Annotated in this window: 40 protein-coding genes and 1 tRNA gene (1 of these 41 running past the window's edge); 18 read left to right on the forward strand and 23 right to left on the reverse strand. The window is 41.3% G+C overall.

The features are described 5' to 3' along the window. Nucleotides 1-197: 197 nt before the first annotated feature. Nucleotides 198-271, reverse strand: a tRNA-Asn gene (locus tag CHB62_RS03415). A 194-nt stretch (nucleotides 272-465) separates the two neighbouring features. Between CHB62_RS03415 and CHB62_RS03420 the strand changes: the two genes are divergently transcribed. The 10 genes from CHB62_RS03420 (at nucleotide 466) to CHB62_RS03465 (ending at nucleotide 14,812) form a co-directional block, all read left to right on the forward strand. Next, nucleotides 466-2,214: a S41 family peptidase gene (locus CHB62_RS03420; RefSeq protein WP_089365722.1), complete on the forward strand. Its 1,749-nt coding sequence runs from the start codon at nucleotides 466-468 to the stop codon at nucleotides 2,212-2,214. A 336-nt stretch (nucleotides 2,215-2,550) separates the two neighbouring features. After that, complete coding sequence (locus tag CHB62_RS03425) at nucleotides 2,551-3,780, forward strand: alpha/beta hydrolase family protein (protein ID WP_089365783.1); 1,230 nt, start codon at nucleotides 2,551-2,553, stop codon at nucleotides 3,778-3,780. Between the two features lie 392 nt (nucleotides 3,781-4,172). Further along, entirely contained in the window at nucleotides 4,173-4,640 is a 468-nt protein-coding gene (rimP, locus tag CHB62_RS03430) for a ribosome assembly cofactor RimP (protein WP_009010932.1), read from the forward strand. Between the two features lie 4 nt (nucleotides 4,641-4,644). Then, nucleotides 4,645-5,910, forward strand: a complete 1,266-nt coding sequence (gene nusA / locus CHB62_RS03435; RefSeq protein WP_089365723.1) for a transcription termination factor NusA — start codon at nucleotides 4,645-4,647, stop codon at nucleotides 5,908-5,910. A gap of 135 nt (nucleotides 5,911-6,045) precedes the next feature. Next, on the forward strand, nucleotides 6,046-8,907 hold the full coding sequence (infB, locus tag CHB62_RS03440; RefSeq protein ID WP_089365724.1) for a translation initiation factor IF-2: 2,862 nt from the start codon (nucleotides 6,046-6,048) through the stop codon (nucleotides 8,905-8,907). A gap of 356 nt (nucleotides 8,908-9,263) precedes the next feature. Then, a complete protein-coding gene (sufB, locus tag CHB62_RS03445) occupies nucleotides 9,264-10,709 on the forward strand; it encodes a Fe-S cluster assembly protein SufB (protein ID WP_008823621.1) in 1,446 nt (481 codons plus the stop codon). A gap of 14 nt (nucleotides 10,710-10,723) precedes the next feature. Beyond that, nucleotides 10,724-11,128, forward strand: coding sequence for a hypothetical protein (locus CHB62_RS03450; protein WP_089365725.1), 405 nt, complete (start codon nucleotides 10,724-10,726; stop codon nucleotides 11,126-11,128). A 12-nt stretch (nucleotides 11,129-11,140) separates the two neighbouring features. After that, the gene (gene sufC, locus CHB62_RS03455) at nucleotides 11,141-11,896 is read left to right on the forward strand and encodes a Fe-S cluster assembly ATPase SufC (RefSeq protein WP_008823623.1); all 756 of its coding nucleotides are present in this window, start codon (nucleotides 11,141-11,143) and stop codon (nucleotides 11,894-11,896) included. Nucleotides 11,897-12,148: 252 nt separating this feature from the next. After that, complete coding sequence (gene sufD, locus CHB62_RS03460; protein ID WP_008823624.1) at nucleotides 12,149-13,492, forward strand: Fe-S cluster assembly protein SufD; 1,344 nt, start codon at nucleotides 12,149-12,151, stop codon at nucleotides 13,490-13,492. A gap of 102 nt (nucleotides 13,493-13,594) precedes the next feature. After that, complete coding sequence (locus CHB62_RS03465) at nucleotides 13,595-14,812, forward strand: cysteine desulfurase (protein ID WP_009010926.1); 1,218 nt, start codon at nucleotides 13,595-13,597, stop codon at nucleotides 14,810-14,812. A gap of 95 nt (nucleotides 14,813-14,907) precedes the next feature. On the opposite strand, the gene CHB62_RS03470 is transcribed toward CHB62_RS03465, so the two are convergent. Continuing rightward, nucleotides 14,908-15,201, reverse strand: a complete 294-nt coding sequence (locus tag CHB62_RS03470) for a hypothetical protein (protein ID WP_009010925.1) — start codon at nucleotides 15,199-15,201, stop codon at nucleotides 14,908-14,910. Nucleotides 15,202-15,369: 168 nt separating this feature from the next. Here CHB62_RS03470 and rnhB point away from each other — a divergent pair, with 168 nt between their 5' ends. Further along, nucleotides 15,370-15,972 carry a ribonuclease HII gene (gene rnhB, locus CHB62_RS03475; RefSeq protein ID WP_009010924.1) on the forward strand — a complete coding sequence of 201 codons (603 nt, stop codon included), beginning with the start codon at nucleotides 15,370-15,372 and terminating at the stop codon, nucleotides 15,970-15,972. Between the two features lie 768 nt (nucleotides 15,973-16,740). Here rnhB and recO read toward each other — a convergent pair. Then, a complete protein-coding gene (gene recO / locus CHB62_RS03485) occupies nucleotides 16,741-17,466 on the reverse strand; it encodes a DNA repair protein RecO (protein ID WP_089365726.1) in 726 nt (241 codons plus the stop codon). Between the two features lie 210 nt (nucleotides 17,467-17,676). Between recO and rpsT the strand changes: the two genes are divergently transcribed. Further along, complete coding sequence (gene rpsT / locus CHB62_RS03490) at nucleotides 17,677-17,931, forward strand: 30S ribosomal protein S20 (RefSeq protein ID WP_004358670.1); 255 nt, start codon at nucleotides 17,677-17,679, stop codon at nucleotides 17,929-17,931. Nucleotides 17,932-18,177: 246 nt separating this feature from the next. Here rpsT and hemG read toward each other — a convergent pair whose 3' ends face one another. The 4 genes from hemG to CHB62_RS03510 form a co-directional block, all read right to left on the reverse strand. Next, nucleotides 18,178-19,542 (reverse strand): protoporphyrinogen oxidase, encoded by a 1,365-nt coding sequence (gene hemG / locus CHB62_RS03495; protein ID WP_089365727.1) that lies wholly within the window; start codon nucleotides 19,540-19,542, stop codon nucleotides 18,178-18,180. A 67-nt stretch (nucleotides 19,543-19,609) separates the two neighbouring features. Next, nucleotides 19,610-20,974, reverse strand: a complete 1,365-nt coding sequence (gene hemN / locus CHB62_RS03500) for an oxygen-independent coproporphyrinogen III oxidase (protein ID WP_089365728.1) — start codon at nucleotides 20,972-20,974, stop codon at nucleotides 19,610-19,612. Nucleotides 20,975-21,158: 184 nt separating this feature from the next. Next, the gene (locus tag CHB62_RS03505; RefSeq protein WP_089365729.1) at nucleotides 21,159-22,361 is read right to left on the reverse strand and encodes an MFS transporter; all 1,203 of its coding nucleotides are present in this window, start codon (nucleotides 22,359-22,361) and stop codon (nucleotides 21,159-21,161) included. A 111-nt stretch (nucleotides 22,362-22,472) separates the two neighbouring features. Beyond that, a complete protein-coding gene (locus tag CHB62_RS03510) occupies nucleotides 22,473-24,530 on the reverse strand; it encodes a TonB-dependent receptor (RefSeq protein WP_089365730.1) in 2,058 nt (685 codons plus the stop codon). Between the two features lie 232 nt (nucleotides 24,531-24,762). Between CHB62_RS03510 and gyrB the strand changes: the two genes are divergently transcribed. Continuing rightward, nucleotides 24,763-26,736, forward strand: a complete 1,974-nt coding sequence (gene gyrB, locus CHB62_RS03515; RefSeq protein ID WP_009010918.1) for a DNA topoisomerase (ATP-hydrolyzing) subunit B — start codon at nucleotides 24,763-24,765, stop codon at nucleotides 26,734-26,736. A 549-nt stretch (nucleotides 26,737-27,285) separates the two neighbouring features. Continuing rightward, nucleotides 27,286-28,170, forward strand: a complete 885-nt coding sequence (locus tag CHB62_RS03520; protein WP_089365784.1) for a helix-turn-helix domain-containing protein — start codon at nucleotides 27,286-27,288, stop codon at nucleotides 28,168-28,170. A 184-nt stretch (nucleotides 28,171-28,354) separates the two neighbouring features. Here CHB62_RS03520 and CHB62_RS03525 read toward each other — a convergent pair whose 3' ends face one another. From CHB62_RS03525 to CHB62_RS03555, 7 genes are all read right to left on the reverse strand, one after another. Beyond that, nucleotides 28,355-28,945, reverse strand: coding sequence for a DUF3109 family protein (locus CHB62_RS03525; protein ID WP_009010916.1), 591 nt, complete (start codon nucleotides 28,943-28,945; stop codon nucleotides 28,355-28,357). 309 nt (nucleotides 28,946-29,254) lie between these two features. Continuing rightward, entirely contained in the window at nucleotides 29,255-29,920 is a 666-nt protein-coding gene (gene ung, locus CHB62_RS03530; RefSeq protein ID WP_089365731.1) for a uracil-DNA glycosylase, read from the reverse strand. Nucleotides 29,921-30,082: 162 nt separating this feature from the next. Continuing rightward, nucleotides 30,083-30,385: a hypothetical protein gene (locus CHB62_RS03535; protein ID WP_009010914.1), complete on the reverse strand. Its 303-nt coding sequence runs from the start codon at nucleotides 30,383-30,385 to the stop codon at nucleotides 30,083-30,085. A gap of 278 nt (nucleotides 30,386-30,663) precedes the next feature. Next, complete coding sequence (locus CHB62_RS03540) at nucleotides 30,664-31,200, reverse strand: tail tape measure protein (protein ID WP_089365732.1); 537 nt, start codon at nucleotides 31,198-31,200, stop codon at nucleotides 30,664-30,666. A gap of 146 nt (nucleotides 31,201-31,346) precedes the next feature. After that, nucleotides 31,347-32,864 (reverse strand): 2,3-bisphosphoglycerate-independent phosphoglycerate mutase, encoded by a 1,518-nt coding sequence (gene gpmI / locus CHB62_RS03545; RefSeq protein ID WP_089365733.1) that lies wholly within the window; start codon nucleotides 32,862-32,864, stop codon nucleotides 31,347-31,349. Between the two features lie 362 nt (nucleotides 32,865-33,226). Continuing rightward, the gene (locus CHB62_RS03550; RefSeq protein WP_089365734.1) at nucleotides 33,227-33,709 is read right to left on the reverse strand and encodes an energy transducer TonB; all 483 of its coding nucleotides are present in this window, start codon (nucleotides 33,707-33,709) and stop codon (nucleotides 33,227-33,229) included. Between the two features lie 12 nt (nucleotides 33,710-33,721). After that, nucleotides 33,722-34,186, reverse strand: a complete 465-nt coding sequence (locus CHB62_RS03555) for an energy transducer TonB (protein WP_089365735.1) — start codon at nucleotides 34,184-34,186, stop codon at nucleotides 33,722-33,724. A gap of 409 nt (nucleotides 34,187-34,595) precedes the next feature. Between CHB62_RS03555 and CHB62_RS03560 the strand changes: the two genes are divergently transcribed. From CHB62_RS03560 to CHB62_RS03570, 3 genes are all read left to right on the forward strand, one after another. Further along, nucleotides 34,596-35,843 carry a hypothetical protein gene (locus CHB62_RS03560; RefSeq protein WP_089365736.1) on the forward strand — a complete coding sequence of 416 codons (1,248 nt, stop codon included), beginning with the start codon at nucleotides 34,596-34,598 and terminating at the stop codon, nucleotides 35,841-35,843. Nucleotides 35,844-36,066: 223 nt separating this feature from the next. Continuing rightward, nucleotides 36,067-36,789, forward strand: a complete 723-nt coding sequence (locus CHB62_RS03565; RefSeq protein ID WP_089365737.1) for a hypothetical protein — start codon at nucleotides 36,067-36,069, stop codon at nucleotides 36,787-36,789. 37 nt (nucleotides 36,790-36,826) lie between these two features. After that, nucleotides 36,827-37,633 (forward strand): PoNe immunity protein domain-containing protein, encoded by an 807-nt coding sequence (locus tag CHB62_RS03570; protein WP_089365738.1) that lies wholly within the window; start codon nucleotides 36,827-36,829, stop codon nucleotides 37,631-37,633. Between the two features lie 330 nt (nucleotides 37,634-37,963). Here the strand turns inward: CHB62_RS03570 and CHB62_RS03575 are convergent, their stop codons facing one another. From CHB62_RS03575 to CHB62_RS03600, 6 genes are all read right to left on the reverse strand, one after another. Then, nucleotides 37,964-39,205, reverse strand: coding sequence for an SGNH/GDSL hydrolase family protein (locus tag CHB62_RS03575; protein WP_089365739.1), 1,242 nt, complete (start codon nucleotides 39,203-39,205; stop codon nucleotides 37,964-37,966). A 150-nt stretch (nucleotides 39,206-39,355) separates the two neighbouring features. Then, the gene (locus CHB62_RS03580) at nucleotides 39,356-40,267 is read right to left on the reverse strand and encodes a helix-turn-helix transcriptional regulator (protein ID WP_089365740.1); all 912 of its coding nucleotides are present in this window, start codon (nucleotides 40,265-40,267) and stop codon (nucleotides 39,356-39,358) included. Nucleotides 40,268-40,690: 423 nt separating this feature from the next. After that, nucleotides 40,691-42,310: a RagB/SusD family nutrient uptake outer membrane protein gene (locus tag CHB62_RS03585; protein WP_089365741.1), complete on the reverse strand. Its 1,620-nt coding sequence runs from the start codon at nucleotides 42,308-42,310 to the stop codon at nucleotides 40,691-40,693. A gap of 27 nt (nucleotides 42,311-42,337) precedes the next feature. After that, the gene (locus CHB62_RS03590) at nucleotides 42,338-45,523 is read right to left on the reverse strand and encodes a SusC/RagA family TonB-linked outer membrane protein (protein ID WP_089365742.1); all 3,186 of its coding nucleotides are present in this window, start codon (nucleotides 45,521-45,523) and stop codon (nucleotides 42,338-42,340) included. 610 nt (nucleotides 45,524-46,133) lie between these two features. Continuing rightward, nucleotides 46,134-47,681: a RagB/SusD family nutrient uptake outer membrane protein gene (locus tag CHB62_RS03595; protein ID WP_089365743.1), complete on the reverse strand. Its 1,548-nt coding sequence runs from the start codon at nucleotides 47,679-47,681 to the stop codon at nucleotides 46,134-46,136. A gap of 25 nt (nucleotides 47,682-47,706) precedes the next feature. Further along, a complete protein-coding gene (locus CHB62_RS03600; RefSeq protein ID WP_089365744.1) occupies nucleotides 47,707-50,784 on the reverse strand; it encodes a SusC/RagA family TonB-linked outer membrane protein in 3,078 nt (1,025 codons plus the stop codon). Nucleotides 50,785-52,037: 1,253 nt separating this feature from the next. Here CHB62_RS03600 and CHB62_RS03605 point away from each other — a divergent pair. Then, nucleotides 52,038-53,081: a YeiH family protein gene (locus CHB62_RS03605; RefSeq protein WP_089365745.1), complete on the forward strand. Its 1,044-nt coding sequence runs from the start codon at nucleotides 52,038-52,040 to the stop codon at nucleotides 53,079-53,081. A gap of 447 nt (nucleotides 53,082-53,528) precedes the next feature. On the opposite strand, the gene CHB62_RS03610 is transcribed toward CHB62_RS03605, so the two are convergent. From CHB62_RS03610 to ftsZ, 3 genes are all read right to left on the reverse strand, one after another. Next, nucleotides 53,529-55,481, reverse strand: coding sequence for a hypothetical protein (locus CHB62_RS03610; RefSeq protein WP_089365746.1), 1,953 nt, complete (start codon nucleotides 55,479-55,481; stop codon nucleotides 53,529-53,531). A 140-nt stretch (nucleotides 55,482-55,621) separates the two neighbouring features. Then, complete coding sequence (locus CHB62_RS03615) at nucleotides 55,622-56,293, reverse strand: hypothetical protein (RefSeq protein ID WP_089365747.1); 672 nt, start codon at nucleotides 56,291-56,293, stop codon at nucleotides 55,622-55,624. Between the two features lie 1,092 nt (nucleotides 56,294-57,385). Beyond that, nucleotides 57,386-57,671, reverse strand: the 3' end of a protein-coding gene (gene ftsZ / locus CHB62_RS03620) for a cell division protein FtsZ (protein WP_089365748.1). 1,043 nt of this gene lie beyond the right edge of the window; 286 of the gene's 1,329 nt are visible here — the last part of the coding sequence; its start codon lies beyond the right edge, outside the window — the gene reads right to left on this strand; it ends in the stop codon at nucleotides 57,386-57,388.

The raw sequence follows: 57,671 nt of genomic DNA on the forward strand, positions 1-57,671 counted from the left end.
ATAATTGGTGATTCTTCATGATGCAAAGGTAATAAATACTTATGAAATTATGTGCTTAAGAGGATAGACTTGCAACTGGGTTTTAGGACTGACCCCTAATTAGACTAATTCTCACATCTTGCTACAGAACTAACAGTAAAGTCTCTTGAAAGGTATAAAAACAAAAAAGGGAATTACTTTCGTAATTCCTTTTGATGCGCTCCAGGATGGGCTTGAACCAACGACCCCCTGATTAACAGTCAGGTGCTCTAACCAACTGAGCTACTGAAGCAGTTTGTATTGCTTGTTTCTTGTAAGCGGTTGCAAAGGTAGTATGTTTCTTTGAAACTGCCAAATGTTTTTGAAGAAAATTTCAAGAAAATCGTAATTTTCTTTATTTTCGTACGTTGGAAGGCGTGTTTTCCATTATAATAATGTACTTTTGTCCCATTATAACAGTATTAAATAACAAACGAATAATATATAATGAGAAAATTGTTTTTGGCTTTCGGACTCTGGCTACTTGCTTTCAGCGGGTCTGTTATGGCACAAAGCACTGCGGAGAAGGAGCATAATTTCAATGTAGCAAAGAACCTTGAGACTTTTTCGGCTATTTATAAGTATCTTGATTTGATGTATGTTGATACGCTGAATGCCGACGAAGTAATCGGTAATGGTATCAATTACATGCTCCGTTCACTTGATCCTTACACGATATACTACCCAGAAGACAAGGTTAAAGACCTCGACTTGATGATTTCGGGTAAGTATGCTGGTGTCGGTGCATTGATTCGTTATAATTTCTTGTTAAAGAATACGGTGATTGATGAGCCATACGAGAATATGCCAGCTGCGGAGGTTGGATTGAAGAAGGGTGACGTCATCCTTGCTATAGGCGACTCTTCAATGGTGGGAAAGGATGTTACATACGTCAGCAATCACCTGCGTGGCGATGCTGGTACAACCTTCATCCTGACTATTCAGCGTCCATCAACGAATAAGAAGATGAAGTTTAAGATTACTCGTCGTGCTATCCAGCTCCCAGCCGTACCTTATTATGGTGTACAGGATGGTGGAGTAGGCTACTTAAACCTCAACTCTTTCACAACGGGTTGTGCTAAGGATGTGCGTCGTGCCTTCCTTGATATGAAGAAGCAGGGTATGACCTCCTTTGTCTTCGACCTTCGCAATAACGGTGGTGGTAGTTTACAAGAAGCGGTTAACATCGTAAATATGTTTGTACCGAAGGGTATAACCCTTGTCAAGACCGTAGGTAAGATGGAGCGTGCAAACAAAGAGTATAAGACGACAGTCGAACCTATCGACACTGTTATGCCGATTGTTGTATTGGTGAATGACGAGACTGCGAGTGCCAGTGAGATTACCAGTGGTAGTCTACAAGACCTCGACCGTGCTGTAGTCCTTGGTACTCGCACCTACGGTAAAGGGCTTGTACAGGTGTCAATGGACCTCCCTTATAATGGAAACTTAAAGCTCACGTCAAGTAAGTATTATATCCCAAGTGGGCGTTGCATACAGGCAATCAACTACAAGCATGCTAATGGCGGGTACACAGAGCATGTTCCCGACTCATTAACACATGTGTTCCATACGGCAAACGGACGTGAAGTACGTGATGGTGGTGGTATTAAGCCAGATATAGAGGTACGTCCAGACTCTTTACCTAATATTGCTTTCTATCTTGCCTCCTCTGGTCGCGATTCTACGGAGGTGATGTGGAACTGGGAATTACAGTATATTAAGAAGCATCCAACCATCGGTCCTGCAAAAACATTCGTCATTTCAGATGCCGACTTTGAGGACTTTAAGCAAGCAGTGATGAAGAGTGGCTTCAAATACGACCGTGAGAGTCAGAAGTATTTAGAGAATCTTGTGAAGTTAGCAAGGTTCGAAGGCTATTATGATGATGCTAAACCAGAGTTTGACGCTTTGGAGAAGAAACTCACACATAACCTTGCCAAAGACCTTGAATATAACAAGCAGGCACTAAAGAAGCTGTTGACAAGCGATCTTGTGTCAGCTTACTACTATCAGAAAGGTTCTATAGAGAATAGTCTGCAGTTTGATAAGCAGTGGAAAAAGGCTGTGGAGATTTTGCAGCATCCAGCCGAGTATAAGAAACTTCTACAGCCAGTTGTTAGTCAGCCATTAGTCAAGATTGAACCCGCAAGCAGTGTTGTCGTCGATAAAAAGAACAAAACAAAGGCGAAATAGAGGGAACATTATAAAAGAAAGAATAAGGCTTATAAGTTCGGTAGGGACTTATAAGCCTTATTTTTATATAGTCATTTTATTTATCTGTTTACGTGTTATTAAATAAAATGAAGGTAAACTATTTCTTATGTGAAATATCTTTCGTTTATATGATATATTTCTTCTCAAAGGAATTGACTTATAAGTTTTTTTGTTATCTTTGTCCTGTGTAAACGCTATTTACTTGTTATTCAGTGCCAAAGAGGGTGAGGAATGATAAAAGAGAGCGACTTAGAAACGATGTTTTTTCGGTTGCTTATTTCTCTTAAAATACTTTGTTCTTTAATTTTGATAGCAATGAAAAAGATTATTTTAAGCATTTGTTTATTGTGTTCGTGGGCTGGAGTTTTTGCACAGAAACCCATAGAAGGAGATTGGATGGGCAAGCTGAACCTCGGTCCACAATCCTTGACAATTGTGTTGCATGTGAACTGTGATGCACAAGGAAAGGCTGAATGTACGCTCGATAGTCCCGATCAAGGGGCGAAGGGAATAGCGGTAGAAACAGATTACTGCTCCTCTGATTCTATCAGTATAAGCCTTGCGAGTTTGGCTCTCAGCTTTCAAGGAAAATTGAAAGGGGACGAGATAGTCGGTACTTTTACCCAAGGTCAATCCTTCCCGTTAGTCTTGAAGCGAGGAGAAGAGAAACTAAATCGTCCACAGAACCCTGTAGCTCCTTATCCATACAAGACAGAAGAAGTGGCTTTTAAGAACGTAGCAGATGGCGCAACACTTGTAGGAACACTCTCATACCCTATTGGGTATAAGAAAGGAAAGACCCCTGTCGTCTTGATGGTTACTGGGAGTGGGCAGGAGAACAGAGACGAAGAAATCTTCGATCATAAGCCTTTCCTTGTTATAGCAGATTATCTGGCACGACATGGTGTAGCCACTTTGCGGTATGACGACCGAGGTTTTGGTAAGTCGACAGGCAGAGATGTGGAACATGCAACGACGCTTGACTTTATGCGAGATGCTGCAAGTGGAGTTGATTTCCTGCGCACATCGAAGCAATTTGGTAAGGTCGGCATACTCGGACATAGTGAAGGTGGGTCTATAGCCTTCATGTTGGGTGCGAAAGGGAAAGTTGATTTTGTCATTAGTATGGCTGGGGTTGGCGTGAAAGGAGACACGGCGTTGACAGCACAAGCAAACAAGATACTCGAACTTACGGGGCAATCAATGCGTTACTCTACGCATCAGTATCGTATGAATGCAATTATAAAGAGGTCACCTTGGTTGAATTTCTTTATTGATTATGACCCATCAGCGGATATCTCAAAGACGCTTTGTCCTGTTATGGCTATTAATGGGAGTCGTGATATTCAGGTGATATCGTCGCTTAATCTGGCGGGGATAAAGGCCCATCTAAAGCCTAATCCGAAAAACATCATCAAAGAGTATCCCTCGCTTAACCATCTTTTCCAACATTGTAAGACGGGAAATGTCTCAGAGTATAGGATGATAGAAGAAACAATCTCGCCAGAAGTCTTAGAAGATATCGTCCGTTTTATCAAACAATAAGCTATCAACTTGGTTGTTCCTAATGGATTTCTAAGAGAATGTATATAGTTATTAATAACTGATTTAATGAACCTTATACTGCTTCATCCTACGTCCTATCAATCTAAATAAAGGTAGACTTAGAATTATTTTCATGACGAGAAGAATTTTTTTTCATGAAAAAAAATATTTTTCTTCATGAAAAGAAATATTTTTTTTCATGAAAAGAATTTGGAATCGATGGCTTCTTCGGGTTAGAAAAACCTTGGATATATTTCGTCTAAATCGCTTATAAGCAGATAAAAAAAAGCTGTAAAACATTTGGTCTATGCCGAAAATATTCGTAACTTTGCACTCGTTCAGAGGAATGAGGGGCTTTTTAATAGTCCCTCATTTTTCATATTAAAACGCTTATGATAGATAAAAACGTTGTAAAAGGACTCGTTGACGAGTGGCTGGAAGGTAAGGAGTACTTCCTGGTTGATATACAGATCAGTTCTGACGACAAGATTGTCGTTGAGATTGACCATGCCGATGGTGTGTGGATTGAAGACTGTGTAGAGTTGAGCAAGTATATCGAAGACCGTCTTTCCCGTGATGAGGAAGACTATGAACTTGAGGTAGGCTCTGCCGGATTAGGTCAACCTTTCAAAGTCCCACAGCAGTATCAGAACTTCATTGGAAAGGAAGTAGAGGTGCTTGGTAAGGATGGAAAGAAAGTCAAAGGCGTGTTGAAGAGTGTTGATGGCAACGACTTTATTGTGGCTGTCAACGAGAAGGTACAAGTGGAAGGCAAGAAGCGTCCTGTAAAGATGGACGTTGACCATGCGTACAAGATGGATGAAGTAAAATATACAAAATACATAATAAGTTTCAAGTAAAGCTATGGCAGCAAGGAAAATAGAGGAAGAACGTCCGAATATGATCGAGACTTTCAAGGAGTTTAAGGATACCAAGAGTATCGATCGTACCACGTTAGTGAGCGTTTTGGAGGAGAGCTTCCGTAACGTACTCGCTAAGATATTCGGTAGTGACGAGAACTTCGACGTGATTGTAAACCCTGATAAGGGTGACTTTGAGATACATCGTAATCGCGTGGTTGTGGCTGATGGCGAGGTTCAGGATGAGAATAAGGAGATTAGTCTTACGGATGCACGTAAGATAGAAGCAGACTATGAGGTTGGTGAAGATGTTAGTGAAGAGGTCGATTTCAATAAGTTTGGCCGCCGTGCTATCTTGAATCTTCGTCAGACATTGGCTTCTAAGATTCTTGAGCTTGAGCATGATTCTCTGTATAACAAGTATAAAGACCGTGTGGGTCAGATTATCTCTGGTGAGGTTTATCAGACTTGGAAACGTGAAGTACTGCTTGTTGACGAAGAGAATAACGAGTTGATTCTCCCTAAGGGCGAGCAGATTCCACGTGATCAGTATCGTAAGGGTGAGACCGTTCGTGCGGTGATCCATCGCGTTGATAACGAGAATAATAATCCAAAGATTATCCTCTCACGTACTGCCCCAGAGTTCCTTGAGCGTCTGCTTGAGGCTGAGGTGCCTGAAATCAACGATGGTTTGATAGCTATTCGTAAGATTGCTCGTATGCCTGGTGAGCGTGCAAAGATTGCTGTTGAGAGCTTTGATGAGCGTATCGACCCAGTAGGCGCTTGTGTTGGTGTACGTGGTAGCCGTGTTCATGGCATTGTTAGAGAGCTTTGCAACGAGAACCTCGATGTTATCAATTGGACAGCAAATACCAAACTCTTCATTCAGCGTGCACTTGCACCAGCTAAGGTGAGCAGCTTGACAGTTGACGAAGAGAATAAGAAGGCCGAGGTTTACTTGCAACCAGAGGAGGTTAGTCTTGCTATTGGTCGTGGTGGTATGAACATCAAGTTGGCAAGTATGCTGACAGGATACACCATTGACGTGTTCCGTGAACTTGACGAAACGAACGCAGAGGAGGATATTTACTTAGATGAATTCTCTGATGAGATAGACCAGTGGGTTATCGATGCCATCAAGGGTATCGGACTCGACACAGCACGCCAGGTGCTCAATGCTCCACGAGAGATGTTGATAGAAAAGGCAGACTTGGAGGAAGAGACCGTAGACAGCGTGTTGAACGTATTGAGATCAGAGTTTGAACAGTAAAAGGTGACTGGTTGGTGGGTGATGGTTGTTGACTGAAAGCTAACGGGTGTGACTATTCAGCAACTCCATGTTCGGAACCCCTCTCTACCAAAAGGCATTTCAACAACCAACACCCTACACCGTAAAATAAAGTTAATGAGCATCAGATTAAACAAAGCAATTCGTGAATTGAATATAGGACTCCAAACGGCAGTGGAGTTCTTGGAGAAGAAGCCAGAGTTAGGCGAGGTGAAGAACGAACTTAACTTTAAGCTAAGCGAGGACCAGTATAAGGCTCTCGTAGGTGCCTTCAACAATGATAAGGAGGTAAAGAAGGACGCAGCTAAACTCTTACAGAAGAAGACTAAGGAGAAGAAAGGCGCTGCTGATCATAAAGGTGAGACGATCTTGAAGGCTGAACGTCAGCAGTATAAACCTGTTGGAAAGATAGACCTTGATCAACTGAATAAACCTACTGCTAAGAAAGCTGTTGCTCCTACAGAGGATAAACCTGCTCCTGCTCCTGCTGCAGCTGCCGTGGAACCAGCAGAAGAGAAGAAGGAGGTTGAGAAGCATGAGACAAGTAAAAAGTCTGTAACAAACAAGGAAGAGGTTAAACCGGTGGCTCCTAAGGTTGAGAAACCAGTAGAGAAGAAGGTTGAGCCTGTAAAGAAGGAGGCTCCTGTTGTTGAGGCTGAGGTGAAGACTAAACCAGAGGTTAAGAGCGAACCAGCTACTTCTAAGCCTCAGGCTGAGCCTGTTGCTGTAGAAGAAAAGAAAGATAATGGCTTGTTCCAGACCAAGAATGAGAAGAAGATCTTGAATACTCCTAAGGTGAATGTCTTAGGTAAGATAGACCTTAGTACGCTGAATCAGAGTACTCGTCCTAAGAAGAAGAGTAAGGAAGAACGTCGTAAAGAGCGTGAGGAGAAGGCTGGTCAGAATAATGGTCAAGGCAAGAAAAAACGCGTTCGTATTAATAAGGAACGCGTAGATATCAATGCTGCCGCTAATCAACAGCAAAACCAGAATGGTAAGAAAGGTAATAACAATGGCGGTGGCAACAAGAATGCGGGTAAGAAGAACCGTAATCGTAATCAGAAACCATTAGAGGTTGATGATGAGGCAGTAGCACGCCAGGTAAAGGAGACTCTTGCTCGTCTGACAAGTAAGAGCCAGAACAAGAAGGGTGCTAAGTACCGTAAGGAGAAGCGTGATGCTGTTCAAGAGCGTCTGAATGCGGAGGCTAAGGCAGAGCGTAAGGAAAGTAAGATATTGAAGCTGACAGAGTTCGTTACTGTTTCTGAACTGGCTACAATGATGAATGTTCCTGTAACGAATGTCATCTCAACATTGATGTCTGTCGGTATCATGGTTTCTATCAACCAACGTTTGGATGCTGAGACTATCAATCTCGTTGCGGATGAGTTCGACTTCAAGACAGAGTATGTAAGTGCTGAGGTGCAGGAGGCTGTTAGCGAGGAGGTTGATGATGAGAACGATCTCGTTTCACGTGCTCCTATCGTTACTGTCATGGGTCATGTCGACCATGGTAAGACTTCTTTGCTCGACCATATCCGTAACACGAACGTGATTGCTGGTGAGGCAGGTGGTATTACCCAGCATATTGGCGCATATAGTGTAACATTGGAGAATGGCCGTAAGGTTACCTTCCTTGATACTCCGGGTCACGAAGCCTTTACTGCTATGCGTGCTCGTGGTGCACAGGTTACCGATATCGTGATTATCATCATTGCGGCAGACGACTCTGTGATGCCTACTACCAAGGAGGCTATTGCACATGCACAAGCAGCTGGTGTACCAATGGTATTCGCTATCAATAAGATTGATAAGCCAGGAGCTAACCCTGATAAGATACGTGAGGACTTGTCACAGATGAATTTGCTCGTTGAAGAGTGGGGTGGTAAGTATCAGTGTCAAGAGATCAGTGCTAAGAAGGGATTGGGAGTGAATGAGCTTCTTGACAAAGTCCTTCTTGAAGCCGATATGATGGATCTTAAAGCTAACCCTAACCGTAAGGCTACAGGTACTATTATTGAGTCATCACTCGATAAGGGTCGTGGTTATGTAAGTACGGTTCTTGTGTCTAATGGTACGTTGAAGATTGGTGATAACGTTATCGCTGGTACTTCATGGGGACGTATTAAGGCTATGTTCAATGAGCGTAACCAGCGTATCGAAAGTGCTGGACCAGCAGAGCCTGCAATCATCCTTGGTCTGAATGGTGCACCAACAGCTGGTGATACCTTCCATGTTATGGAGACTGAACAGGAGGCACGTGAGATTGCTAACAAGCGTGAGCAGTTGCAACGTGAGCAGGGCTTGCGTACACAAACACGTCTTACTCTGTCTGATATCTCTCACCGAATCGCTCGTGGTGAGTTCCATGAGATGAATATCATCGTGAAGGGTGATACCGATGGATCTATCGAGGCATTGTCTGACTCATTCATCAAGCTGTCAACAGAGAAGGTTAATGTGAACGTGATCAGTAAGGCGGTAGGTCAGATCTCTGAGAGTGACGTTATGTTAGCATCTGCTTCTGATGCTGTCATTGTCGGCTTCCAGGTTCGTCCTTCTGCCGATGCACGCCGCTTGGCCGACCGTGAGGGTGTTGAGATCAATACTTACTCTGTCATCTATGATGCTATCGATGATGTGAAGTCAACGATGGTGGGTATGCTTGACAAGGTGAAGAAGGAGATTGTCACTGGTCAGTTTGAGGTGAAACAAGTCTTCAAGATATCCAAGGTTGGAACGGTTGCCGGTGGTATGGTTACTGAAGGTAAGGTTCACAGCAAGGATAAAGGTCGCGTAGTTCGTGATGGTATTGTTATTCATACAGCTCCTATTGATGCTCTGAAGCGTTATAAGGATGATGTGAAGGAAGTTGCGACGGGTCTCGAATGTGGTATCTCGCTTGTCAACTATAATGATTTACAGGTGGGTGACATCATCGAAACCTTCACGGAGATTGAGGTTGAACAGAAATTGTAACAACATAAAAAAACCGTCTTCTCTCCGGTAAAGGAGTAAAGACGGTTTTTTCTTCATGGTAACAAATGTTGCCGTAGAACTTCATGGCATACATCTTGTATGGTCATAGAGTGTATATTTAGTATCGAGAATAGAGATGGCGAGAGCTAAAAAGACTTATTGTTGGATGAAGAGGAACGATAGGTTTTGATGCGTCAAGCAATAGGTATAAGAAAGGTAAAGAGTGTTTTTCAGATGGGCTAAACGTTAGTGATAAAGAGGTCTACGGCAATTGTAAGTATTGATCTTGATTTCTCTGACACCCTTTAACCTCTTTAACGACAGAACAGCCTCTCCTCTCTTTAATCACAAAACAAATGTCTGAGAACAAGAATAATGAATTTGTAAAGAAAGTCGCAGAGCAGAAGTATGAGTTCGGCTTTACGACTGATGTACATACGGAGGTCATTCCGAAGGGTCTGAACGAAGATGTCGTTCGACTTATTTCGCAGAAGAAAGGGGAACCAGAGTGGCTCCTCGATTTTCGTTTGAAGGCTTTCCGTTACTGGCAGACGCTCCCTATACCAACGTGGGGACACTTGCATTTGCCAGAACTACATTTGCAGGATATCTCTTATTATGCTGATCCATTGGCGAAGAAGCCTAAGAATAAGGAGATTGACCCAGAGTTAGAGAAGACTTTCGATAAGTTAGGTATTCCTCTGGAAGAACGATTAGCACTGAGTGGGACGGCTGTTGATGCCATTATGGACTCAGTATCAGTGAAGACAACCTTTAAGAAGCAGTTAGCAGAGAAGGGAATCATCTTCTGTTCTATTGGTGAAGCTGTCAAAGAGCACCCTGACTTGGTGCGTAAATACCTTGGAAGTGTTGTTCCTTATCGTGATAACTACTCTGCAGCACTCAATTCTGCGGTCTTTAGTGATGGTTCCTTCGTATATATTCCTAAAGGTGTTCGCTGTCCGATGGAGCTTAGTTCGTACTTCCGCATCAATGCAATCAACACTGGTCAGTTCGAGCGTACATTGATTGTAGCTGATGATGATTCGTATGTTAGCTATCTTGAGGGCTGTACTGCTCCTATGCGTGATGAGAATCAGTTGCATGCTGCAGTAGTTGAAATCGTTGTGTTAGATAATGCAGAGGTGAAATACTCTACTGTTCAGAACTGGTATCCAGGTGATGAGAACGGTAAGGGTGGTGTCCTGAACCTTGTTACAAAGCGTGGCGAACTACGTGGAGTGAACTCTAAGCTGTCATGGACACAGGTAGAGACTGGTTCGGCAATCACTTGGAAGTATCCTTCTTGTGTGTTGAAAGGCGATAACTCACAGGCAGAGTTCTATTCTGTTGCTGTGACAAACAACTACCAAGAGGCTGATACGGGTACGAAGATGATTCACATGGGTAAGAATACGAAGAGTACAATCATCTCGAAAGGTATATCTGCTGGACATAGTCAGAACTCTTATCGTGGCTTAGTTCGTGCTACAGCCAATGCGGAGAACGCTCGTAACTACTCAAGTTGTGACTCTCTTCTCTTAGGTTCCGATTGCGGTGCACATACATTCCCTTATATGGACATCCACAACGATACTGCTATTGTTGAGCATGAAGCAACCACTTCGAAGATTAGTGAGGACCAACTCTTCTATTGCAATCAGCGTGGTATACCAACAGAGGATGCCGTTGGTTTGATAGTCAATGGTTATGCCAAGGATGTCCTCAACAAACTTCCAATGGAATTTGCTGTTGAGGCACAGAAACTTCTCTCTGTAACTTTGGAAGGAACGGTAGGATAAAGTAGTCAAAACGTATGCGAAAGGTCATTCTTATCACGTTTGGTTTGCTGCTTACAACAATGCTTCAAGCCCAATCATGGCAGATAAAGCCGTGGCAGAAGTATTTGATTGATGAGCAAGTAAAGCTGGATACGGTGATTATATGCCGGTCAGTGATGGGGTTGCCGTATACACCCAAGCCCTTTGATACTCGCCTCTATCGTACAGTTACGGGCTCGGAGATGATAAGTAACTTGCCAGCTTACAAGAAGAAATCAAAGTCTTTCTTTGGTAAAGATGCTTATTCGTCTTCGCTCCTTGAAGAGCAAATAGAGCAAGAGAGAGTAGAAAAGATGGCTCGTGGTGAATATCACTTCTCTGATTTCGTGTTCGATATGTTGTTAGATGTTGTTAATTCATTTTTAGTGAAGGATAATTAAAGCAAAGATAATATGTTAGAAGTAAGAAACCTGCATGCAACCATCGCAGGAAAAGAAATATTAAAAGGTATCAACCTCACGATAAAAGATGGTGAGGTGCATGCTATCATGGGACCTAATGGTTCGGGTAAATCAACGCTGAGTGCCGTACTGACGGGTAATCCTCTCTATGAGGTGACCGATGGTATGGCTATTTTTAATGGCAAAAACCTATTGGAGATGAAGCCAGAAGACCGCTCGCACGAGGGTTTGTTCCTCTCTTTCCAATATCCTGTTGAGATACCTGGCGTGAGTATGACTAACTTCATGAAGGCTGCTATCAATGCAAAGCGTGCCTATGAAGGATTAGAACCAATGAAGGCTGCTGAGTTTATGGCACTCATGCGTGAGAAACGTCAGTTGGTAGGGATGGACTCCACACTCTCTCGTCGCAGTGTAAACGAAGGCTTTTCGGGTGGTGAGAAGAAGCGTAATGAGATCTTCCAGATGGCAATGTTGGAGCCAAAGCTTAGTATTTTGGATGAGACTGACTCTGGTCTTGACGTTGATGCCATGCGCATTGTAGCTGATGGCGTTAACAAGATGCATACTGATAAAACCTCATACATCGTCATCACGCACTATGAGCGACTGCTTGATATGATCAAACCAGACGTTGTTCACGTACTTTATAAAGGTCGTATCGTGAAGACGGCAGGTCCAGAATTGGCGAAGGAGATTGAACAACGCGGTTACGATTGGATAAAGGAAGAAGTGGATAACGACTGATAACGTCGTGTAAGAAAAAGTATTTACATAATGGAGCGAGTAGAAAAAGCGTTAGTAGAAAGTTGAAATTGTCTTATAAGAGAATTCAAATTGTCCTATAAGAGAATTCAAATTGTCTTATAAGAGAATTTTAATTGACTGTAATATGATGGTTTTCAATGAGTTATAAAAGCTCTTTTTAGGTTGTAATAATTGGTAAAAAAGGATTACAAAGACTGCACTTTCATTGCTCCCAAACTTCTTAAAACAAACATGCAAAGCGAAAAACAATATATAGACCTCTACACAGAGGCGCAGCAAATCATAAAGGATCATGCTGCTCCTGTGATGAATGAGGTGCGCGATAAGGCTTTTGACGATTTCCGTCGGCTGGGCTTTCCTACCAAGAAGGTGGAACGCTATAAGTACACGGACATGCAAAAGCTATTCGAACCAGATTATGGTTTGAACCTCAACAGACTTGAAATACCCGTTGACCCATACGAGACATTCAGATGTGATGTGCCCAATCTCAGTACATCTCTTTACTTTATAGTCAACGATCAGTTCTATACGAAGGCACTTCCAAACGTAAAGCTCAACGATGGAGTAGTCATTGACAGTTTGAGTCGTGTGGCTAAAGAGCGTCCAGAGTTGGTGAAGAAGTACTATGGTAAGCTGGCTGACACTGAGAAAGATGCTGTTACGGCACTGAATACTATGTTAGCACAAGACGGACTCTTTATCTATGTGCCTAAGAATGTGCAACTTGACCGTACAGTGCAGGTGATAAATATCCTCCGTTCTGATGTTGACTTGATGGTCAATCGGCGTGTACTTATTGTGCTCGAAGAAGGTGCTAAGGCGCAATTCCTCTTCTGTGACCACGCAGCTGACGACCGAAACTTCCTTGCAACACAGGTGATCGAAGCCTTTGTGGGCGATAATGCGAACCTGGAACTGAACTGTATGGAAGAGACACATGCCAAGAATGTGCGTGTTTCGAATGTTTATATCGAACAGCAACGCAATTCACGTGCAAGTCATAACGTCATCACGTTGCACAATGGAGTAACCCGAAATATGCTCGACCTTGTCTTTAAGGGTGAGGGTAGTGAGTGTTTCTGCAATGGTTGTGTGATAGCTGACAAGAATCAGCATGTTGATAACAACACACTTATCGACCATCAAGTGCCTCACTGCACAAGCAACGAACTCTATAAATACGTACTCGACGAGAATGCTGTGGGTGCTTTCGCCGGTCGTGTACTCGTTCGTAAGGGCGCACAGAAGACACTCTCACAAGAGAATAACCGTAACCTCTGTGCCAGCAAGACTGCCAGAATGTTCACGCAGCCAATGCTTGAGATCTATGCTGATGATGTTCAGTGTAATCATGGTTCAACGGTTGGGCAGCTCAATGATGCCGCTCTCTTCTATATGGAGCAACGTGGTATCGATAGAAAAGAAGCTAAACTCCTCCTTGAGTTTGCCTTTATCAATGAAGTCATCGACAAGATGGAACTCGAACCACTGCGTGACCGTCTCCACCATTTGGTAGAAAAGCGCTTCCGTGGTGAGCTTGATAAGTGCGAAGGTTGCAACTTGTGTAAGTAATTAGGTCTAAGGTTTATTGGGCTAATTAGCCTTATTAGCCCAATAGACCCAATAGCCTTATTAGCTCAATAGGCCTAATATGACCCATTAACCCAATAGAAGATGTACGATATTAATAAAGTTAGAGAAGATTTCCCGATACTCTCTCGCACCGTCTATGGTAAGCCGTTGGTTTACTTTGACAATGGTGCTACCACGCAGAAACCGCTCTGTGTGCTGGACGCCATGCGTGAAGAGTATCTTAATGTGAATGCAAATGTGCATCGTGGAGTACACTGGATGTCGCAACAGGCAACTGACTTACACGAGGCGGCACGCGAAACAGTGCGGAAGTTTATCAATGCTCGCTCCACTACGGAGATTGTCTTTACACGTGGAACGACGGAGAGTCTGAACCTTGTTGCCTCCAGCTTCACTGAAGGATGTATGCAAGCAGGCGACGAAGTGATTGTTTCTACAATGGAACATCACTCTAATATCGTTCCATGGCAGTTGCAAGAACAGCGCAAAGGGATTGTTTTGAAGGTTATCCCGATGACCGATGAGGGAGTTCTCGACCTACAGGCTTATGAGCAACTCTTCTCCGAACGTACGAAACTCGTCAGTGTAATGCAGGTAAGTAATGTTCTTGGCACCATCAATCCAGTAAAGGAAATGATTCGGATAGCCCACGAACATGGTGTACCAGTTATGATTGATGGTGCACAAAGCGTACCGCATTTTGCTGTTGACGTACAGGATTTAGATTGTGATTTCCTTGCTTTCAGTGGGCATAAGGTCTATGGTCCTACGGGTGTAGGTGTTCTTTATGGTAAAGAGAAATGGCTCGATAAGATGCCACCTTACCAAGGTGGCGGTGAGATGATAGAGCATGTCAGCTTTGAGAAGACCACCTTTGAGCGTCCACCATTGAAGTTTGAAGCCGGAACTCCCGACTATGTAGCTACTCACGGACTTGCCAAAGCCCTCGATTATGTCTATGCTTTGGGAATGGATAACATCTTTGCGCATGAGCAAGACCTCACACATTATGCCCTTCAGCAGTTGCGTGAGATAGAAGGAATGCACATCTACGGGCATGCTGGTGATAGTGGCGATGCCGTTATCAGCTTCAATGTAGGCAATATCCACCACATGGACCTCGGTACACTCCTCGATCAACTTGGCATTGCAGTCCGGACTGGTCATCATTGTGCCCAGCCCTTGATGGATCGCTTGGGTGTTCTCGGAACTGTTCGTGCCTCTTTTGGACTTTATAACACCCGTGAGGAAGTAGACGCCTTGGTATCTGGTATCAAGCGTGTATCCATGATGTTCTAAGACTATAAGCAGTTTAATATAGGTGTTCTTATGCGTTCAATTACGTTTATGAACACCTATCTCTTTTCTGTAGTTCCCTCCTTTGTGGGTAAAGATCATGTTGACTTATTCGCTTTTTTGCATTTATAAAGTGCAAATCCAAACCAAGCAAAGTTGAGAACTTGTACTAATAGTGAAGGGATGATAGGCAATATTGCTAAGATAAGGGCCAATTGTGCTTGTGTGATATAAGAAGCCTGTTTGCTACTTACCTCTCGTTCGAGTACAGCACTGTAGTATTTTCTCAACCATTCCATTGGGGTCTGAAACCATGCTGTGGCATCTGTAATAAAGTTGCTAAGCTCAGTAAACGAAGTGTTACGTTCTGTGAGAGTCATTTCCTTTTTCATATTCATGTCTTATTAATTGTTTGCTATATATATAATAGGTGTAAAACCCATCTTTGGTTTACGATTGCAAAAATAGAAACAGGCTGTGCAATGAATGTTCACTCCGTATTTTTTATTTGTTATATAAATTTAATTTGAAAGGTTCTTTAACATCTTAAGGGTTATTGTATGTTGTTAAGTCATTATTACGAAGGTCTTGTTGAAGTTGGTTGCGACGAAGCAGGTAGGGGCTGTCTTGCTGGGAGTGTCTACGCTGCAGCGGTTATTTTACCTCCTGACTACGAAAACGAGTTACTCAATGATTCGAAGAAACTATCAGCCAAGAAGCGTTATACACTTCGTGCAGAGATAGAACGGGACGCTGTTGCATGGGCGGTAGGTGTTGTGACTCCAGAAGAGATTGATAAAATAAACATTCTGAATGCGTCTTTCCTTGCAATGCATCGAGCATTAGACCAGCTGAAAGTACGCCCAGAAGCTGTCATTGTTGATGGCAATCGTTTCAAACCTTATCAAGAGCTTCCCTTTACTACTATAGTAAAAGGTGATGGAAAGTATCTTTCTATAGCAGCGGCATCAATCCTTGCTAAGACTTATCGTGATGATTACATGCAGGCGCTGGCAAAGGAATATCCGCAATATGATTGGCAGTCAAATATGGGTTATCCTACAAAGAAGCATCGGCAGGCTATCAGCGAACATGGAGTTACACCCTATCATCGCAAGAGTTTCAACCTTTTGGGCGATGGTCAGCTAACACTTGACTTTTAGAAAGAGTCGATTGAATTGTATGATGGAATTTGAAGGTTAACCATTTTGGCTCTTCCGTTAAATGCGTGGATGCTTTTCGTACAACTTTAACGTAAGACCCAAAGTGATTCATCAAACAAAAACATGGGCAAGACAGCCAACTGTCCATTCTATCATCACCCTCCGATGCAAAACAACCTTTTCATTTTAATACGTTCAAAATACAGACAAGAGTTTGAAAAGTCATTACATAATTTCAAACAAATCATCTGCAAATATAAAAAGCAATTGCAAAAAAGCAAGTTTATAACCAGCAGCCAATCAAATGGTTATCAAGTCATTCTTAAAAGGTGCTTAATTAGACTTCAAAAGGGCGTTAGTAACACGCTAAAAGAGCATCTATTGCAAGCTAATCAAGCATCTTTTAGAAGCAAGAAGAGCATGTGTCAGTTTTGAACTGGGTAAAAATATTTACATGCAACGATGTTATGGTAGTAAAGGCAGAATGACATGCTAATGAACAGACACAGCATCAATTTACCTTTTCTGCATCTTATCTTGTAGTTTATCTTCCGATGTAAGACCATCTGATTTTGGACAGTCATACTTTGCAAGTGCATAAGCCTTTATCCTATTTCCAACCTACGCATTTAACGGAAGAACCAACATTTTGCGTTAATAGGAACCTAATTTCTTAATGGTGGATTTTATCAGTACCATTCGTGCGATTGGTTCAACACCTAACCTATAGGAATGTTTATAAAGCTATGGAAAATGTCATAGGAAACGTTAACTGAACAGTTCACGCAGAACGTGAAAGCTCTTTAATTCAGGCATATCAGGTACATGGAGTCGATAGTAATGCAATACAATGTCAGAGATTCGGTTTCGATTATGACGAGAAAGACGGAATAGGTGCATATTCTCATAGTCCATACGAATCAGTTGGTTAATTTCTGCAGCATCTACAGGAAGTAGATAATCAGAATGGAGGGGTGCATGCTCTGTAAAGGTGGCATTGCGAAGATCGAAACATGCTCCTTCTTGGTATGCATCAAGGTTGGGAAAGAAACCTATAAAACGGCTGAGGCGCATCATGAAGACAAGGTGGAAATTTGCATAGTCATGTTCTGCTTCATCCAACCATTCCATACTTGCACACACATACTTATATAGATGAATGTTTTGCTGCTCCCCACGTGTAACATAATAAAGGAATTCTGATAGGAAGAGGAGGATAGCCGACTTCACAGGATCGAAAGGTATAGAGCCATAAGGTCGAAGGATACGTACTTCCTTTATACGCTGTAGGGATGTTCGTGGACGGTAATCAAATTCAAGGTCGAGTAAGGTCAGTGGTTGAAAATACTGCTTCTTAATCTTTCCCTTTGCCGTCTTGGGTATGCGTGTTATAAAAGAAATACGACCCTCTAATTCGGTAAATATGTCGATTATTAACGATGAATCACCAAACTTAAGAGAATGCAAAACGATAGCTTTCGACTTCAAAATCATATAAAAAACAATGCAAAATTACAAAAATACAGCCTCTTATGAAAATTAATTAGCGAAAAGTTTGGCTGATTAAAATAAATGGGCTACCTTTGCACCCGCAAAATCAGCTATGGTCCCTTCGTCTATCGGTTAGGACGAGAGATTTTCATTCTCTAAAGAGCAGTTCGACTCTGCTAGGGACTACAAGTAAAATAAAAGAAGAAAACAAAGATGGCAAATCACAAATCATCATTGAAGAGAATCCGTCAGGACAAGGTTAAGACCTTGCACAACAGATATTATGCAAAGACTATGCGTAACGCTGTTCGCAAGTTGCGTAGCATGACGGATAAGGAAGAGGCTGTTAAGCTCTACCCTGTTGTACAGAAGATGTTGGACAAGTTGGCAAAGACTAACGTTATCCACCAGAACAAGGCAGCTAATTTGAAGTCTGCTCTCTGCAAGCACGTAGCTGCATTGGGATAAAAAAATACTTTCAGTCATAGCTGAAAAGAACAATAAGAGCCGTAATCCTATTGGGATTATGGCTTTTTGCATATTATACACTTGTTAGACTTATAGAAAGTGCTTGGGCAAATGGGGGCATTTCAATTTACTGTCACTACTGTCATCCACTGTAAGCACCTAACTTATTAGCTTACAGAGGTATAAATGAAATGTTAAAAGTGACAGCAAATTAAAATAAAGAAAACCACGTATAGACAGCTGTATTTACGATAAAGCTAAATTAATCTTCTCTGCCATATCCACAGCTTGCTTGATTCTATCGCCCATACCGATACCATCTTTCAGATTACCAATAATATGTAAACTTGGATAAGCACGTTCTACGGCATCAATAGTACGAAGGCGTGCATCCGTTTCGGGCATATATTGTGGAATAGCATGACTGTGCCTATAAATACGAATAACGTCGGCTCGGGTACCTTTGGGGTATCCCAACATCGTATGAAGGGACGTATTAACCAATTCTGTCAAATCTTCATCCGTCTTATTGAGATATTCTGGATGACAAGCACCACCAATGAAGAACGCATAATTAGCTCCATCCTTAGGCGAACGCCCCTGAAAACAAGCGGAAGGCATAAGAATTCCCAACACATTCTGTTTTTCTTTAGACGGTACTAACCCGCCAAAGGCATTCCAATGTACATCCCCTGTATTCTTCATTCCTACTCCAACCTCAATCACAGGAGCATAATAAAGATTGCTTAAATCGTCAAGTTGATCCTTAGGTAAGAAACTCAACAACTTTGGTAAGGCATAAGCAGGACAAGTTGTAACAACCTGCTCAGCTATTATAGTATTGTTACCCCAAGACAGTTTCCACTTATCTCCTAACGGCTCTATACTTAGCTCTTTGCAATTCGTTAGGATCCTCTCATCACCTATCACTTTTCCTAACGCAGAAACAAGGCTACGGAAACCTCCACGAGTAGAGAAGACAGCCTTTGTTGCACGCTTTTCCCTGTCCGTTTTCGGTTGTTTTGCAAGTGCTATAGCCCCTTTGATAAAACTCCCATAACGCTGTTCTAAGTCGTAGAGTTTAGGCAAAGCAAGGCGAGTTGGTAATTGATAAGGATTACCAGCATACACGCCAGAGAGGAAAGGGTCGACTGCATAATCCACAAAAGACCGTCCCAAGCGTCGTTCTGCGAGGCTTCCCACACTCTCATTAGGCTCTGTTCCCTTCTTACGCCATGGCTCACCAAGAATATGGAACTTATCTTTCAGCGTAAAGAGAGGAGTCGTTATAGCAGACCAAAGTCCAGAAGGTAAGGCATGGAAGCGTCCATCTTTCCATATCAAACGGCACTTAGCAGAACTCTGTGCCACCTCCAGCGTACATTCATCACCTAACATATCGAAGAGTTCAGCCACTTCAGGATATTTAATAGTACCCGTACTCGGGCCTTGTTCCATCACAAAGCCGTCAACCTCTTCCGTCTGCATAAGTCCACCAATACGGTCAGTAGCCTCCAAGACCACAACATCTTGACCTTTACGACGCAGATAAGCAGCACAAGTAAGACCAGTAAGACCTGCACCAACGACAACTATCTTTCTTTCTTCCATAATATTAATGCTATATAGATTCCTCTCCCAAAGTATCTCTCCCCAACGTAAAGGAAGCGTAAAACTTTTATATTGGCTTTGAAAACTTCTTATCCGTAGCCACCATCATCGGATCAAGTGCGGCAGCCACAGTACGAACAAAGGGATTTCCCTCCCCTGTCATCTCCAAGGTATTCTCTGTCAAACAAAGAATACCATCTCTTTCCATCTCTTGCAGACGCTCAACATCATAATTGATAGCCCCTTTCACGTCAGCTACCGACACAGCAAGATCCTCCGCAATATGTGTCCAATCAATATGATAGTTACACATCAAACGTTCAATAACCTCACGTACTATACGCTCTTGTGGCGTTAATTGGTAGCCTTTCCGGATAGGCAATGTATCTGCAGAGACTTCTGAAATATATTCGTCTATCGACTTTGTATTCTGTGCATAGGCAGTCTCTAATTGGCTGATACCCGTCACACCGAAAGCATACACCTGTCCTGTTGTACGACGTGTACAATAACCTTGGAAGTTTCGATGTAGTCTATGAGATTGCAAAGCCTCAGATAGTTCATCATCAGGAAGTACAAAATGGTCCAAACCAACACTAAGATAACCCGCCTCATGCAGCACATCTTTAGCCTTTTGGAACATCAAAGCCTTCTCCTCCGTATCAGGAAGACCAGCCTTTTCAAGTATCATCTGACGTTTAAATATCCATGGGCAGTGTCCATAACTAAATGTTGTAACACGGTCGGGGCGCATTGCTACAGCACGCTCTATCGTCTTCTTAAAGCTATCCGATGTCTGAAGTGGTAAGCCAAAGAGGAAATCCATATTAATATTAACACCCGCATTACGGAGAATTGCCACTATTTCCTCTGTTGGCAATTCAGAAGGCGTACGATTAACAAGCCTCAACACCTCTTCATTGAAGTCCTGTACACCTAAACTAAAACGATTAAATCGTGCATCCAACAGTCCTTGCCAGTCCTTTGCTGTTAGATAACCTGGATGACATTCTATGGCTATCTCAGGCTGTTCTATCGTAGAAAAGAGTGACAGCAGATGCTCATTCAGCTCTTTAAGAACACTTACAGGCATAGCAGTTGGACTACCACCGCCATAATGAATCTGCGATATACGTCTACTTTTATCTATATGCTTTGCTACGAGATCTATCTCCTTATGCAACGCTTGCACATAAGCTTCAATACGCTCTTCCTTTGCCATAGGGTAAGAGTTGCAGCCACAATAATGACACAGACGCCGACAGAAAGGCATATGAAAATAAAAGGAAAGCTTCTTCTCACGCACCTCATTGCTATAATCAACCTCCTTCAAAAACTCTTCCCCAGTAAAAGGTCGGAAGAAGTTAGCTGGTGGATAACTCGTATAACGAGGTACAGATACATTGTATTTATCAATCAGTTCTTGCTTCATTCGTCGAAATAAATTATATGACAAAGGTACGAATACCTCCTAACATAAACAATCCTCATTTATAAGGAAAGCACTATACACTTCCAAACCTTACTCTACTATGCTTTTACTCGAATAGATCATTAGGCTACAATATGTGAGCAGTTTGGTTTAAAGCTATGTTCTTCAGTAAAGAAACCATGGCTTATTCTTCCTTTTTAAAGGCTGATAAAACATAGATGAGGCTGACGATAGCCACCACTGTCTCAGCTATATAAAGACCACGATAGTCGAAGATATGCGCCACCGTTCCCGCTAATACCGCAACGAGCAGACCGCTTACATGACTAATAACAATTTGTATGGTAAAGTCAGTCCCTTCTCTACCAGGACGTACGCATCGCATGGCTGTAGTGTAAAGAACCACAGTTGCCAATCCGTAACAAGCTTGGATATATATGATTCCGATGACAAATGCAGTCTTGTTAAAGACGGCAAAAGTCATTGCAAGGAAGTAGATAGGTGCCAGTATAATAAGTCCTGCAATAATAATACGAGCCTTATAAATTCCAATTCGCCGTATGAGAACTCCAGAAAACCACGCCATAACGAAGGAAGCAGCAGTTCCGACGATACCCGTAAGGAATCCTATCTCCTTCATATCGTACCCCTTATCAACGAGGTAAGGACGCATCATGGAAAGAATACCGATGATTCCCATATAATACAGCAGCAAGAAACCTATCTGTGGCCATATCTCCTTACGTCCAAAGAAGCTAAAGATGTCAGTCCACTTGGCACGTTCTCTCGGTTTCTCATTCTCTATCTTGATATAAGGATTAAACATTAAAGGAATAATCATCATACAAACAAACAAGGCTAAACAGGGTACTACTACATTCCAACCATAGCTTTTCAGTAAGATAAGTAAGACTCCTCCACCAATGACAGCACCTCCGAAGGCTCCCATAGACTGCATACTATTGAGCATACTATGGTCGTGCTTCTTAAAAGAAAGGATGGCAAGCGCGTCTGTAGCAATGTCTTGTGTAGCCGAAGCAAGCATAGAGATAGACGCCAAAATAACCACAAGCATGATTTCTGAACGTACATTAATCAGCCCTGTGGCTAAGAGTGCAACGGCATATATCAACTCTGTAGCGATAATCGTACGTTTGTAGTCACGCACTGTTACGCAGTGGCGGTCAACAAAAGGTGACCATAGGAACTTGATCGTCCATGGAACTCGGACAAGGTTTAGCAAACCAATGGTTGCAAGACTATATTGACCTTCCCTCATGATAACCTGTAAGGCTGTCATAAGAAAGGATGACGGTACCATCTGTGCGATATATAGACAGAAGAACGTACCAAAACTTAGTTTCTTTGATGAAATGCTGTTGAACATGTAGTGAATTATATAAATAGAGCAACGTGTTACATATCATGAGAAAGGACTTTAGGAGAAGTGAGCTGAAATAGCTGTAGCATCCTTTTCCTCCAATCCTTCATCCCGTCCTTAGAATGTCACGCTGAGGGAAGTACCAAAGGTAAGAGGCTTACCCTTCTGTGCATAGTTACCAGTTGACATCTTGAAACTGTACGCTATATAGTCAGTTCCTGTCAAATTCTTACCCCAAAAATCCCATGTGAATATACCTTTTGTGATACTAACCTTTGCATTAAGCGTCCCATAGAAGTTCTGGCGAACGACATTGTCATCAGCCCAATAGATACGACCGAGCCCTGTAAAGCCTGCATTAACGACAATCTTATCAAACCAACCTGCCTGCAAAATGGTGTAAGTCCCATCTATTGAGAGTGTGTGGTTAGGCACCATTGGAAGTCTATTACCCGAGAAATCCTCTGCAGCACTCTTCTTATATTCCAAGTAACGAGCGTGGGTGTAACCATAGTTCATACTAAACTGTAAGCTCTTTATTGGATGATAAGCAAGTGAAAGTTCGAATCCCTTACTATCCGTATGTCCTGCATTCGCAATTAGATTACCCACAGCAGGGACCGTATAGGTAGTCTGCATGTGTCGCCAATCAATGTAGAAAAGATCTGCTTCAGCTGTCAATCGTCCATTCAAGAACTTTAGTCGCGCCCCTACCTCGTAATTCCAGCTGTATTCTGGGTCGTATGCACGCTCTGCATCAGTCTTGAAGATTGTATTAAATCCACCAGGCTTATAACCACGAGTGACACTCGCATAGTAGAGATTGTCCCTGTTTGTAAGATATTGAAGCGTAAACTTAGGAGTGAACTGACGGAAGTTAGCAATACTAATAAAGTCCTTTACATGTGCATTAGCACCTGTTGTTAACGTTACCTTATCTTGATTGTAGTCTATTTTCGCATGCTCATAATCAAAGCGTAAACCAACAGTTGCCGATAACCCCCTCCATATATTATAAGAACTCTGATGATAGATAGCATAACCCGCTGTAGGGTTCTTATAGGAAGTTGGAGTAGAGAAATCCTTTGTATAATAGCTTGTTTCTATAAAGGGGTTAGAATGGAGTAGCATACCAAACATACCAATAATCCACTGATAACGACCTTTATCATTCGATTTCAAGGTTAGCTCTTGTGAAAGCATATTCTGATGATAACTATTATCAGCATAGAAGAGGTCCTTTGGTGTGAAATCTTGGTCTATCCCTTGATGTGATTTGATGAATTGATAAGACGTCTGACTATTGAAACTAATACGACTATTCTCATATCGAGCATTAAGACCTGTTGTTGAAATCAAACGTTTGTAAGTGCTATTGCGGTTATAACTAATAGGTGATAGTGCATCTTTCGTAAGGTCGTATGGCGCATATGGATAACCATTCTGCTTACTATGAGTAAGCGTACTATTGAGATGAATAAGCCAATTTGTGGTTGGTCGCCAGTAAAGTCCGAGTCGTCCTTCAACCTCATTCACCTTATCCGCCTTAACATTCAGGAACTGATTGGTGAACATACCATCGTTATGATGATAAGAAATAGCACTTGACAAACCAAGTTTATCAGTCAGCTTAGAGTAGTTAGAAGCCTGTGCTACAACGTCGTTATACCTTCCATAGCCTACTTTTATACGTGTCTTCTGATAATCAAGAGGGTTATGTGTGTAGACATTGATAACACCTGCTATAGTGTTGCGCCCATATAAGGTTCCTTGTGGACCTCGAAACACATCTACAGCAGCAATATCACTGAGGTCAATATTAAATGCTGAAGACTCAAAATGAGGCACACCATCTACATAGAAACCCACAGCAGAACCCTTCGTCTTTGCTCCGATACCACGAATAAAGATAGGTGTGTTAGCATATGAACCATAGTTGGGCATGTAAAAGTTAGGCATAACTGCCGTTAACTCCTTCAAATTCACAATTTGTTGGTTCAGTAATTGCTGACTGTTAATGGTTGAAACTGCAATAGAAGTTAGGTTTCTTTTGTTCTGCTTGAAGTCAGTAACGACTACTTCGTTAAGTGATACATCTTTGTTCACTACTGAGTCTGGAGTCACTCCAGCTACCCCACTGATAGCAAGGGATGCAAGTAATAAGGTATTTAACATAAAGATGGTTTTTGTTAATGTTTTTGTGTTGCAAAGGTACAGATAATGACTTTTTCGAACAATCCTCATTTATAAGGAAATTAAATATTACCACTAAAAAGAATAAAAGCTAATTATCAGCACAAAACAGCAATTTGATATGTTTTCTTTTGTGTTTTTTGCAGGTTTTTATTTTCAAATATAAAGGAAAAAGTGTATCTTTGCATACTAGTAAGTACAATCAGAAACAACAATGACGGCAAATCCAGAAAACGAGAATAATTACTCCGCCAGTAACATTCAGGTCTTAGAAGGCTTGGAAGCAGTGCGCAAGCGTCCTGCTATGTACATTGGTGACATCAGTGAAAAGGGACTCCATCACTTGATAAACGAGACCGTTGATAACTCTATTGACGAGGCCATGGCGGGCTACTGTCATAATATTGAAGTTACGATAAACGAGGATAACTCCATTACCGTTGAAGATGACGGTCGTGGTATCCCTGTTGATATGCACGAAAAGCTGCATAAGAGCGCCCTTGAGGTCGTGATGACCGTCCTCCACGCTGGTGGTAAGTTTGACAAGGGGTCATACAAAGTCAGCGGTGGTTTGCATGGTGTGGGTGTGAGTTGTGTAAATGCTCTCTCTACACACATGATGTCTCAGGTCTTTCGTAATGGTAAGATCTATCAGCAGGAGTACGAGAAAGGAAAGCCTCTCTACCCAGTGAAGGTTGTTGGTGAGACCGATAAGACGGGTACACGACAACAGTTCTGGCCAGACCCAGATATCTTCTCTACGACAGTCTACCAATGGTCAATCGTAGCACGCCGTATGCGTGAGTTGGCTTATCTCAATGCTGGTATTAAGATTACACTTACCGACCTTCGTCCAGACCCAGAGACAGGTAAGACACGTACAGAAGTCTTCCATGCTAAGGACGGTTTGAAGGAGTTTGTTCGTTATGTTGACCGCCATCGTCAGCATCTCTTCGATGATGTTATCTATCTCAAGACCGAGAAGCAAAACATTCCTATCGAGGTGGCTGTGATGTACAACACTGATTATACAGAGAACATCCACTCATACGTTAACAATATCAATACTATCGAGGGAGGTACTCACTTGCAGGGTTTCCGTGCTGCATTGACTCGTACACTGAAGGCATACGCGGACAACGACCCACAGATTTCAAAGCAGTTAGAGAAGGCTAAGATTGAAATAGCAGGTGAAGACTTCCGCGAGGGATTGACAGCTGTCATCTCTATCAAGGTTGCTGAACCACAGTTTGAGGGTCAGACAAAGACGAAACTGGGTAACAGTGAGGTCGCAGGAGCCGTACAGCAGGCTGTTGGTGAGGCGCTGACTGATTATCTTGAGGAACATCCTAACGAGGCAAAGATGATTTGTAACAAGGTTATCCTTGCTGCTACAGCTCGTGTGGCAGCCCGTAAGGCACGTGAAAGCGTACAGCGTAAGAACGTGATGAGCGGTGGAGGTTTGCCTGGTAAGCTCGCTGACTGTTCTAACAAGGACCCTAAGGACTGTGAGATCTTCCTCGTCGAGGGTGATTCTGCCGGTGGTTCTGCTAAGCAGGGACGAGACCGTTATACACAGGCTATCCTTCCTCTCCGTGGTAAAATTCTGAATGTAGAGAAGGTTCAGCGTCATCGTGTATTCGAGGCTGAGTCTGTTATGAATATTATTCAGTCTATCGGCGTCCGCTTTGGAGTAGAGGGTGAAGGCGACTTTGAGGCTAACACTGATAAACTCCGCTATGATAAGATTATCATAATGACCGATGCCGACGTCGATGGTTCCCACATCGACACACTGATTATGACTCTTTTCTATCGTTATATGCCGAAGGTTATCGAGCACGGACACCTCTACATTGCTACGCCTCCGCTCTATAAGTGTACTTACAAGAAGGTTAGTGAGTATTGCTACACTGAGCAACAGCGCCAGGCCTTCATTGATAAGTATGCAAATGGCGATGAAGAAGACAAGGCTATACACACACAACGTTACAAAGGTCTTGGTGAGATGAACCCAGAACAGCTTTGGGAGACAACTATGGACCCAAAGACACGACTCTTGAAGCAGGTTACTATCGAGAATGCTGCTGATGCTGATGAGATCTTCTCTATGCTAATGGGCGATGATGTTGAGCCTCGTCGTGAGTTTATCGAGAAGAATGCGACCTACGCTAACATTGATGCATAAGCCTATTGCAATATACTAAAAGCAGCCTTTTAAGGCTAAGAATATAATGAAGACTCCCTTTCTCACGGAATGAGAAAGGGAGTCTTTTTCTTTTACCCATCCGTCTTCTTGAGTGATAGGGTTGGCGTTATGAAATCAGAAAGATCTATACAAAAGCAAGAAATATTTGCGTTATACCATAAGTAAATACATGGTTCACCTTTGTTATTCTGCTATTTTCTCTTTTTTGACGATAGTCATAAAAAGACCTTACTATCCGTCTTCTAATTTTACATTATGGGTTAATGCGTAGGCTATTGATGGTTGAATATATTGCTATGATACTTATAATACCCCTGAAAATCAGTTCTTTCAGCTTACTTAAACACCTTATCTTATTGTGTAGATAGCGTATTAAAACTATGCTAAAAGTCCCTTTCAAAAAATTATTAATTGTCTATATTACTCCTATAAACACTTATATTCTCTCTTCTAATAGCTCTTTTCTCTACATAAATTTCTCTTAAAAAGAAATAAATGAGTATATTTGTAGGCCCAAATAATGAGGATATGAACAGAAACATACGACTCCGTGAAGTTAATGTAGCACAGGCTAAACTTGTATATCCTGATGGTGACTACATTGACAATGATATTATTCTCTTCGAGGATATCACCAAAGTACCACTTCCTGCAAGTGCTTCTCGCATGAAGTCACTCTTTCTTGCACTCTGTACTGGCGGTAGTGCACAATATACTGTTGATACTAAGGAACATAAAGTGAGTGCTGGAGATGTCATTATCATTAGTGAAGAACAGGTTGTAGCCGACTATCATCTCTCGCCTGATTGCGAGGGTATAGCGTTAATCATGTCGTATGACTTCTTTCAAAACATCGTAAGTGGTATTCACGAACTGGCAGCTCTCTTCCTCTTTGCCCGTACTCACCCTGTTTTCCACCTTAATAATGCACAGACAAAGGCCTTGGAGAACGATGTACAGCGCATCAAAAGGAAGATTGAAGATGCTGGTCATCGTTTCCGTCGTGAGCTGGTTATGACCATGCTCAAGGCCCTTATCATCGATATGAGTAATGTTATCTATCGATTCCAGCAAATAGGTGACGACTCAAAGACACGCGCAGAGGTTATCTTTCATAAGTTTATTCAGTCGGTGGAGAAGAACTACCGCACGGAACGTCGTGTCGGTTGGTATGCCCAACAGCTATGTATCACCTCGAAATACCTCTCTGAGACTGTTCGTAGTGTTAGTCGGCGAACACCGAGTGAGTGGATTGACTCCTACGTAACACGTGAGTTACTCGTGATGTTAAGGAATACGACAATGAGCATCAAGCAGATTGCTGAGGAACTCAACTTTGCTAATCAGAGCTTCTTAGGGAAATATTTTAAGGAGCATGTGGGCGTTAGTCCTTCAAGGTTTAGGAAGGGATAATAGGGGATTATGGGCCTTATTAGGCACATAAGCCGCATAGGGCTAATAAGATAATTGGCCTAATAAGGCCCATAAGGCTCATAAGGCAAATAATATAATTGGCCTTATTAGACCTATAAGCCTCATAGGGCTAATAAGATAATTAGCCCAATAAGGCCCATAAGGCTCATAATCCTAATAGTAATTAGCCTAACAACTGTTCCGCAACCTCGCACAACTCGTCATACCATTCCTTGCCAAATCTTCGTGTAAGAGGCTCCTTCAAAAACTTATATAAGGGAAGATTCAGCTCTTCCCCTTTCTTTCTTGCATCGGCACAGATGCGCCAATGGTGGTAGTTAATACCACAGGTTCCATTGCTAAATTCCTTTACTCGGATAGGATATAATGAGCAGGAAATAGGTTTTACAAAGCCTGTCTTGCCACTACGATAGGAACGCTCTAAAGCACAAAGACAACAGTTATTCTCATAGCAGGTGAAGACACAGTCCTTACCACCTACGATACTCGTCACTAAATCGCCCTCTTCATCGGTATAGGCAACACCCTGCTTGTCGATAACAGCCTGTGCAGAAGCCGACAAATCGCCCCAAACAGTGTCGAGGACATTCTCTATTTCCATCGTCTCATCCAAGGTTACGGGTGCGCCAGCATCTCCTTCAATGCAGCATTGACCATGACACTTGTCAAGATCGCAGCAGAACTTCACATTAATTATGTCTGGTGAGACAAGCACATCACCCACCATAAAGATATGATCATACGTATTTACCATCTTTCTTTGCGCTAAATTATTTCATTCCTAACTGTGTCTTACTGTTCACCTAACAGTTTTTTCTTACAGTCTCAGTCTTGTTCTTCAAATTATTTTCATGAAAAAAAATATTTTCTCTCATGAAAAGAAATATTTTCTTTCATGAAAATAAATTCTTTTTTTCGTGAGAATAATTCCGTCCTAACATTCTTTCGGGACTATAAAGAGCTTATTTGATTATTCTTTTCTTATTGGGCTTATTAGGCTAATGGGCCTTATAAGCCTAATAATAAGCAACTTGTCAACCCTAAAACTCGTCGACCTCTCTACTTACCACTCAATCGCTTGCAGTCCACAAGCGGTTAAGTAGGCATTACAACGTGAGAATTGATGCTGTCCAAACCACCCTCCACGGTTCGCAGAGAGTGGAGAAGGGTGTACACTCTCTATGACACAGTGACGCTGTTGGTCGATAAGTGCCTTCTTACTCCGTGCAAATCCGCCCCAAAGCATGAATACTAAGTTCTCTCGACCATCGCTGAGCGCCTTGATGGCAGCGTCTGTAAAGAGTCCCCATCCTAATCGTTGATGACTGTTAGCAACATGGGCACGAACGGTAAGTGTTGCATTCAGTAAGAGAACTCCCTGCTTAGCCCATCGCGTAAGATCGCCTGATTGTGGGATAGGAGTACCCAAATCGGCTGCAATCTCCTTATAGATATTTTGCAGTGATGGCGGGAGTTGTATCCCATCAGGCACAGAGAAGCTCAATCCCATTGCCTGTCCAGGCTCGTGATAAGGGTCCTGACCGATTATCACAACCCTCACCTTATCGAAAGGACAGAGATTGAAAGCATTGAAAATCAGTCTTCCTGGAGGATAGCAGGGGAACTGAGCGTACTCTTGTTTCACCTGTTCTATCAACTGCAGGAAATAGGGTTTCTCAAACTCTCCCCCTAATTGTGTTGCCCATGAAGGCTCTATCTTTACATCCATAGCTATGATTGTTGTCTATAAGCGTAATAGGAGCGATAGAGAAGATTTACTTATCTCGTCTTATTACACGCAGTTTTGTTACTACAAAAGTACGATAAAGTTCTGATAACAACAAAAAAGTCGTGCCTTTCGACACGACTTTCTTCTATTCAAGTTAATCTATTACTTGTTCTTCTTAGGCTGAGCCTGCTTCTTACAGCAGCTACGCTGAGGCTTCTTAGCGTCTTTCTTGCCCTTGCAGCAAGCCTGTTTATCCTTTGAACACTCCTTGCTCTGCTTGTCGCATGCCTTCTGTGCCTTCTCGTCACAAGCCTTACCGCTCTGTGGACACTGCTTAGCTTGCTTCTCTACTTGCTCGTTAGGAGCCTTGTCACACTTCTTTGAGCACTGGCTCTGAGCCTGTGCACTGAGTGAACATACGCTGAATGCTACTACGAATGATAATGCTATTTTCTTAAAATCCATAATCTTTTACTGTTTAAAAATTACACTTTAATACCTATAAAACTCGAAAAGGATATAAATCCTTATGGTCGCAAAGGTAATGAAAAAAGATTTTCCAACGGCAAAAAAAGCTCGTTGTGTTTGTGAATTTTAGATTTATTACAATTTAACCATTTGTTTAGTGAATTTATGTAAACCGTGATTTATGCTTTTTTTCTTCTAAATCACCAAACAAAAAGAGCCGTGAATGAACACGACTCTTTTATCTTCAATGAATTAATTGTCTCTATCTAAGTCAATTACTTCTTCTTCTTAAAGAACGCTTTAACCTTTGCTTTGTCCTTGTTATAAGTGTTCTTGATTTTCTGTCCGTCCTTAGCAAGACCTTGCTTAACCTTCTTTACACCAGCCTTAACCTTGGCCTTGTCCTTACGATATGCGTTTCTTACTTTCTGCTTATCCTTAGCAATACCCTGCTTAACCTTTGCTTTGTCCTTACGATAGGTATTCTTTACTTTTTGCTCGCCCTTGGCAAGGCCGTTCTCAGCATTCTTTACGTCTGTATCGAACTTCTCCTTATTATCCTGATAAACCTTGTCTATTTTCTGCTTGTCGTTGGCAAGGTCTGTCTTAATTCTCTTCTTGTCAGCGTTGAGCTTTGTTTTCTCAGTAGTTTCAGCCTGCTTAACGGCAGCACCAACCTTCTTTGCCAACGTGTCAACACGCTGCATGATAGTCTCATGAGGCTTTTCTGTATTGTTGGTCTGTGCTTGTGCGCTGAGAGAAGAGAGTCCTGCAAGGGCTACTAATGATAATACTAACTTACGATTCTTCATTGTCTTTAATCTTAAAAATAAATACTAACACCTAATTATGGGTGAGTCAACAGTAAGACACACAGTGGCAAAGGTAATAAAAAACAAATCCCAAAAGCCATAAAAGACCTTTGGGATTTGCCTAATTTAATATAATTAACTTTTGATTAATCTGTAATAAGATTTTCACCTGTCATATCTGCAGGCTGCTCTAAGCCCATAATATGAAGGATAGAAGGTGCAACGTCAGCCAAACGACCATTCTTCACTGTTGCAGAATTGTTGTTTGTAACATAGATGAATGGTACTGGGTTGAGTGAGTGAGCCGTGTTTGGTGTGCCATCCTCATTGATTGCGTTGTCTGCATTACCATGGTCAGCGATGATAATCGTCTCATAATCGTTAGCCTTTGCAGTCTCAACAACCTCCTCAACGCAGTGGTCGATAGCCCAAACAGCCTTTGCAATAGCATTATAAACACCTGTATGACCCACCATATCACCGTTAGCAAAGTTCACAACGATGAAGTCGTACTCCTGTGTCTTTATAGCACCAACGAGCTTGTCCTTCACTTCGAAAGCACTCATCTCAGGCTTTAAGTCGTATGTTGCCACCTTTGGAGAAGGAACTAAGATGCGGTCCTCACCCTCGTAAGGTTGCTCACGACCACCATTGAAGAAGAAGGTTACGTGTGCATACTTCTCTGTCTCGGCTGTATGAAGCTGTTTCTTACCGAGCTTACTGAGGTATTCACCTAAGGTGTCCATTACGTTCTCCTTAGGGAAGAGGACATGAACGTTCTTGAAATTAGCATCGTAAGGAGTCATACAGTAGTACTGTAAGTCCTTTATTGTGTGCATCCCTTCCTCTGGCATATCCTGCTGTGTGAGTACTTCGGTCAACTCCTTAGCACGGTCGTTACGGAAGTTGATGAAGATAACGACGTCACCCTCCTGGATTGTTCCATCTACAGAAGAGTTGTTGATAGGCTTGATAAACTCGTCTGTCACACCCTCTGCATAGCTTGCCTCAACCGCTTTAACCATGTCAGTAGCCTGTACACCCTTGCTTTCAACGAGCAAGTCGTATGCTTCCTTCACACGGTTCCAACGCTTGTCACGGTCCATTGCATAGAAACGACCAACGACAGAAGCAATATGTGCGCCATTTACGTCACACACTTTCTGGATGTCTCCAACGAAACCAGCACCACTCTTTGGGTCAGTGTCACGTCCGTCCATAAAGCAATGAACGTAAACATCCTTGAGGTTGTACTCCTTTCCAATCTCAATCAGCTTGAAGAGGTGATCGAGAGAAGAGTGAACTCCACCTGTAGAGGTCAAACCCATCAAGTGAAGCTTCTTACCTGTCTTCTGTGCATAACTATATGCATCGACGATACCTTGGTTCTTCAAGATGTCACCTGTCTGACATGCTTTGTTAATCTTTACGAGGTCTTGATAAACAATACGACCTGCACCTATATTTAAGTGACCTACCTCAGAGTTACCCATCTGGCCGTCTGGCAGACCTACATCCTCGCCTGATGCTTGCAACTCAGAGTGTGCACTAACTGCATTCAAATAATCTAAGTATGGAGTTGGCGTGTTATAGATAACATCACCCTTACCATGCTTACCGTTACCCCATCCGTCAAGGATCATCAATAAAGCTTTCTTTGCCATAATTTTACCTTTATATATTGTTTTTATCTTCGTTCCTGCAAAGGTACGATAAAAGTATAAGATGGGTGCAAAAAGCCTGTGGAAATTTGAAGGGGAAATGTATTGAATGAGAGATATAGGTCTACTCCGTTCTTTCTCCTATCCATCGAAAGTCTAATTTGAGATGATAACAGTCTGAAAATAAGGCTTTTGTGATGTGAAAGGATATGAGTTGAGAGTTCTTAGCATGACTGTTATCGCTCTTGTCACTTATCCTCAAATGACATGATAACACCCAGCATGAGTGGTGCGGAGCATGGACCGCTGTCTCGTTAACGATAAATAATCTTGTGATAGATAGCTATAAACAGAACTTTGCAGGCTTATAATAATCTGAAAATGATTGGTACAAGCTGCCAAACTCCTTGCTTCGGTCGTCTTTCCCATTTCCACGCAGGCATAAGCTTGAGTACTCTGAGTGCCTCTCTGTCGAGGTATGGGTCTACAGAACGCATAACCCTGAACAGACAGCAACGACCAGAAGGGGTCACAAAGAACTTTATTACGACTCTTCCCGAAACTGAGCATTCTGCCAATTCAGGAGGATACTGAAGATGTGCCGCTATAAATTTGAAAAGATCACCTGGGAATGAAGGTTTCAATCCCTCAACAGTTTCGAACATCTTTGCACCTAAGGTATCCACATTCAAGGTGTCATTACAAGGATCAAAGGCTGGTTCCGCACAATAAGGCTGCTCTATTTGTTCCTTTTTCTTCGGTTTCATCGACCTTTTCTGCTTCTGCGCATTGACATTACCAACAGCAAACAAACTTACTAATAGGACTAACAACAATTTCTTTATCATGACAATATACTTTTAAAGTTGACTTTTTTGCTTCTTAAATCTAACAGGCAAAATAAACCAAGTCCCACCCTTAGCCGTTGAATCCACATTCCACTTCGGCATTAACTTCAATACCCTTAACGCCTCTGTATCAAAAGCAGGACTCAACGAACGAAGTATCTTGAACTGAGAACAAGTGCCGTCACGTTCTATATAAAACTTAACAATCACCTTTCCTTCAACCTTTTTGTTCTTACGACCAGCTGGCCATACAAGGTGAGCACGAAGGAATTGTTGGATATTACCTGGGAAAGATGGCATTGGAGGAAACCAACAATCAAATATTTTATGCCTTTCGTTTTTTACTTCTAAGGTATCGATTGTATCTTTCCGAACCTCATTTTCATAAGATTTCATCGACATCTTTTCCTGTTGAGCATTTACAGTTGCTGCCATACAGATACTAAGTGATATTGCAAACAATATTCGTTTCATCATATAAACCTTTTGTTTTATTCTCCTTTACAGCTACTAAACGCAGCCTTTCGAGAGATTATTATAAACAAACTCTTCACTTTGAAGAGTCTTGTGAACATTCTTAAAGTAAAACCTGCGCCAACGCTTAAACGCAATCACGCCGCCGCAGGTTTATGAATTGCAGATGACATATATTGGAACTTATTGTCGATGCAAAGGTAAAGAAGAATATAATGCAATGCAATAGCCCCATTAGAGTTGACACATGTAAAACAAGTTAACATTTGACTATCAATAATTTACAACTAACAACTTCACTTCTTTGACACAATAAAGCATATAAAAGTTCCCTCGTTTTCGCACTTTACCAACCTTTAAGGTAGCTTTTCGTCCCCTTTCCTCCCACCCTAATTTGGCAATACGCAGTAGAATGTGTATCTTTGCAAATATGAAGAAAAGACCGATTTTACTACTGATTACTCTTTTGACTTTGCTTTCATGCAGCCAAAGAAAACTACCTAACTATCCTGCAACAGACGATGGAATCACTCGGATGAGGCTCGATAGCGCTGCTTTCTTCATGGCTAAACATGACACAAGGAATGCGATGTATCAGCTAAAATCGGCAGAAAAGCACCTTTTCAACGTAACAGAAGACTCTTTGAAGTTTGCTACATACTATCGTATTGCTCTATTGAATGCCCAAAATGGTGCTTATAAATTGGCACTTGACTACTTCGCCCATACTGCTCGTTATGCAAATGATAGTAAGAAGAGTCACAGACTGACGGATATTTACCTCGGTAAAGCCTCTGTTTTCAACCAAATCGGACAACGTGACTCTGCCCTGTTGTACGTAAAGAAGGCTGAATCCTTCAAGCCTCGTATTCGTAAAGACCAAGAGAAGAGTATTAATCAACTGCGAACACGCATTGAAAAACATCAAATTTTATCGGTTTCACCGGAGAAAGATATTGAGATTATACAGATACAAGACCGTTATGAAGTGGCTATCGCACAACGTAAAGCCTTGCAACTTCAACTCTATATAGCTTATCTTGTTATCATCTTGATACTCCTTACATCTGGTATCGTTGTATGGTTCCGCCGTCGTATGCGCCAACAGCTACATACCTATCGCAGACAACAAGAGATGACAGAGCTGAATATTCAGCAGTTGCTCCGCCGAAAAGATGCAACGATAGATGAGATGAAGGCTGAAGTTGACAGTAAAATCAATGAGTTAGAACAGTTGAAACAGAAAACTCCTACACATAACGGAGACACAAAAACAGCCGATTCCATCGAACAAACTAAGTTGGGGATAGACACACTCTACACCATTCTAAAAGGTGGAAATATCTCACAGATGGGTAAACGTGAACAGCAGGCTCTCAACGCTATAATGCCTAACTTCGATTACGACCTTGCTTATATCCTCAATAATCCTCGATATGCGTTCACTCCTAAGGAGACATTCTACTATATAATGGAACACAACGGGATGACCGACGAGCAGAAAGCCGACGCCTTCTGTTGTACGTCACAAGCCATCAGATCGATTAAAAGTAGAATGAAAAAGAAGATGGAAAAGTCACAAGAAGAACTTCCTGAAGCAGATATAGAACTTGCAGCAGAGGATAAATCAGCCTTATGCCTAACACGACGTCATCATTAACTTGTAATGGACAAAGGTACACAGGTGACTATTTGATGAAGGTAGGTTTGATGGTCCTCTCAGCCAACGAGGGTTCAAGTAGAGTCCTCGAGCTGACTGCAGAGTAAGCCTTTCTTATTCTTTAGATAGGTATTATTCCCATGCAGAGTAGAAATCTATAATCGCAATAATGTAAGTGTGTGTGTGGCATATCACGAATCATAATTAAAAAGAAGAATATTTAATGATGAGTAAGTTATCGGTAATTCTATGGTTATTATTGTTTGCGACAACATGTGTTGGGCAAGATAATTTAGGTAATAATAGTGACAAGGATTCTTTAAGATATAAGCGATTTGATATTGAGGAGTATAAGAGGTTAGCAAGAAAAAGTCCTACAGCTTATCGTATACGCAAAGAAGGAAAGTTGGGTGAGCTTATAGAATTAAGAGATGAATACGAAAAAAACTCCTTTGCAGGCTTTCGAGAGTCTCATACATATAGAGACTCTCCATACGAATATATCTATCTGTATAACACAGTGGGAAATATAACGGCATATTGTGCATACCTTTACCAAATGCCAGTAGGTAAAGGATATCAATTCGATGGTCATGGACATGAAGTAAAATATGTAGATTATGATTTGCCTTATAAGTTTAGCATAGATTCATTAAAAGTAAAAATGTTGCACCAATATGGTATTAATCTCATGGATAAGAAGGAAGTGTTTAGTGTAAGACGTTATGAAGAACGAGAGTATATTAAGCGACCGATTTATATAGTCTGTGCTCATTGGAAAGATAATAGGAATGACATTTATCTCATTGATGGGATTAATGGAGAAACATTATATATCCAGAAGGCTGTTGAAATAATTCGGGATGATACTCCTACTGATTGGAAGAGTATAGAGAAATTATATCATGACTCTAAGAGTTCCTCGTCAATACCAACACAGCAATAATGTTATTGGATTGTATTTCCTAATAAAAGAATAAGTTATGGGTATATTTGATTATTTCTTTAGCCATGCTAAACAGAAGCAAGATAAACCTATTAGGGATAAAATAAAGAATAGGAAATTCTTTAGCAATATGTTGATAGAACTCGCGAAAGAAAAAGGTGAAACCGAGAGATTAATATTGGAAGCGAATACCAACAAAAGGTTAGACACCGTATACTTACATTGGTCATTAGGAGAACAGTACATCTCTGAAATAGAAATAAAGTATTCTATGGATGCGAATATGACGGAATTAAAACGAATATATTCAAATTCTTTGGAGTACTTTATAGCGGGTCTTGCTATTGATGACCCAATATATTTTGAAATCCTGAAACGAGTTTCGTTAGGTATTCTACTAAACGTTTCCTGTGCAGAGTTTCAGCAGCTTATTGATTATGTGGAACGGGTAGATAATCAGGCAAAGCCAGCTGATTGGACTCCAGACCTTTTACTCTGGTTTATGCTGAACGCTCGGATGGGCGAGGATAAGATACAAACGCATGTAAATAAGCTTGCCTTCCCTAAGTTGTATAAAGGGCTTTTCAAATTAACACAGTTGTCTGATGCACAAGCTGCGAAGAAAGCTTTGATAGATTACATCGGGAAATGGTATAACTTGAACAAAGATGCCCCTTGGTATAATAATCATTTGAAGACAAGCTGCTATCGTGGTTACTGGGCTTGGGAGGTTGCAGCTGTCGCAAAGATACTACGCATAGATGATTCTGACCTAAAGGATAATCCATTTTATCCTTATGACATGGTGCATTGGGAAGAAGACTATACAACTAACGATGAGTAATAATGATCAGATACTGCTTTCATCTTGGAATATACGAAGCAGTAGACTTTTCTAAATTAGGAAGTGATAGCATCTATTACGGTCAGAATATAGTACATAATATTACGAAATTAGTTTTATTTTCTTTTGCTGTCACATTTAACATTTCGTGTAAGTCCACTGTATATTAATAACTTAAAGGGCTATAATGGATGACAGATATGACAGGAAACTTTATTTAGAGATTTTGCTTTGCCATAAACAGAGAATGTCTATCATTCTAAAGTAGATTTTCATTTTCAGTAAGAATGATAGACATTATCGTATAGGAGTCGAACGATGTGGATGTTATTACTTCCTTTCTGTCAATGGTCGTTGACTGGAGGGAGTTGGTACATTCAACTCTTCGAGTCTCTTGGCAGCATATTCTCCCATCGCCTTATAACCCTTAGGGTTGGGATGCAACCAGTCACCAATCTGCCACTCTTTACGCAAACGGTCGGGTGATGAAGGGTCACGCATGAGTACATCAAAATCGATGAAACCGTCGATTTCATGGTTTGTTCTTATCCATTCGTTCACCGTCTTACGTGCTGCATCACGTGCCTCTGTAAAGTAGCCTTTACAGCCATTGAAAGGAGTTATCGTACCCATATAAACCTTCAAGCCACGTTGGCGAGCCTTCTTAATCATCACTTGATAGGCTTCAATCAACTGACGAGCAGTTTCTTCTGGATTGGTTGACGTACCGATATCATTAATAGCCTCGAAGATGATTACGGCACGAAGTCCTCTTTGTCCCAAGATATCACGATCGAATCGTTCCTTTCCTGGCTGTCCTAAACCTACGGAGAGAATACGATTATCTCCAATACCAAGATTCAATACACCTGTTTGGGGACTCTTTGGGTCATGTTCGCCATTTAGTACGGCAGACATAAAGTCGGGCCAACGGTCTTGTGCATTTGTCACACAACCCTTTCCATCGGTAATACTATTACCAAGGATGGCCACGCTGGAAGCAGAGGCATCAAGGACATCAATAGCAGAAATATTAAACCAATGATCCTCTTTGAAAGCTGTTGAGAAATCAGTATTAGCATTTGTCACACCACGTAATATATAGGATGTAGTACGTGAACCCATGTGAACAGTAGGTTCTTTTGGTGCTTTAAGATAGTTAATCGTAATTGACAAACGTTCCAAAGGTTGTAAATCGAATTTCAACGCATCAGAAAAGGCAGCCTTACCAGCAGGTATCGTTACCCGACGTTTATTATTAAAACGGAGATACTTAGCTGAATTCTTCTGTATCTCTGACCCTTCTCCAGCCTTTGCAATATAAACACTGGTAATCTCAACAGGCTCAGAAGACAGTTCATTACTCAACTGCAAACGAATAACAGGACCACCGATACTCACCTTCACCACCTGTCGTACGGAACGATTGGTCATTTGATTGTTATAAGGCATAAAGCCCTTGTCTACTGTCTGTGGCGCACAAGCCCATGTACCTACCCAACGTTCTTGCTGTGCATAAGTGTTGAGTGTGATAAAAAGTAATAAAACGAATAAAATCTTACGTGTAAACATTGTCCTGAATTTATTTCCTCCCAAGTCCTCCTTAATGTCTTCTGAAAATGAGAACTATCAGAAAGCGTATCTCTGTTGGTGGAAGGATGATGATAAATAATGATATATTTTGATGTATAATGCAATAAAGGATAAATTTCCTAAATCATGTTACTGTAGGTTTAACGAATTGATGAGGCTCTTTATTTCCTCCCTCATGTATTTCTTAAAACCATCTCCGTCGATGATTTCGATATCTTTGAAAAGCCCGAGAACAAATCTACCCAAACCACGATAGTCACAGACTTCTATGTCTAAGAGCCACGAGCCATCCTCATTCGGTGTAAGATAATGCGCCCCTTGTGGATATTCTTCCTTAAAGAGATTATGTGACAATTGGCCTAAACGTAGTTTTACACGGTGATGTTCTTCACCACTGAACATAAAGATATCCGTGAACACCTGCCTATGCTTGTCTTCATGTAGCCATGGGGAATCTAATATTTCTACTCCTTCCATACGCGATACCTTGAATGTCTTGTTCTGTTTCGATACCAATTCATGACAGCGTACATCCTCATTGTTATTTAACAAAAGGTAAGGTTCCACAAGTCGGTCCTTTAGTGTATGGCTATGCGGACTTGAATAACCGATTAAGCGAACCGTCTTCTTCTCTGCCATTGCCTTGCGCAAGAGTTTTATGTTACTATCCATTTGCTTATGTATGGGCGAGTTTATGGATACAGAGAAATTATAAGTGTTCTCTAACTTCTCTCTTAGTTGGTTTACCATTTCGCTGTCATTACCCGCTATCGTCAGCACACTATGGATAGTCTTCACATCTTGATTTGTAAACTGAATTGTTTGCAGCAACTGTGTGAAGAAAGGAGATCGACGGTCAATATGGTAATAGCCTTGATTCTTGAACACGATAAAACCTGCATGTTTGATGAAGTCAAGTAGGTAATAGAAATTCCTTCGCGACAACTCCATCCGCTCACACAACTCTTCGACCGTATAGTTACGTCCGTCAGACAATAGAATCAAAAGCTCTAACTGCTTCTTTAATTTATCGAATCTCATTCTTATAATGAATAGATATATGGTATATAACGCAGAAACAACACTTTTATTAATCTCTGCAACACTTTTTTATGCCGAATCATACCTAACCACTGACACTACCCTCAATAACAAAAGGCTCTTCTCATAGCAAGAGATAATGACTCCCTACCAAGAGCGAGATATTTATACACCATACAAGAAAAGTTTTATTTTGATTTGCTGTCACTTTTAACATTTCACATAACCCTATTGTAGACTAACGAGTTAGACAAGTACTTTGGATGACAGGAATGACAGGAAAATTAGTTTTAGAGAGACAAACAATCTTCTCTGTAATAAAACAATATATGTTTAGAAGCTAATAAACGATTTGAGTTAAAAACAAAGAAAGGCAGAAAGAAACCTGTTCTCCCTGCCTTTACATTTATAATAACATAAGACCTATTTGTTCTTCACAAGATCATTATAATCGATCTCGTTCTGTGGAATTACCCAAGTCCACTTATTTCCGTCGCCTACTGCAATTGTTTTTGCAACAGCAGCGTGTGCATTACCACCTTCAGCAAATGAGTGACGAACAACAGGAATGTTCCAACGCTTGTAATCACTCCATGCAAAGCCCTCACCCCAAAGTTCAACCTCACGGTAATCCTTGATTTCATCAAAGAGGTCAGTACCAGTCTTCGTACATGTATAGCTTGCGTTACGACCTGTACCAGCATTCAGTTTAACCAATGCAGCCTGTGCAGCAGCTGTGTTACCCAAGAAATAATTAGCCTCAGCCTCGATGAGAACCATCTCACTTGAACGGATAAAAGGAAGATAACTAACACCTGGCTGTGCTGTTACCCAGAACTTCATTTGGCCATCCAAGTAGATATAACCTGATGCATAAGCAGCAGAGAGACCAGATATCTGGTGCTTCTTAACGATAGAGTCAGCCTGTGCCAACACACTCTCATTACCCGATCCTAAGATACCATAGGTCTGGTTTACCTGTGCATTGTCAGTAATATCAATGCTGCGGAACTTATCTGCAGTGATAAAGAGCTGCTTACGAGCATCATTATTAGGAATACGAGTAATCAACTCATGACCAATAGTACCAGCACCCGTACTCTGCGTAGTTGCATAGTGACCGTTACAAGCGCCCTGTACACCATAAGCCCAATACCAGTTTTGCTCACTTGCATCGCCATAGCTACCAAGAATCCATTCATCATTTGGCTTATAGAAACCAGCTGCGTATGCTTCACCTGTCATCAAAGGACGACCATCCTCAGCTAATTTAGCCTGCGCCAAAGCAGTAGCGTAGTCCTGACGAGTCAAAGCAGCACGTGCGTAGACAGCGTGAGCTGTATTTAAATCAGGAATCCAACACTCTGATGTTGAACGTGTCACACCACTTTCACCGAAGAGCTTGATCGCCTCCTGACAGTCCTTGTAAATCTGAGCATAAGTCTCAGCAAGTGTAGAAGCCTTCAGTTCACCCGTAGAAGTGTCAAGACGCAAAGGCAATCCCGTAGAAGCACCATTGTTACTATCCTGCCAACGATAGCAGTAGTAATGTACTAACTTCTCAAATGCGTATGCGCGGAAAGTCAATGCAGAAGCCTTGATAAACTTCTTATCAGCATCAGTACCCTTAGCATTATCAATATTTGCAAGGAGAGCATTTGCATTGTTAATGATCTGATAGTAATAAGTCCACGCATAAGAATCATAGATACTTGTTGAACGGAAGTGGAATGTCTGATTATGGATAGGAGCCCAACCTGAAGCATAACGGTTATAGTTATAGTTCTGACTTGGAAGATTCTCATATAGACGCATTATCGCATTTTCACCTGCGAATCCTTGACCATAGTAGTACTGCTGTACAGTCATCGACTTTGCAATACCATTCAAGGTGTTACGCGCATTGCTTGTATTAGCATATGCTGCAGAAGGCTCAGCCGACTCTGCTGGTGATACATTGAGATAATCACTGGAGCAAGAAGCTGTTATAGCAGCTACTGCAATAAAAGCCCCTGCGGTGAATTTATTTATTGAATATTTCATATTATTCCCTTTTTAAATTCTACAATATTAGAGATCGACTGTCAAACCGAAGTTGAACACACGTGCAGATACATAAGTATCGTCACTGTCACCATTAAAGCTATACTGTGGGTTCAAACCCTTACGGCTTGTGAGTGTAAAGAGATTCTCAACACCAGCCTTTACTGAAATGCCACCAAGACCCCACTTGGTTACCAATGCCTTTGGCAAACGATAAGTGAGCATGATATTCTTCATAATGAAGTAAGAAGAACTTGTCAACCAACGGTCACTAACAGCATTATTATCATTGCTTCCATTGAAATCAAGGATAGGTGTACCATTAGGATCGATACGGTTAGGAGAAGTAGCTGTCATACCATCAGGTGCACCATTCCAAGAGTTAAGTACGTCCTTATGGAGTGCGGCTGCTGAAGAAGCCGAACCAGTAGACATCAATGACCTATAAGATCCATCCATTGTCTTACCACCAAGGCTGTAAGTCATCAACATTGATAAACTCAAATCCTTCCAACGAAGGTTAGATCCAAATGAGCCATAGACAGAAGGAAGAGCTGTACCAGCCCACTTACGGATTGCCTGAGAAGTAGATGTAGTGTACTTTGTTCCATTGATTTCAACGAGGTCACCTGCTGCAGAAGCAGTAGCCTCCTTTTCCGGGTCAAGGTCATAGAGAGACTTACCAGTCATTTGATCAACACCTACAAAGTGATAAGTATACCACTCATAAGCAGAATGTCCCTCTGAATAGTTCTGCTGACCATGCAAGATATCTTTTCCCTTAGGCAACTTAAGTACCTTGTTACTCAATGTGGTAGCGTCAAAAGAGAGGTTCCATGTCCAATCCTTAGAACGAACAACATCACCATTTAACATGATTTCGAAGCCACGGTTAGAGATTGTACCGATATTCTGATACTGTGTAAGGTTCTCAATAGCATCATTACCGAAGAATGAACCTGCTGACAATGGGAAACGAACTTCGAAGAGCAAGTCTTTAGAACGCTTATCGAAATAACCCAAGCTAAAGTTCAAACGGTCAAAGAGCGTACCCTCAACGCCGAAATCGAAAGTCTGTGTAGTCTCCCATTTCAAATCGAGAGCTGCTAACTTCTGACGTACCAAAGCAGGGTTACCACCATTCTTTGTAATGTAATAAAGTGCTTGATAACCATAGAAATTAACAGCAGCATCATTACCTACCTCACCGTATGAAGCGCGAGCACGTAAAGCATCAACCCACTTTACATTCTCCATGAATTTCTCCTTCTTAATGTTCCAGTTTACGCCAGCTGAGAAGAAGTTACCCCAACGCTTATCCTTGTGGAACTTAGAAGAACCATCACGACGGAGAGAGAAGTCAAGGAAATACTTCTCGTCATAGTTGTAACGGAGACGACCAAGGTAAGATTCTGTTCTATAATCTTCAAAGTAACCTTCTGTAGCAGAGTTTAATACGAAATTACTCAACGCACCTAAGCCTTCAATGGCTGCGTTTGAATTCATCACACGAGCATATTTCTTGTTCCAGCTATAGTTCTCATGACCGAGGAGAACATCAACGTGGTGGAGATCAAAATTATGATCCCAGTTCAGAAGTTCCTGTCCTGTGTAAGAGACATACTGATAAGCATATTCTGACAAACGACCATTGTTAGAAGCACCATCACCGATAACAGGGTTATTATAGGTCTGACGATTTTCATTAGAATGGTTCAAGTCTACTTTTCCTGTCAAAGAGAAACCATATGGCAAACTGATTTTTGTATACAACAGACCATCCAATACGTTTCTGCGTACACGGTCCATATCCATCGTCATCTCGTAAGGGAGGTTACGGTTTTCAAGATACTCAGATGTTGTATCATACTGCTTGTTGCCATCTGCATCCAAAGCGTATGTACCATCAGCGTTATGCAAATAAACAGGATAAACAGGAGCCATGTAACGAGTTACATAGAATGGATTAGCATAGAAAGCTTCTTTAGCATCTGCATTATAGCTTCTTACAGAAGAAGTACCAGAGAGGTTCAAACCTAATTCGAGCCACTTGTTGGCTGTATATTGTGTATTAATACGACCAGTAAAACGCTCATAGCCAGAGTTTAAGGTATAACCTTGCTCATTCAGATAACCAGCAGAAGAGTAGATATTGTACTTATCGCCTGCTATACCAGCAGAAAGGCTATACTCTTGACGATGACCAGTACGCTCAACTGCTTTCTGCCAATCAAGGTCGTCATAACCAGGACGAATAGATGCAATCAGCTTACCATTTGCATCAAAGAGGGCATTACCAGCAGCATCATAGATATTACGCTTTACATAATCACTCATTAAATGCTCAGTAGCAAAAGTACCAGCTGCAGCCTCAGTTGAAGCGATACCTCCAGAGAGGGCATAATTCCTCATTGCTACCCAAGCAGCCTCCATCCATTCGTTTGGACCTAAACGGTCATACTCAGGGATACCACGTCTGTAGAAACCCTGGTCCATCTTCAAAGAGATATTTGGTTTAGAAGAGAATTTAGCCTTCTTTGTTGTAATCAAGACAACACCATTAGCTGCACGGTTACCATAAAGAGCTGCTGAAGAAGCATCCTTCAATACAGACATAGACTCGATGTCGCCAGGATTTAACTCGGCAATATTACCTTCAAATGGAGTACCATCAACAATATAGAGAGGCTGGTCAGCATCTTTAACCAATGTACCCACACCACGAATATGAATCTTTGGTGTAGCGCCAGGTTCGCCATAGGAGTTATTTACCTGTACACCAGGAGCAGAACCTTCCAGTGCACCCGTTACCGTAGTACTAATACGATCAGAGATCTTCTTAGAGTCAACAACGGCAACAGAACCAGTAATTGATTGACGCTTAGCGGTACCGTATGCCACAACAACGAGCTCATCAAGATTCTTGTCATTCGGATTTAAGGTAACTTTCATGTTGCTTGAAGCCGTAACAGTCTTTGATGCCATACCAACATAAGACACAACCAACTTAGCTCCTGCAGGTGCTGAGAGACGGAATTTTCCATCAATATCAGTCACAGTACCAGTCTGAGTTCCAGACACAAGGATAGATGCACCCACAACAGGTTGCCCGTCACTTGAGGATACTACAGTTCCGCTAATCTCTGTTTGCGCCAGCGCTGTTCCTAAACTTAGGAAGAGGCCGACTAAAAACATCATTAGTCTTTTTTCCATAAATTCTCTCTTTAATTAATATAATAAATAAACTATTTCAGACTCAAATATTAATACGTAAGGTTCTACAAACTATATACAAGTAATGGTAGGTATTATATTTAACACTTTGCAAAGATAGTGCACCATTTTTAAAGTTCCAAATGGAAAAGAACATAATAGATTAATTTTCACATTTATTAATAATACATAGTAAGAGAGTATAAGCTTTTTGCATGAAAATAAAGGAATTATTGTTTAATATACGTTATAAACACATCATACTGTAAGTATTACACTCCAAGAAGGTGTTAAATATCAAATGAATGTTAATTATTTAGCTTGGCAAAAGTGGGTGTTAAACTTGGGTTAGAACAAAGCTATAAAAATCACAGAGGTACCGTTGGTACATGGAGCAACGGGGTGTTTTGCGGGTTTTATTAGAGACTTTATACCCAAAGCATTTATTCCAAAGGTCATTAGGAATCTGTATGCTACACCGCTGTTACTCTTTGTACCGTTGGTACCTCTGTGATGTTGTGTTTAGCTCTTTCTAATCAGAGATTCTGTCTGCCTTATTTTGTAAGGACCTTAGTTTATCACTCCATATTTTGGAAGAAGCTGTTAATTATTAGTTATTATATCCATTATTCTGCTGCTTTTTGAGATTAGCGTTTGCGTCAACCTCATAACCAGGAATAGCAGGATATGCCTTATAATAGTCTCGATTGTAACTACGAGCCTCTGTCGTTAAGACGTCATGCCAACCACGAGTTGCATCACTTGTATAACGAGTGATAGTCTCATTATTACGGAGCGCATCGAAGAAACGTTGTCCTTCACCTACAAGTTCTTTTCGACGTTCCAACAATATGCGCGCTAACGTAACATCTGAAGCTGTAACCTGCTTAGTTGTATCACTTGTACGATTTTTGATAATGTCATTCAAGTACTGAGCCGCTTTTGTAGTATCTCCTAATCTAAAGGCTGCTTCTGCTGCATTAAGATAAACTTCAGAGAGTCGAAGTAAAGGAATATTCGCATAACGAACATCTCCGTTATATGCTGGCATCTTATTTAGATAGACCTTAGCACCATTAAATACTTTCTTTTTATCAGCTGATGGGACTAAGAACACGTTAGCTCTAACGTCTTGTGGATCTTCTGCAAGGAGTTCCACAAAGTTTTTTGTTGCACATACATCTCCATAGCCAGGAAGGTCAGGGCGATTCTCTGCATAGATATAAGCAATTCCCACTCTGTCATTCCAATCTTGTGAATTGGTAACAGAGAGTTCAAAAATCATCTCATTAGAATGACTTTTATCATCCTTTTTCCAAGCTTGAACATACTCATCGGCAGTCCAAAGTTTTTTACCCGAATTATTAATAACATCTTCGGCAGTAGACAAAGCATTTGCCCAATCACCTTTTGTTAAATAAACACGTGATAGCAAAGCCTTAGCTGCATAAAGACTCATATAACCAGTCTCTGGCTTTGTTTGTAAATTACCAGAGCTAATAGCCTCATTTATGTCTTTGATTACTTGAGTATAACACTCTGCAACTGTACTACGGGAAGGTTTCTCCTCTGTTGAGATTACCTTTGTCACCAATGGTACACCTAACGATGCACCATTATCCTCGGTGTAAGTCTTTCCATAGACACGAGTTAAATCAAAGGTTGCCATAGCTCTTAAAACTAAAGCTTCGGCACGGATTTGACCTATCAATGCCTTTCCTTTTGCATCATCCTTATCTGTTAGTTTTCCACCATCAGCCGCTTCTATGATATGATTTGCAGTTTGAATTACGACATAAGGTGACTGCCAAATCGCAGTAGTAGGACTAAAATTAGAGGCTGTAGTATATTCCATCTTATAATAGAACGAAGCACGATTACTACCATACTTAGAATTATACTGCAAATCTTCTCCGTGCATTTCTCCATAAAGAAACATTTGTAAGCCATAATAATCCTGGGCTCCGGACGAACCTTTCAAAGCTGCATACATACCTGTACGAGCTGTGACCATGTCAGAACTACTCTTGATGGCAGTTCCTTCTGAAACACCATCACTCGGTCTCTGATCGAGAAATTCATCACCACATGATGCCGCACCAGTCATTACAACGACAGCAAGCATAAGGCTATATATTTTCTTATAAGTTCTTTTCATAAACAATATTTTTAATTAATAGACATTAAAAACCGAGTTCAATACCGAAAGTAAAGGTGCGGAGTGCAGGTGTCTGGAATGTACATACACCATCGACACGCATTTCAGGATCAACGTAAAGATCCTTTGATTTCCATGTCAACAAGTTACTTGCAGAGAAGAAAGCACGTGCCTTACTCAAACCAATCCGTGTTACCCATTGTGATGGAGCCGTAAATCCGAGCGTCAGACTCTTCAAACGCAGATAATCTGTTGGCATCAACCAACGAGAAGATACTTCACTTGAATTACCATACTGGAACACTGGCTGTGAGGCATTCGTATCGCCAGGACCTGTCCACATCTTATTGATGTCATAATAAGTTGGTAACTGACCACCAAAGGTATAGTTTCCATTATTATGTTGCCATGTAGCAGCATCAAAAGCCTTACCTCCAAGAGAGAATGTAAAGTTCAGACCGAAATCAATAAACTTCCATGTGATATTATTACTGAAGCCGCCTTCTATCTTTGTTTCGTGATTTCCTATAATAACTTTTTTCGCTTCATTAGGATTGATTGTTGTGTTACGTGCATTGCTTGTTCCATTATTGAGGTAGTAAGATTCTCTACCAGTATTTGGGTCAACACCAGCATACTCATAGCCATAGTAGCTATAATAAGGTTCACCTACTTTATGAATGCGAACACCACTGATAATCTGATTTTCTTCACCATAAATCTTAGTAAGTTCATTATGGTTATGTCCGAAGTTCAGCATTGTTGTCCATGTAAGGTCCTTTGTTTGGAGGTTGTTACTTTGAATAGTTATTTCATAACCTCTATTACGTAGTGAACCTACATTAACAGCTTTCTTGGAAAATCTATCACTATTATAATAACCAGGAACTGCTGATATTGGTAAATCAAAGATTAGGTCAGACGTTGTACGTACATAATAATCGAATGTCACAGATATACGATCAAGTAACGTTAAGTCAAGACCAAAGTTGACAGAACGGTTTTTCTCCCACTGTAATTCTGGATTACCAACACCAACAATAGCCATACCAGATTTTCCATTATAATATTGACCATATTTGTACCAGTTTTGGTAACCATAGAAACTACTTGGTAGCGTACCATTCACGCCATAACTTGCACGTAACTTACCATCGCTAACAACCTGCTTGATAGGCTCCATGAACTTCTCTGAACCAAAACGCCATGCTGCAGAAACTGACCAGAAGTTACCCCATCGATTGTCTTTAGCCAAGCGACTACTACCATCGCGACGGAAACTCACACCAGCATAATACTTATTATCATAGTTGTAGTTTACTCGTCCCAACCAACTTGCAAGAGTGTAACCACTTACTTTACTCTCTGCACTGGTCGTACCAGCATTACCAAATTCGTAGAGGTCACCAGGATAATCTTTACCATTAATGTAATTATACCTTGTGACATATTTCTCTGTTTCATAGCCTAAAAGGGCATCAATATTGTGTAGGCCAAACGTTTTCACGTATGCCAACTGTGTTTGACCATTTAACTGGCTGATAGAACCCGTGTAGCGTTGTAGTGTACCCCCAGGACTACCATCATTTGACAAACGGTCCCAAAGTACATCTTCATTATTTGAAGTATAATCGTATGTCATCTTCTCGCTCAAACGGAGACCATCCCATATATTCCAATCCAACTTCAATGAGTTAAACGCACGCTTGATATCTGTTTTATCATAGGTATGCAATGCCTCATAGATTGGGTTTACACTAACCAAACTATTTGTTTCACTTCCACGAGCTAAGGTTCCATCAGGTAAGTAAGCGATAGAAGACGGACTCTGAATAAATGCATAATTGGCTATAGGGCTTGAGAAAGAAGCTCCTCCATCGTTGGTAAGACTTTGATTAACCTTTGAGAATAAAGAAGAATATGTCAATGTGAAATGGCCAAATTTATGTGTTATATTAGCATTACCAGTGAATCGCTCCATACCTTGATTAGAGAAGATACCAGTTTGCTTCATATAAGAAAGTGAGGTGTAGAAACGTGTACTCTCACCACCACCACTCAAGCTAATCTGATAGTTTTGGTGATGACCCGTCTTAAAGAGAAGACTCTTCCAATCGGTCCACTCCTTAATAGGCTTACCACTTTGATCATATCCCACTGTAGGCTTTGATGCATAGTCTTCAATATTATCCTTAGCAAAAGTCTCTGCATCTGTTTCAGACTTACCCTCCTTATAAAGAGCATAGTTCTTCAAGCCAAGGAACAGCAGTGCACGTCGTTCGTCTCCTCCTAATACTGGACGATAATTAATTGCTACATTAGAGAATCCCCAGTCACTACGGAAATCGACATGTGTCCTTCCTTTCTTACCACTCTTTGTTGTGATTACAATTACTCCATTTGCTGCACGTGAACCATAAAGAGAAGCTGCTGCAGCGTCTTTTATGACAGTAATTGACTCAATATCATTACTGTTAAGAGTCGCAAGTACGTTTGTTCCAGATTCATTATATTTGCCTTGACCGATGCCATTGACGTCTCCTGATATCATAGGTGTGCCATCAATAACATACAAAGGTTCATTACCAGCGTTAATTGAACCCATACCACGAATACGAATATTACTTACAGAACCAGGAGCACCAGATGCACTTGTCACAGTAACACCAGGAACCGAACCTGCTATCTTGTCTTGGACAGAAGCTACAGGCACATCAGACAATTTACCAGGGTCAACGTTAGCAGCAGCTCCTGTAAAGCTTGATTTCTTAAAGTTACCATAACCTGTAACAATAACTTCTTCAAGTGAGCCTGCGTCAGGTTTCATTACCACCTTTATGCCGTCTGAGACTGGTACGAGTTGAGTTTTTAAGCCAACATATTGTACACGTAACTGATTTTTCCCAGCTGGTACAATAAGGTGGAATTTACCATCAATGTCAGTGACAGTACCCATCTGTGTGCCAGCTACAAGGATAGAAGCGCCAACGACTGGTAGTCCATCTTCTGAGGAAACTACAGTTCCGCTAATCTCTGTTTGCGCCAGCGCTGTTCCTAAACTTAGGAAGAGGCCGACTAAAAACATCATTAGTCTTTTTTCCATAAATTCTCGCTTTAGTTAATATAATAAATAAACTATTTCAGACCCAAATACTAACAACGTAAGGTATCACAAACTATATGCAAGTAAAGATAGGTTGCTTTATTTAACACTTTGCAAAGATAGTGCACCATTTTTAAAGTTCCAAGCAGAAAAGAAAATAATTGACTGGTATTTTACATTTATTAATAAAGAATAGTGATAATGTGTAGTATTTGGTATGAAAATAATGAAAATGTGTATTATAAAGCGTTGTAAAAATATCAGAATGTAATTAGTACACTTTAAGAAAGTGCTGAATGTTGAATGAATGTTAATCCTCTTGGGTGACTAAAGATGATTTTTACGACTCACTACCAGCAAGACTTTCGAATAAGATAGCAGTAAAAGAGGTTCTTCCGTTAAATGTGTAGATTGTTAATAGAATGAGATTAATCCACATACATGGTAGGCTTACCTCCAATAAGATTGTTTTATAGGGGGTGGGTAAACTATATGATAAATGTAATTAGGTGTGATGTCTATCTGTCATCTACAAACAATTTATTCCTATTAGCCTAATTAGGCTATTTAGTCCAATTGGGCTAATTAGGCTAATAACTTATTATTCTGTCATAATTTTTCACGTCATAATTTTGAATACATGCTCTTTTGGCTTCTAAAAGACGCCCTTTTGGCTTGCAAAAGATGCTCTTTAAGACCCTTGCTAACGCCCTTTTGAAGTTCAATTAGGCACCTTTTACTTTATACTTGGTAACTAATTGATACCCTGTTGATTGTAAACCTGCTTCATGTGTGTGTTTTTGTCGTAAGTTATAGGTGTTTTCCTTGAAATTATGTAATGATTTTTTAAGCCCTGGTCTGCATATTTTCGAAGTCTTAAAACGAAAAGATTTTCAATGAAAGAGGATGAAAATAGGATAGATAGTTGACTGTCTCAGCTATATTTTTGTTTAATGACTAACTTTGGATCTTACGTTAAAGCACTACGAAAAGCGTCCACACATTTAACGGAAGAACCGTAAAAGAACTCAAAGTAAGTGTGAGTGAAAAATACACTTCACCTAATTTATGTCGGTTCATCATGTCCTTTTGATGTCTTTTCATCATCGTATCTAAAGTCAGAAGCGTCTAAATAAATTCTCTTGTGTATGATAAAAAGGAGGTTCAGACTAATTATTTGGCTCGTTTTTATTACTTTTGTAGTCTTGTAGCATGGATATTTTTAACTTTATCTATAATTATAGTATAAGTCTATGAAGTTAACAGAACAGCGTAGTAGTATGCTTCATGGTGTACTGCTGATTACTTTGTTTGCGTGTGCCGCCTTCTATATCGGTGATATGGGATGGGTGAAAGCACTCTCTTTGAGCCCGATGGTTGTTGGTATCATCTTAGGTATGCTTTATGCCAACAGCCTTCGTAACAATCTTCCAGACACGTGGGTGCCAGGTATAGCCTTCTGTGGGAAGCGTGTGTTGCGCTTTGGTATTATCCTTTATGGTTTTCGTTTGACTTTTCAAGACGTGGTTGCCGTAGGGTTACCAGCCATTGTTGTAGATGCGATTATCGTATGTGGAACGATTCTCTTAGGTGTTTTAGTAGGAAGACTATTGAAGATGGACCGTAGCATTGCGCTTTTGGCAGCTTGTGGAAGTGGTATCTGTGGGGCAGCAGCAGTGTTGGGTGTGGATGGAGCTATCCGTCCGAAGCCTTATAAAACAGCTGTGGCTGTAGCGACGGTAGTAATCTTTGGTACACTGTCGATGTTTCTTTATCCTATTCTCTATCGTGCGGGTATATTCGATTTGCCGCCTGCTCAAATGGGAATCTTTGCTGGTTCGACGATTCATGAGGTGGCTCATGTCGTTGGAGCAGGCAATGCTATGGGTGCAGCAGTGAGCAACTCAGCGATTATCGTTAAGATGATTCGTGTTATGATGTTGGTACCTGTATTATTAGTCATTGCCTTCTTTGTTGCAAAGAACGTTGCCGAACGAGGGGAAGAGGGCAACGGTGGAAGTAAGATAAACATCCCTTGGTTTGCCATCCTCTTCCTTGTAGTCATCGGTTTCAATTCCTTGAATTTACTTCCGAAGGCGTGTGTTGATTTCATTAATACGTTTGACACCTTCCTTCTTACCATGGCTATGTCGGCATTAGGGGCTGAAACGAGTATCGATAAGTTTAAGAAAGCTGGCTTTAAGCCTTTCCTCTTGGCTGCTATCCTGTGGTGTTGGCTGATTGGTGGAGGTTATTGTCTCGCAAAGTATGTGGTGCCTTTGATGGGTGTTGGGTGATGAATGTTGGGTGAAGGGTGTTGAGTGATGGGTGTTGATGAAGTGCGCATCTGAGGGAACATGTTTGTTGGGCGATGGGTGTTGAGTGTTAGGTGTTAATGAAGTGCGCATCTGAGGGAACTTGTTTGGTTGCGGGGTTGGATGATGGATGTTGAGTGTTGGTTGTTGATAAAGTGCGCATCAGAGGGAACATGTTTGGTGGGGAGTTTGCTCGGATGCTGTATGTTAAACGATGCGAGGAGGGATTCTGTGGTAGAGTGGGGGATAAGTTGAAATTGTAATATTGTAATGAAAGTAGAAAGAAGAAACTATTTAGTATTTTGACATTAAGTAAGTTTCGATATCTCCTTTCGATAGTATTGATAATAAGCTGTTATATTAGGTTTACAAGCATACGTGTGATAGCTTAAAAGAAGAGTAATGTTTTTTGTGCGGATAAGACTTCACTTATTTCTCAATCAGCGGTCGGAAGACTTGAGGAAACGTTCCCTGTTTCGCTTGTTGTTGAAGAAAAGCCTTTATATCTGAGAAGTTCTTGTATTTTTCTTCTTGGGAAATCATATCTTTAAGAATGTCATAGCTCCACGGTGCAGGGTAGCTCCAAAGGAGATTGATGTAACGAGGTTGACCGTAATGTGTCTTCTCTTTGGCTGCTGCTTGGCAGATAGTCTTTGCATACCATTCAAAGTCTGGGTCCTCCCACTTCTTAAGAAGCCAATAAGCTTGGTCGGTCATTCGCCCATTCTTCTTCAGATCGCGCTTCAGAAACTTATTGATTCGAGCGATATCGTTCTTGTTCTTGTATCGAGCGAGGAACATCAAGACCCCGTCATTGCCTTTGTCAGCCTCTTTGATGATAGTTGGGTAATAGGATTTGAGTGGTTGGAGGTCCTGAAGGAAGGCATTTTCATATCCATATTTCTTCATATAATCAAAGAACACTAAGCTGTCAATGGCTGCTTGCTGTTGTGCTGGTAGGTCCTCGTCTACGTTACGATAGTAGACGCTGAGAATAGAACGGTGGAAGGGAACTTTGAATTCTTCTTCAGAGTTTGATATATGGTTGACTCTTGTTGTGTCGTTTATAGCCTGTTTAAGAATGTTGAATATTTGCCCATTGGGTTTCTCCAACAGGATTCTGAATGCCCAAAGACGTGTGATAGGCGAAGGACTTGTTTGGGCAAGCTCAGCCAACTGGTCGCTTGTAGCATTGTAGCGCAATGAGTCAGCATAGTCAAATTGCATTAAACGATAACGATTAGAGGAGCCCACTTTCTCTTCTTCAGAAAAGAAAGTCTCCTTGTTTAAGGCGTCAAGAGCCATTCTAAGTGTTTTAAGCGACTCTTCCGTTTGTGGTCTTCCACTTCTGACAGTACGTCTTTCCTTTAGATATCTGTCGTACAGCGGTTGGAAGATAGGAGGGATAGGACCTTCCTTTGCATACTTTATAAAGTGTTCCTTTATTTCGTGAATGTTACTATATCTGTCTTTACCAGAAAGGATATTCTCGAGAAGTTGGTAGCTCCAAGGTGCAGGATATTGCCAAAGAAGGGGGAAATACTCTCTTACGCTAAAGTAATCTGGTTTACCGATAACGGCTTGACAAACGCTTTTTGCGTATTCTTCAAAGTCTGGTTTGCCCCATTCTTCGAGGATTTCACGGGAATCGTATGTCAGTCGCTTGTTCTCCTCAAAGTCAGCTTGCAGCAACTTACGGATGTGCTGTAAGTCGTTAGGATTCTTATATTTGATGAGCAATGGCAGGACTTCTACCTGTCCGTTGTCGGCAGCTTCGACTACAGCTGCATAGTATTTCTGTTTAGGTTTGAGTTGTTCGAGTATTCCATAGGAATATCCATAACGCTTCATATAGTCGAAGAAAACCAGACTGTCAATTGCCTCTTGCATTTCTGGTGTCTGACTATTCACTTGGTCAAAATAGTAGAGAGAGAAAGCTCTGAGGTTAAAAGGTTTCTTGGTATATAAACAATAACTCATCTGCTCAGTCTCTGTGGTGTCGTTGATAACTGCTTTCAGGACATCATAGACTTGCTTGTTAGGTTTCTCTAACAAGATTCTGAAAGCCCAAAGACGAGTGGCAGGATTAGGATTTGTCTTAGCTATCTCGGCTAATTGGTCTGGTGTGGCATGACGGCGCAGCCAATCAGCGTAGTCAAATTGCTTAGAACGATGATGTTCTGGACCGAGTACGTAGGTAACAGCAAAGATATCATACTTGTTTATGGAGTCGATAGCCATCTGAATGCTGTCTGGCATCTCGTACACATCAGTCTTACCACTTCTGAAGCTACTGCCAAGAAGGGTTATAGAGAGGAGTGTTGCGACAAGGCAAACAGGTTGTTTAAGGTTGAACTTTTTAATTCTTTGAACTGTGAGCATAGAACTTTGAACTTTATGATTTGAACTTCGAACAACTACGAATGGCACTAATGGCACGAATCCTTATTGTTCTTTGAACTTTATGATTTGGGTTTATAGCTTTTTCTTTTCTCATAGTAGGTAATCATCATTATGAATTATTATTCTTGTTTTCCAGTCAGTGTATAGCCGAGTCGGACGTTAAGTCGGTGGGCAAGTTGTTCTATCTTCTTCTTCCGTTCAGGTTTCATTGTGTCGTCACGGAGCTGTTCGATGACACGGATAGGCGCAATGGTGTCGCTGGGCCATGGGTCTTCCTGTATTTCGGAAGGGCAGTAGAAAGCGATGACATTCAGCAACTCATAGACCTTGATAGAGTCGGGATTGCTGTAGCGATAGAATGCAACTCTCCTTTCTGTCAGCCCGCTAACTTTGTAAACAGCCGTCATGTTGTTGTCGAAGAAATCGTATTGGTATCGCCTTGCAAGGTAATCACCATCTTTACAAAAGTAGGTCGAAGGGAGAAAAATGTCGCCCCCTATGACTTGAAGGAAAATAGCAAATAGCCACAGAGCAATGCCTATCAGCGCACTATAGAGACGTATTACCAACTTCCTTTTGCTTTTCCGTGCAGCAATCATCAGTGCAATCGGTGACAGAAGAGCAGCCCAAATTGGTATGTAAGTCAGTCCCCAACGCAGGTGTACGTCTTCGGGTAGCAGGATATAAATCAGTCCACAGAGGAATATTGCACCAAGGTGTAGACCCATTGCAAGCGATAGTTCTTTGCGTTGAACAAAGTCTTTTATCCTATTCCATTGCGGTTTTTGCATATTGTTAAAGTTAGTTATGGGACAAATTTACGTTTTTCTACATTAATAAGCAAGTATTTGTTATGTTTTTTGTGGTTCTCACTATCTATTCTTTTCTCATCCTCCAATATAGAAGACCCTTTTATCATACTCCTTCGAAGTGGTGGATAACGCTTTGAAAAACCATTGCATAATTTCAAGTAAAACCTCTATAAATAAGGATAAAAACACATCTCGTGGTGTGAGGCGGTGTTCTTTGTTGCTGTTATCTTTGTTGCATTTATTTTCGATAGGCAGACGGGAACGAGGGGGGAGGTATGATAATATAATCAATATCGCCTGCCCCTGTTATGTTGTAGTAGGACTTCTCTTAATGGTGAGGTCGCATTATCTGCCAGAAAAGACATATAGAGTACCATTGACGGGGTATTCTACATATAAGGGTAACAGCATTTATTTTAAGTTTAAGGGGCAAACTACGAAGCGGACTTTCTCACTTTCGGGCTACGACCTTACGAATATTTGTGAGCGATATGATGTGGAATTATACCTAAAAGAACCACTCCCAACTGTTTATTATGTGTGCGGAATAAGCCTTTGTAAGCGAGATAGTATTTCTAAATAGTTGATTTATTTCGGTAGTTATTTCTCCTCTTTATTCGACATGACACCTGTGACGGATGCAGAAAAGGCTCTTCTCCGTTTGAGAACATGCCCTTCAAGGGGCAAGAATACGCCCTTCTTGGGGCAAGAAAGGCGTCTTCTTCAATGCTGTTTGTAATGTGTTGATTTGTTGAGGATTACAAGCTTGGTTTTAGAAGATAGTTTGGTCTTACTTTGAGGATGTTTATTTGGATGTTGTGTAATAATCTTTCTTAATCCTAATTATTTCTTCGGGGTGTGTAGTTGTGAGTGATATTCTTCTTATGAGAATGTCGGCAAGTGTAGTAATGTGGATTTCATCTTTGGGTGAAGAAATTGCTCTCTCGACTACAGAGGCGGATATAAGGATGAGCGGCAGAATGATTAAGATATCATTCGAAAGGTGAGATGAAACAAAAAAGGCTGAACCTCTTTCGAAGTTCAGCCTCATCTTTATACTTGTAATCACGCTTATACGAAGCTGATGACACCCTCAACAGTGCCCTCTTGGTTATCGTTGTCTTCGGCATCCTGCTCAGGAGTACTGATGCGCTTGATGTCCTTAATCATCTGTTTAGTTCGTTTGTAAGTAGGAGTGTTCTCAACAGCGAGGATAACATCCTCATTGTCGAGCTCATCCGCAGTAAAGCGATAGATGTGTGGACGGTGCTTGTATTGAGAGTTGTTATTGTCTTTGTAGAAACGGTCACGACGGTCACGACGTTCAGCTGCCTTCTCCTCCTCCTCAGCAAGGCGA

The organism is Prevotella jejuni, from assembly GCF_900187995.1.
Taxonomy (GTDB): domain Bacteria; phylum Bacteroidota; class Bacteroidia; order Bacteroidales; family Bacteroidaceae; genus Prevotella; species Prevotella jejuni.

Excerpts from the sequence above, each read along its gene's own strand:
- CHB62_RS03420 (WP_089365722.1), top strand. The coding sequence starts at position 466 with ATGAGAAAATTGTTTTTGGCTTTCGGACTCTGGCTACTTGCTTTCAGC.
- CHB62_RS03425 (WP_089365783.1), top strand. The coding sequence starts at position 2,551 with ATGAAAAAGATTATTTTAAGCATTTGTTTATTGTGTTCGTGGGCTGGA.
- rimP (WP_009010932.1), top strand. The coding sequence starts at position 4,173 with ATGATAGATAAAAACGTTGTAAAAGGACTCGTTGACGAGTGGCTGGAA.
- nusA (WP_089365723.1), top strand. The coding sequence starts at position 4,645 with ATGGCAGCAAGGAAAATAGAGGAAGAACGTCCGAATATGATCGAGACT.
- infB (WP_089365724.1), top strand. The coding sequence starts at position 6,046 with ATGAGCATCAGATTAAACAAAGCAATTCGTGAATTGAATATAGGACTC.
- sufB (WP_008823621.1), top strand. The coding sequence starts at position 9,264 with ATGTCTGAGAACAAGAATAATGAATTTGTAAAGAAAGTCGCAGAGCAG.
- CHB62_RS03450 (WP_089365725.1), top strand. The coding sequence starts at position 10,724 with ATGCGAAAGGTCATTCTTATCACGTTTGGTTTGCTGCTTACAACAATG.
- sufC (WP_008823623.1), top strand. The coding sequence starts at position 11,141 with ATGTTAGAAGTAAGAAACCTGCATGCAACCATCGCAGGAAAAGAAATA.
- sufD (WP_008823624.1), top strand. The coding sequence starts at position 12,149 with ATGCAAAGCGAAAAACAATATATAGACCTCTACACAGAGGCGCAGCAA.
- CHB62_RS03465 (WP_009010926.1), top strand. The coding sequence starts at position 13,595 with ATGTACGATATTAATAAAGTTAGAGAAGATTTCCCGATACTCTCTCGC.
- CHB62_RS03470 (WP_009010925.1), bottom strand. The coding sequence starts at position 15,201 with ATGAAAAAGGAAATGACTCTCACAGAACGTAACACTTCGTTTACTGAG.
- rnhB (WP_009010924.1), top strand. The coding sequence starts at position 15,370 with ATGTTGTTAAGTCATTATTACGAAGGTCTTGTTGAAGTTGGTTGCGAC.
- recO (WP_089365726.1), bottom strand. The coding sequence starts at position 17,466 with ATGATTTTGAAGTCGAAAGCTATCGTTTTGCATTCTCTTAAGTTTGGT.
- rpsT (WP_004358670.1), top strand. The coding sequence starts at position 17,677 with ATGGCAAATCACAAATCATCATTGAAGAGAATCCGTCAGGACAAGGTT.
- hemG (WP_089365727.1), bottom strand. The coding sequence starts at position 19,542 with ATGGAAGAAAGAAAGATAGTTGTCGTTGGTGCAGGTCTTACTGGTCTT.
- hemN (WP_089365728.1), bottom strand. The coding sequence starts at position 20,974 with ATGAAGCAAGAACTGATTGATAAATACAATGTATCTGTACCTCGTTAT.
- CHB62_RS03505 (WP_089365729.1), bottom strand. The coding sequence starts at position 22,361 with ATGTTCAACAGCATTTCATCAAAGAAACTAAGTTTTGGTACGTTCTTC.
- CHB62_RS03510 (WP_089365730.1), bottom strand. The coding sequence starts at position 24,530 with ATGTTAAATACCTTATTACTTGCATCCCTTGCTATCAGTGGGGTAGCT.
- gyrB (WP_009010918.1), top strand. The coding sequence starts at position 24,763 with ATGACGGCAAATCCAGAAAACGAGAATAATTACTCCGCCAGTAACATT.
- CHB62_RS03520 (WP_089365784.1), top strand. The coding sequence starts at position 27,286 with ATGAACAGAAACATACGACTCCGTGAAGTTAATGTAGCACAGGCTAAA.
- CHB62_RS03525 (WP_009010916.1), bottom strand. The coding sequence starts at position 28,945 with ATGGTAAATACGTATGATCATATCTTTATGGTGGGTGATGTGCTTGTC.
- ung (WP_089365731.1), bottom strand. The coding sequence starts at position 29,920 with ATGGATGTAAAGATAGAGCCTTCATGGGCAACACAATTAGGGGGAGAG.
- CHB62_RS03535 (WP_009010914.1), bottom strand. The coding sequence starts at position 30,385 with ATGGATTTTAAGAAAATAGCATTATCATTCGTAGTAGCATTCAGCGTA.
- CHB62_RS03540 (WP_089365732.1), bottom strand. The coding sequence starts at position 31,200 with ATGAAGAATCGTAAGTTAGTATTATCATTAGTAGCCCTTGCAGGACTC.
- gpmI (WP_089365733.1), bottom strand. The coding sequence starts at position 32,864 with ATGGCAAAGAAAGCTTTATTGATGATCCTTGACGGATGGGGTAACGGT.
- CHB62_RS03550 (WP_089365734.1), bottom strand. The coding sequence starts at position 33,709 with ATGATAAAGAAATTGTTGTTAGTCCTATTAGTAAGTTTGTTTGCTGTT.
- CHB62_RS03555 (WP_089365735.1), bottom strand. The coding sequence starts at position 34,186 with ATGATGAAACGAATATTGTTTGCAATATCACTTAGTATCTGTATGGCA.
- CHB62_RS03560 (WP_089365736.1), top strand. The coding sequence starts at position 34,596 with ATGTGTATCTTTGCAAATATGAAGAAAAGACCGATTTTACTACTGATT.
- CHB62_RS03565 (WP_089365737.1), top strand. The coding sequence starts at position 36,067 with ATGATGAGTAAGTTATCGGTAATTCTATGGTTATTATTGTTTGCGACA.
- CHB62_RS03570 (WP_089365738.1), top strand. The coding sequence starts at position 36,827 with ATGGGTATATTTGATTATTTCTTTAGCCATGCTAAACAGAAGCAAGAT.
- CHB62_RS03575 (WP_089365739.1), bottom strand. The coding sequence starts at position 39,205 with ATGTTTACACGTAAGATTTTATTCGTTTTATTACTTTTTATCACACTC.
- CHB62_RS03580 (WP_089365740.1), bottom strand. The coding sequence starts at position 40,267 with ATGAGATTCGATAAATTAAAGAAGCAGTTAGAGCTTTTGATTCTATTG.
- CHB62_RS03585 (WP_089365741.1), bottom strand. The coding sequence starts at position 42,310 with ATGAAATATTCAATAAATAAATTCACCGCAGGGGCTTTTATTGCAGTA.
- CHB62_RS03590 (WP_089365742.1), bottom strand. The coding sequence starts at position 45,523 with ATGGAAAAAAGACTAATGATGTTTTTAGTCGGCCTCTTCCTAAGTTTA.
- CHB62_RS03595 (WP_089365743.1), bottom strand. The coding sequence starts at position 47,681 with ATGAAAAGAACTTATAAGAAAATATATAGCCTTATGCTTGCTGTCGTT.
- CHB62_RS03600 (WP_089365744.1), bottom strand. The coding sequence starts at position 50,784 with ATGGAAAAAAGACTAATGATGTTTTTAGTCGGCCTCTTCCTAAGTTTA.
- CHB62_RS03605 (WP_089365745.1), top strand. The coding sequence starts at position 52,038 with ATGAAGTTAACAGAACAGCGTAGTAGTATGCTTCATGGTGTACTGCTG.
- CHB62_RS03610 (WP_089365746.1), bottom strand. The coding sequence starts at position 55,481 with ATGCTCACAGTTCAAAGAATTAAAAAGTTCAACCTTAAACAACCTGTT.
- CHB62_RS03615 (WP_089365747.1), bottom strand. The coding sequence starts at position 56,293 with ATGCAAAAACCGCAATGGAATAGGATAAAAGACTTTGTTCAACGCAAA.